Below are 57671 nucleotides of genomic sequence, written 5' to 3'. Positions count from 1 at the left end.
GCTTTTCAGGTTTGAAGTCAGCAGTGATCAACACCCTTCACAACGCCAAGCAAAAAGGGGAAGAGATTGTGCCGGAGGACCTTGCGGCAAGCTTCCAGGAGAGCGTGATTGAAGTGCTCGTTGGAAAGACAATTCGCGCGATGAAGGAATACGGCGTGAATCAAGTGTTGCTTGCAGGCGGCGTAGCGGCAAACAGAGGACTGCGCGCGGCATTGCAGGAAGCTGTGGATAAGGAAGGAAAGAACCTCGTAATCCCACCGTTATCCTTGTGTACGGATAATGCAGCAATGATTGCGACTGTGGGTAGTGTGATGTACCGATTAGGAAAACGATCTGGTATGGATCTGAATGCGAATCCAGGATTGGATATTGAGAAGCCTTTTAACTGACTTTGTGCAGTTAGGAGGCTTTTTCTTTTGGATGCGCTTGCTTTGTTGAGGGGAGTGGCTTTTGGCGGTGTGTTTACGGTTATCCACAAACCTGTGGATTAAATGTGGATAGTTACCCAAATATCCACTAAAATAAACCTCCGAAATGTGAATAAAAAATGTGGATAACTTTGTGTATTTTTGTGGATAGTGTGGATATTTATCTTGATAACTTATAAAACAAGGGTGGATATGTGTATAAGACTGTGGGTAAGTGGTGCTAGTCGACAAGCTTCAGCAGGATACCTTTTTTGTTCGACAAAATGTGAGTTTGGGGGTAGGGTGGTGTGTTGGTAACTTGGAAGTTAGGTTGGATGTGGAGAAGTCTATTGGACTGAAAGGTGGTTTTGTGAGGTGTTTCGGTCGTATAGAGGGGTTCTATTGGACGGAAGGGGAGCCTGGTGAGTGGCTTCGGTAGTATAGAGGGGTTCTATAAGACGGAAGGGAAGCTCGATAAGGATCTTCGGTCGTATAGACCGCTTCTATAAGACTCTTTTGCTGCTCAGCACGCTGCTTCGGGCAAATAGAATCTTCAAAGTTACCTGACTTTTAAATGGGGGGCTGGTTTTACGTTTATCAACGCCCAAAATGAATGCAACTGATCTAAAACGGTAGCAGAGAGGCCGTCTCAGAGCCCGAAGCTGCTCCGCAGAACCAAGAACGGTAGTAGAGAGGCCGTCTCAGAGCCCGAAGTTGCTTCACAAAAACAAAAAAGGTAACAGAGAGCCCGTCTCAGAGCCCGAAGTTGCTCCGCAAAATCACAAACGGTAACAGAGATGCCAGCCCACCACAGCCCCCTAAAACAAAATTTGTAAAAATTGCTAATAACCCCATTGACTTCTCCTTCTCCAACTTGTATAGTTAGTTACATAACTAATGAACCAAACAACATAACAATAAAAACACCAGTTAACCCAAAGTAGGTGAATCATAATCATGGAAATAAATCTTAAGAGTGACATCCCCATTTTCCAGCAGGTGGCCGAACTGATCGAGAGCGGCATCTTAGAAGGCAGCATGCAGGAGGGAGAGCGGGTGCCGTCTACGAACGAATTTGCAAAATATTATCAGATCAATCCAGCAACCGCAGCAAAGGGAATCAATCAGTTGGTCGATCAGGAAATCCTATTTAAGAAAAGGGGAGTAGGAATGTTTGTGGCAGAAGGGGCAAAGAAAATTATCCTAACAAAAAGAAAAGCGGCATTTTTTAAAGACTATATTGTTCCGTTAAAAAAGGAAGCAAGCAAGCTTGGCATAACAGAAGATGAATTAACGACATTGATCGGCAAGGGGGAAGAGCAATGAAAATAGAGCTAAAGAATGTATCTAAATCGTTCGGAAGTAAAAAAGCTGTGGATAACATGTCAATAACGCTTGAGGAAAACAAAATCTATGGCCTGCTTGGACGGAACGGTGCAGGTAAAACTACATTAATGCAAATGCTAGCGGGTCATGCCCTTCCTTCATCAGGAGAAATCCTCATCAACGGTCAGAACCCATTCAACAATAGAGACATCACCAAAGATATTTGCCTCGTCAATGAAAGCAACAACTTCATCAAACGCCTTAAAATAAAAGATATTTTAAAAGTAGCATCGCTATTTTACCCTAACTGGTCGTGGGAAACGGCAAATGCACTGCTCACCACCTTCAACCTGAATCCTACCCTTAAAACGAAAGGCTTATCCAAAGGGATGGAATCCTCCCTAGGCATCATCATCGGGCTTGCCAGCAGAGCGAAAATCACGATCCTTGATGAACCTTATATCGGGCTTGATGCAGCGGCAAGGTTTAAATTTTATGAAGTGCTCTTAGAAGAATATGAAGAGTTTCCGAGAACGATCATCTTATCCACACATTTGATAGATGAGGTGAGTAACCTGTTTGAAGAAGTCGTCCTGATGAGAAGTGGGGGACTGGTTTTCCACAAATCCACAGAAGAACTTCTTGATTCAAGCATCACGGTGTCAGGGAAAAAAGAAGCGGTGGATGAGTTTGCACAAGGCAAACGCGTGTTGCATGAGTCTATCCTCGCTGGAAGAAAAACGGTTACTTTATTCGGCGAAGGATTAACAGTGGAAGAAGCGGCCCGGCACAACTTGGACGCAGATCGGAGCTCCATCCAGCAGCTGATGGTATATATGACAGAAGAAGAGTTACAGGGAGGGAAGCAATATGCTTAAAGATATGAAGGCTGTACTTTATTACTTGGCTGTGGATATGCGGTTTTCGTTTATGGTGTTTTGGTCCATTCTGTTGCTCAGTTTGACGGCCATGTTCCTAATCGTCCTTTCCTTTGACACGACGATGGTTGTTTCCACAAGCATGGCCATCTATATTTTCTGCGGGATTACGGGATTTTTGACAACAAAAGAGACCTTCCCTTATTGCATTAAGTTTGGCGCGACGAGAAACCAATACTTGCTCAGTGTTCTGATTTATTGCGCGGTCGTGGCAGTGGTGTTTTCCACTGTTCATGTCATCATCAAGAGCATTTTTGACGGGCTTGTAAGCATTGCAGCAAGCGGAAGCTTTCTCACTTACCATACGGTGGAGATGACAACTTTGGCAAACACCTGGTATAACCAACTATTTATAGATTTGATCATCTGTTTCCTCCTATTATCAATTGGCTTCTTGCTTGGCACTATCTTTTATCGCCTTGGTTTGATTGGCGGGTTTGGAACATTGGCGCTGCTTGCAATTGCTTTGCTTCTTCCGACTACGAGAGATTTCTTGTTAGATGCTTTGGTAGATATGGAAGGGTGGAAGATTGGCCTTAACTTTTCTTTGCTGGTGGCTGTGGCACTACTCGCTTTCCTGCCGAATTGGGGCATGCTGAGGAAGGCTTCCACTTTGCCTAGTGCGACGAGATAGAGAATATAACAAAACCGCACAGTCCAATCTGTGCGGTTTTTTGCTAGTTTCGCTGTTTTTTCTTTTGGAAAAATAAATAGTAAATCCCAAGGCACAATCCTGCAAGGTTGATAGCCAACATGACAAAATAATACGCCTCAATCGGGCCGGTAAAGATATAGTAAAAGTATCTAATTGTGTTCATAATAATGACCATTAATAATACAATCGAGAAAAATCTATTCATCTAATCCCCCTAACCAACTTAAACAAGTTCTTCCCATTCCTCCATCAACGCAAGCAGCCTTTCTTGAAACGCTTCATTCGCTGTGTTCAGCTCCAGCACTTTTTCATGGTCCTGATAAACTTCAGGCAAGCAAAGCTCGCTTTCGTTATTCTCGATTTTCTGTTCGAGCTCTTCCATCTCTTTTTCGATCTCTTCCACACGGCGTTTACGCTGGCGTTCGAGACGCTTTGCTTCTTTTTCCTGTTCGTAACTCATTTTCTCAGGTGCCTCAGTAGTTGCGGTTGAAGTGACCTTTTTAGAAGTAGCCGTCTCTGCTTCCAATCGCTCAAGCTCCAACGCCTCTTCTTTTTTCTCTACATAATAGTCATAGTCACCAAGGTACTCTGTTGCGCCAACCGTACTCAGTTCATAGACCTTCGTCGCCAACCGGTTGATAAAATAACGGTCATGGGACACGAAGAGAATCGTGCCGGGATAATCAATCAAGGCATTCTCAAGGATCTCCTTGCTGTCCAAGTCCAAGTGGTTGGTAGGCTCATCGAGAATCAGCACGTTTGAGCGTTCCATCATCAGCTTGGAAAGGGCAAGCCGCGCCTTTTCGCCACCACTCAATGTAGAAACAGGCTTCAGCACGTCATCTCCGGAAAATAGGAAGTTTCCTAGAACGGTCCGGATCTCTTTCTCCATTTTTTGAGGATATTCATCCCAAAGCTCCGCTAGAACGGTTTTGTTGGAAGTAAGATCTGCCTGCTGCTGATCGTAGTAGCTGATAGACACATTGGCGCCAAAGGAGAAGGTACCCTCGAGCGGCTTTAGTTTTCGGACAAGCGTCTTTAATAAGGTAGACTTCCCGATCCCATTTGGCCCAACAAGTGCGACACTGTCGCCGCGACTCATGGAAAAGTCGACATGACGGAAGACAGGATTCGTATCATAGGAAACGGACAAATCTTTCGCTTTTAGAACATCGTTGCCACTCTGGCGATCGATATCGAACATGATGGAGGCAGATTTTTCATCGCCTTTCGGACGGTCCATCACTTCCATTTTCTCCAGCTGCCTGCGACGGCTTTGGGCACGTTTGGTCGTAGAGGCACGTGCCAAGTTCTTTGCGACAAAATCTTGCAGCTTGGCAATCTCGTCTTGCTGCTTCTCAAACATTTTCATTTCACGTTCATACTGTTCTGCCTTCTGTTCCAGATACTTGCTGTAGTTTCCGATAAACTTCGCGGACTGCTTGCGCGAGATTTCGTATACAATGTTGACGACCTTGTCCAAGAAATAACGGTCATGGGAAACAATCAGCAGGGCACCAGGGTAGCCTTGCAGATAGTTCTCCAGCCAGGAAAGGGTGTCGATGTCCAAGTGGTTGGTTGGCTCATCGAGAATAAGCAGGTCGGGTTTGGTCAAAAGCAATTTCGCTAGTGCCAGGCGGGTACGTTGTCCGCCACTTAATGTTTCGATTGGTGTTTGGTAATCGTACTCGGAAAAGCGCAGTCCGTGCAGGACGGAGCGGATATCTGCTTCATATTGAAAGCCGCCTTTTTGTTTGAAGGCTTCTTGCACCTCGTCATATTCTTTGAGAATGCGAGCATACGCTACTTCATCTTCAAAATAAGCGGGATCTCCCATTTTCGCTTCGAGTGTGCGCATCTGTGTTTCGAGTTCGCGCAGGCCCGTGAATACGGTCAGCATCTCGTCCCAGATCGAGCGCTCAGTCTGCAAGCCCGTGTCCTGCGCAAGATAGCCGATCGACACGCCTTTAGGTTTAATCAGGTCTCCTGAATCAAAGGATAGCTGATTGGATATGATTTTTAATAGAGTAGATTTGCCTGCCCCGTTGCGTCCCACAAGGGCAATTCTATCTTTGGATTGTACTTCTAGTTTTATATTCGATAAAATAAGGTCAGCGCCGAAATATTTGGTCAGCTGATTTACCTGTAAAATAATCATCATCTTCACCTCGTGTAATTCTAGGTTAAGTGTATCTTTCTTTGGGGTTTACATCAAGATTTTGGGTATCTGGTTTTGAGGGAGGGGCTGGTTTTAGACGAATCGCCCGTAATTCGAGATTATCGCCCGTATTTTTTTATTTTTGCCCGATTAGTGGCAATTATCGCCCGTAAATCTGAAAAATCGCCCGATTCCACTCGAAAATCGCCCGTAAATCCAAATTTTCGCCCGATTCGGTTTCGGCCCGAGCTCCGAAATTCGAGCAACGACCTTTAGGGCCCAAAGGCAGGAAAATAAGTATAGACATAGAAATGTAATCGTTTTCGTTCCGTGTTAGAATAGAAAGGCAAACAGGTTCGACAAATGGGGGAGTAAAATGAATAACGAACAAATGAAAATTCCACAGGCTACGGCAAAGCGCCTGCCGTTATATTATCGTTTCATCCAGAACTTGCATTCGTCTGGCAAGCAGCGGGTCTCTTCTGCGGAGCTAAGTGAAGCGGTAAAGGTGGACAGTGCCACGATCCGCCGGGACTTCAGTTACTTTGGCGCGTTGGGGAAAAAGGGATATGGATATAATGTTCAATATTTGTTAACTTTTTTCAGGAAAACGCTCGACCAAGACGAATTGACATATGTTACTCTAATAGGTGTAGGTAATTTAGGAACCGCCTTCCTACATTATAATTTTATGAAAAACAATAATACGAAAATAGTGATGGCCTTTGATGTGGACGAGTCTAAGATCGGCTCGGAAATCGGAGGAGTCCCTGTTTATCATTTAGACGATATTGAAGAACAAATGCCCGAGAATGTTACGGTAGCCATCTTGACGGTTCCGGCTCCGGTAGCACAGCCAATAGCGGATAGACTTGTAGAAAAGGGCGTAAAGGGCATACTGAACTTTACACCGGCCCGTATCAATGTTCCGGAAGAGATACGTATCCATCACATTGATCTAGCGGTGGAACTGCAGTCATTGGTATATTTTCTCAAGCACTATCCAAGCGAGTAAAAAAGTTGTAGAATAAGAATATTTCGAGGAGGTGTCAAATATGGGATCATTAGGAATGGGAAGCCTCTTACTTATTGTATTTGTAGCACTACTTATTTTCGGTCCAAGCAAGTTGCCTCAACTTGGGAAAGCAGCAGGGAACACATTGCGCGAATTTAAAAACGCAACTAAAGGATTGGCCGATGACGACGACGCTAAAGAGAAAAAAGAAGAAACGAAGTAATGTAAGGATGAACATATATGCTAGATAGAGAAATGTCGGTGTATGACCATATAGGCGAGCTCCGAAAAAGAATCATCATCACAGCATCCTTCTTTTTCGTTTCGGCAATCGGCGGCTTCTTCTTGGCCGAACCGATCATTGTCTATTTACAGCAAACAGATGAAGCGAAAGAGCTGACGATGAACGCCTTTCGTATGACAGACCCCATCAAGATCTTTATGCAATTCGCCTTTTTGATTGCATTTATCATAACGTTCCCCGTCACACTCTATCAGCTTTGGGCCTTCATCAGCCCGGGTTTGTTAGAAAAAGAACGGAGAGTAACGTTAAGCTATATACCAATTTCCATTTTCCTGTTTTTAAGCGGACTAGCTTTCTCTTACTTCATTTTATTCCCGTTTGTCGTGGATTTCATGGGTAGGCTTGCAGACCGGTTGGAAATTAACCAGGTAATCGGAATCAACGAATACTTTCAATTCTTGTTTCAACTGACCTTACCGTTCGGATTACTATTTCAAATGCCTGTTATTGTGATGTTCTTAACAAGGCTAGGCCTCATTACACCATCGTTCTTGGTGGAGATCCGTAAGTTCGCTTACTTCGGTCTGCTTGTGGTCGGAGGATTGATTACACCGCCAGAACTGATCTCGCATTTGATGGTAACCGTTCCGTTGTTTTTGCTATATGAGATTAGCATTGTGATCTCTCGCGTTTCTTATCGAAAAGCGCAGAAAGCGGCAGCGTTGATGGAGCAGGAAGAGAAGATGAATAATTAAGATGTGGCAGGCTCGTCCCTTTTTTTGAGAAGGGGCGGGCTTGTTTTATTTAATGTATATAGAAACTATTGGTCTCCGTTCCAGGCGCTTCGCTTGCCTGCGGGCGGTCCGTGAGCCTCCTCACTCCGTTGCGGGGTCTCACCTGTCCCTTCCTCCCGCGGGCGTCTGCGCGCCTTCCACTACAACCAACAAGATGACTTCATTTATTAGGGGGAAAAGCATTTAAAACCATTTCAAGAAATGCAAACCTCCTAATCACCCAAAAGCTATTCTAGAAAAATCAAAAAAACCCGCACCCCAAATCCAGGTACGAGTCTCCAATCACTTTTTCTTCTGTTGTATCTCTTTAATCTTCTGATGTAGCAAAAAAGACCGAATAGCTACACCAAAGTCAAAGGTGGCGATGAGCATCAGCAAAACCGTGTGCCAGTGCCAGATGGTATCCTTCACGGAAACAATCGCCAGGTACAAGAACAAGCTGCCCATGATCGCATAGAAGAAAACCATTCGTAATGGTGTTATTTTCATGTGCAAATCCTCCAGGTAAGTTCAGCTCTAGCGGAGAGCTGTTTAAAAGAACGAAATGAAATTCGGTAAGTTCTTCTGCATTTCTTCCATTTGACGCATCATTTCTTCTATATCATCTCGGAATACATATTGCACGGTGACCACGAACGAGTTCATGGCAACGTGGGCGATGATTGGAACGATGATACGGTTTGTTTTTACATATAGGAAAGCGAAAATGCCTCCCATGACAAAGTATATGAGTAGATGCTTGAAATCTTGATGGACCACGGCAAAAAGCAGGGAACTCACCGTCAGCGCGATGACAAAGTTAAACTTCTTATAGATGGCACCGAAAATGATCTTTCGGAAAATGATTTCCTCTAATATTGGTCCAGCGACAGCAACGGCAAAAATCATGACTGGGAATGCCGTCACAAATCCCATGATTTCTTGTGTATTTTCAGAGCCAGGTTGAATGCCGAAAATCTGCAACTCAATCTGTGCCGCCACAGCCTGCCCAATCAGTGCAAGCGGGAAGCCAACAGCCGCCCAAAGAACTGTTTTCGGGATGGAAGCCGTTTCGCCTCGGAAATCCCCTTTGGTCCATTCGTTACGGAGTATCCAGGCAACAATGGCCAAACCTATCGTAAAACTGATAAATGCCCAGACGCCGATGAGATAAGGCTCTCTGGTGGCGCGCTCCATGCCTTCCCCGACGCCAAGCCAGATCAACAGCGGGTACCCAAGCAATCCGGACAGCTGCATCAGGACATATGTAATAATGACCAACCAATAGTTTTTTGTCATACTAAGCTCCTCTTATGCATTATTCACTTTTCGTATTGTACCATATAATCTATATGTCCTTATAACGATAAGGTTTCCCTGAATGCGCCGATTTTACGAAAAGAATACGTTTAAACCTCCAAGCACATGAAGATAATGAAAAGGGTTGCAAGTCGAAAATTTTTTAGATAAAGATACTTGCAAAACAGAAGCAGATTCATTATTATAATAATTGTGTTAGCACTCAAGTGATAAGAGTGCTAATAAAAAATATTACATATGAAACCAAGGAGGTTGTTTTCATGTTAAAGCCATTAGGCGATCGCATTGTAATTGAACTTGTTCAATCAGAGGAAAAAACGGCAAGTGGTATCGTATTACCGGACTCTGCGAAAGAAAAACCTCAAGAAGGTAAAGTAGTAGCAGTAGGATCTGGCCGCGTACTAGAAAGCGGAGAGCGTGTAGCGCTTGAAGTAGCAGAAGGCGACAGCGTTATCTTCTCTAAATACGCAGGAACTGAAGTGAAATTCGAAGGAAGAGAACTTCTAATCCTTAAAGAAACAGACGTACTTGCAGTAGTAAGCAAATAATCAACTAGCGGCCAGAGAGTTGCCGCATTACTTATAAAATTTTAAATTTCCTAAGGAGGTCTATCTATCATGGCAAAAGAAATTAAGTTCAGTGAAGAAGCCCGTCGCTCGATGCTTCGCGGTGTAGACAAACTAGCTGATGCAGTGAAAGTAACATTAGGACCAAAAGGACGTAACGTAGTACTTGAAAAGAAATTCGGTTCTCCACTAATCACAAATGATGGTGTAACAATCGCAAAAGAAATCGAATTAGAAGATGCATTCGAAAACATGGGTGCGAAACTTGTAGCTGAAGTTGCAAGCAAAACAAACGACGTTGCTGGTGACGGTACAACAACTGCAACAGTTCTTGCGCAAGCAATGATCCGCGAAGGATTAAAGAACGTTACAGCTGGAGCGAACCCAATGGGCGTTCGTAAAGGAATCGAAAAAGCGGTTGCTGTAGCAATCGAAGAATTAAAAACAATCTCTAAACCAATCGAAGGCAAAGCTTCTATCGCACAAGTTGCAGCTATCTCTGCAGCGGACGAAGAAGTAGGTCAATTGATTGCAGAAGCAATGGAGCGCGTTGGTAACGACGGCGTTATCACGCTTGAAGAGTCCAAAGGCTTCACAACAGAGCTTGAAGTAGTAGAAGGTATGCAATTCGACCGTGGATATGCATCTCCATACATGGTAACAGACTCTGACAAAATGGAAGCTGTTCTTGAAAACCCTTATGTGTTAATCACAGATAAGAAAATCACGAACATCCAAGAAATCCTTCCAGTTCTTGAGCAAGTAGTACAACAAGGCAAGCCGTTGTTACTGATTGCAGAAGACGTAGAAGGCGAAGCGTTGGCTACATTAGTAGTGAACAAATTACGTGGAACATTCAATGCAGTAGCAGTTAAAGCTCCTGGATTCGGTGACCGTCGTAAAGCAATGCTTCAAGACATCGCAGTACTAACTGGCGGAGAAGTGATCACAGAAGAACTAGGTCTTGACCTAAAAACTGCGAACATCAGCCAATTAGGACGCGCTGACAAGATCGTTGTAACGAAAGAAAACACGACAGTTGTAAATGGACACGGCAACACAGAAGAGATCCAAGCTCGCGTTGGCCAAATCCGTGCACAATTAGAAGATACAACTTCTGAATTCGACCGTGAAAAATTACAAGAGCGCCTAGCTAAAATCGCTGGTGGCGTAGCTGTAATCAAAGTTGGAGCGGCGACAGAAACAGAACTTAAAGAGCGCAAACTTCGCATTGAAGATGCTCTAAACTCCACACGTGCTGCTGTTGAAGAAGGAATCGTAGCCGGTGGTGGTACAGCATTCGTAAACATCTACAACAAAGTAGCAGAAATCCAAGCAGAAGGCGACGAAGCAACTGGTGTGAACATCGTCCTTCGCGCAATGGAAGAGCCTGTACGCCAAATCGCGCACAACGCTGGCCTAGAAGGATCTGTTATCGTAGATCGTCTAAAGAAAGAAGAAATCGGAGTTGGATTCAACGCAGCAACAGGCGAATGGGTAAACATGCTTGACGCTGGTATCGTAGACCCAACCAAAGTATCTCGTTCCGCGCTACAAAACGCAGCTTCCGTATCTGCGATGTTCCTAACTACAGAAGCAGTAGTAGCAGACATCCCAGAAGAAAACGCTGGCGGCGGCATGCCTGACATGGGCGGCATGGGTGGAATGGGCGGAATGATGTAATAACGCCCCCAAACCCTTGATATAAGTTGGTTTTTAAGTAAGGTGAGAGTGAAATGCTCACATTTTGTTAACATTGAGGTAAATTAACGGAGGCTTCTCATGAGTTCAATGAACTTGTGGGAGGCTTCTTTTTTAATTTCTTGAGTTACGTTGAGTATAGGGAAATTGTAGAATTTCACATTGAAGTCAATGGATTTGTCCTGTTTAGAAACAATAGCGGGAATTTGAAGAGAATTTGATGGATTTGATATATAATGAATTTAGAGAAAAAAAGTAAAATTAGGTTTTATTAGGAATTTTGTAGAAAATCTATTTACATAATTAATAGTAACGTTAAATTTTAGGATAATAACAGAGGAGAGTGAATACACTATATTTAATTATCAGAAGAAAGTGCTATTACAGTAAGTAATAGTAGTGATCTTTTCAGTTTAGGAGAGTAGAAATGACAAACATAGAGAAGAAGAAAGTACTTGAAATACTTGATTATTGGAAGACGATAGAACTTTTAAATCAAGTAGATATCCCACAGGAGAGTGAAGACAATAAAAAAGTAGTAAAAGAGATTACAAGAGGTGAACTGATTGATAGTAGTTTGGACAAGATTTCAATATTTACCAGTCTAAACGTGCCTTCGATTGATCTTTCTGATAAATTAAAAACCGACAAGGAGAAATTTTCTCGATTTCCTGGCGAGGGGGCAGATTTGTCATTCCTTTTTGGTAGAATTAAAAGAAATGACATGGTTGATTACCTTGCTAAATTTGTGAAGAATCATGATGAACAGCCAGACATAGCCTATCCGAAAAGAAGCGAGATTGCATGGTTCTCATTTAAAACTGATTCGGAAGGCATCTATCAGAAGAATTCATTCCAGCTATCTCCACTTTTGTGGGCTATTTCTGTATGGAATAAAAAAGTCAATGGATTTTCTTTGAACTCGATTGATTATGATGATGAGACCAAAAAATATGACAGTTGGCTTCAGGAAGCAGAGGAGTTATTTGCTGTATTGCCTTCTGTGTTTACAGATATTCATAATTCATATGTGAAGACAATAACGCCGGAACTTCCTGCTGATTATATAGGACTCTTTATCTATGACAGATACAAGAATGATGAGGCAAAGGATAAAGACGAAAATCCAGAAGATTATGCAAGTTTAGGTAAGAGCTTTTTTTTGGATGATATCGTTTTTCTCATATATGAAATCAAATCAGGAAAATTTGGAGAGGGTTCTGATTATGAGCGTAAAGTGATAAATTATATTTTGTCTGCACATAATAAAACTGCAGGAATTATTCCAGCTGATTGTATATCTATTTCTCCAAAGGAAGAGCGTCAGAAGATGATGAATTTCTTTCAAAATACCCTTAATATCAAAAATGCCCCATTAGGAAAGTGGCCTGCTAAATTCATGCCTGCTCTTATGCAACAGGTGGCAGTAAATCTTGCGATAGATGAAAAAGCACACACGGAAATATTTTCTGTTAATGGTCCTCCTGGCACTGGAAAGACAACACTTCTCAAAGAAATCGTATCTAGCAATATAGTAAAAAGAGCTGAGCTGTTAGCGGAAGCGGCACATTCAGATCCGGACGATGCTTATGAGAGGTGTTCATTTACACAGGGACCGTTGGTTAGTAAGGGATATTTTCAGTATGCACCATCTTATTTTAGGCTGAAGAATGATAAAATCAATCAATATGGAATGTTAGTGGCATCATGTAATAATTCGGCTGTTGAAAATATCACTGCAGACCTTCCTAAAAGTGATGACATTCTCAAGAGTCTTGAACCTTCAAAAGATGATGATGAATCGGTGGCGTCAGGATTGAATGAAGTTCATGATTTGTTTGACGTTGAAAAATCAGAAGATATTGAGCAAATAAAGGTATCTGGTGAAATAAAAGAAGTGCGTGATATTTATTTCACGCGCTATGCTAATAAACTCTTAAATAGAAATGACTGCTGGGGTCTTGTTTCAGCTCCGTTTGGAAAACGTGCTAATATAAACAAGTACTGTGTATCTGTACTTAAAAAGTTTATTAACGATTATAAGCTTAACAATGTGCGTGAGAAACATCGAAAGAAATATGTAGAGCAGAGAGAATGCTTTCTTAGACAGCTTAAGATTGTGAAAGAACTTGAGAAAGAGTTGGAAATCCTGTGCGACTATGCAAAGTCTTTGCCATTGACTAATGAGAATATTTCTGAGGATGATCTTGATAGAAAAATAAAAGAAAATTATGCATATGTAATGGAACTTGAGGAATCAAGACCTAGGGGATTATTCGGAAGATTGAAGAAAGATTCTACACGAGAAAATTTGATATTAGAGAAAAAGATTGAGATCGAAGTTTTGAAAAAGCAAAAAGACGGTCTTTCAAAAATTGCTAGCTATCATAATCTTTTAAGCAGACATAGCGAAGGTGCTGAGAAGCTTACTCCTATTGATTCATCTTTTATGGATGGATATGTATCGCTTGATGAGAGAGCATCAACGTGGGCACAGGTTAAAAATCCTTGGTTTACAGAGCATTACAACAGGGAGCGTGAAAAGTTGTTCTTGTATGCTTGTAAACTTCATAAGGAATTTGTAATTTCCTCTAAATCGTTTAGGCAAAATGTAATCAATCTTTTGATCGCATGGGATATGTATGATGAATGTGATGAACGTATGAGTGAGAAAGACAGAATAGATGCCTTCCCAGCATTGATTCAGAATGTATTTCTCATTACCCCAGTTATATCAACTACATTTGCGTCTGCACAGACCTTCTTACGTGATATAAAGCGTCCGGGTACACTTGGAACGCTTATTGTGGATGAAGCAGGGCAGGCACAACCTCAGATGGCGGTTGGAGCTTTGATGCGATGCAGTAGAGCTATAATTGTTGGAGATCCTAAGCAAATTGAGCCGGTTGTGACGGAAGAAACAGACATGATTAAAAGTCTTCTTACATCTGATTTACTTACACCATATAAGGACAAGAAAATATCTGTACAAGGCTTTGCTGATTATATTAATAGCTATGGCACTTTTCTCGGAGAAGATGAAGAAAAAGAGTGGGTTGGATGTCCGCTTACTGTACATAGACGTTGTATAGATCCGATGTATAGCATATCAAATCACCTTTCTTATGATGACACTATGAAACAGCAGACAGCGCCACCAAAGGAAAAAGCTGTGAAGACCTTTATCTTGGATAAGTCATATTGGATAAATGTTAAAGGTGAGGAACAGTCCGGCAAAAAGAACCATTATGTACCGTCACAAGGTCAGATTGTTCTAAAGCTTCTCGAAGAAAAATTCAAGAAAGACAGTAGTGATATACCGAAATTGTTTATTATTACACCATTCACATCCGTGAAGAAGGGAATGATTGATGCACTACGCAAATCTGATTTCTATAGACGTGAACCACGTGTAAGCAAATGGTTAAAAGATAAAAATATCGGAACTGTTCATACATTCCAAGGACAAGGAACAGATGAGGTTATATTCTTGCTTGGTTGCGATAAATCATCTGTAAAGGCGGCAAACTGGGTAAATAAAAATATTGTGAATGTGGCAGCTACAAGAGCTAAATACCGTCTATATATTATTGGAGACAAGGAAGTATGGAGTTGTAAGCCTGTGAAAGTAGCACGCGATACAATTAATAATGAGATACCATCGGATAATTTGATGACAATGCTATCATGTCTTGAAAATACAGAGTCAGTTATGGCACATGCAATTCAAACTGCTGAAGTCAAAAAAATAGAGTTTACAACACAGAAAATGAAGCTAGAGGTAGCGAATTTATCGGAAAACATATCAAAGGACTGCCCGAAATGCGGAAAACCGCTTGTAGAACGAAAAAGTAAGTATGGAGTTTTTTATGGGTGCAAAGGCTTTCCTAAGTGTAGATATAAAGAGAGTAATAAGAAAGCTATTCATTAAGACTTCTCAATATGCTTGGTCAAACATAGACAAATCAAATTATGACTCGCGCAATAGGGTATTCGGAAACATAATCTCTTAATATAATTAATGTTTAAAAAATTTACAATTTCTGTACAGTACAAGGATACTGCTCAATAGAAAGGGTATTTTAACAGTCTTATATAAGTGAAAGTAAAATATTGAATTTTGCTTTCACCATAATTTATCACAAAGCACTTTCCATAAAATTATCAAATTTATCAGATGCTTCTCTCTTTACAGGGTCTGTAATATGAAGATAATTCTTCCTGATTATTGTATTTAGAATGACTTCAATTGTTATAAAGCAAAGGGACGGTTCTGCGCTGCCTTTAAACTCTAAGGAAGAAGCAGAACCGTCCCTTTGCTTTAGAAGTTGCCTTTTTAGATAAGGTAAGTAACTTGTGTGTAACCGTATCCATGTTAATATGCAGATCTTGAGATTAGAGTTGAAATGAATAATATATTCTAATATTTTTGATGGTAGAGTTTAGGAAAAAAAGTAACTGGGGGAAGGTTATTATGTCTGATTTTTTGTGTCACTTTTCATCAGAAGAAAAAGACAGCTATCTAATATTAAAATTAGATGATGAAATGAAACTCCTTGGAAAATTACCAGATTATTATAGAAAATGTTATATTCATGACCACAATTTAGAAGAGAGAATTAAAAAATTCGAGTTACCTGCTGAGAAAATATTAGAAAATTTTATACCTGACCCAGGAAAAACAATGTCTGGAGAATTTAGTGAAATATTAACCTACCAATTAATTATTGATATGTATAAAGAAATTGATTTATTTGGTCCAAAGAAATGGCTTTGGAAAGTTGATCGAAATGAACCAATGAAAAAAACTGATGTAATACTATTTGGATTTGAAAATGAAGGAACAGTATCTCATGAAGATTTAGTAGTTTCTGCTGAAATAAAATCTAAAGCAACTGAGGGGGAATTCCATCCATTACAGGATGCTATAAATGGTTCTAAAGACGATTATGTTAAAAGAATGGCAATAACGCTTTCATGGTTAGAAGAACAATATATAAGAATAAATGACTTAGATGCAAAAAAATCTATTCAAAGATTTATTAACTCAATTGATCCTGAATATGGGCCATTTAAAAAGCATTTTAAAGCGATGGCAGTGATTGATAGCGGAATAGTACAGAACGAATTGAATCGCGAAATAGACTTATCAGTTAAAATGTATAAAAAAGATTGGAAGAAAATTCAGAAAGAATGTGAAGGGTTCGGAGCATCATACGATGATACCAGTAGGAAACTCTCTTTTAATAATGTTAAAAGAGAGGAAATTGTTCAAAGTGATTGTAAACAAAAAAATGAAATTCTATACCTGTATGATTTATATCATTTTAACCTTATGGATTATTCGGATGTTACAATAATTTCTATTGAGAATTTAAAGGGTATTTATGAAGGGACATATAAGAAAATATTGACATCCTATATGGAGGCATAGATGAATAATATATTAATGGATTGGATTATAGACAGTAATTCTTGGAAGAATGCTAAAAACTTAAACTTATTAGATAGACAAGAAAAAGAATATCCTTTTTTGCTTAGGACAGATGATTTTTATATCACATTATTTAATAAAATGTTCAGAGCATTAACGAGTCAATCTTACCAATCAAGAGATAAACACGATGAATTACTCTTAATTGCAAAAGGTATTGAAATGTATTCAATAGATAAAACTAGAGGGGTTTTTCATGGCGTAAATTATGCAGAAAATATACTTTATGCATCTTCCCTATATTATTTAACAGATTATTATACAACATCAACATTATTATCAAAGCTATTTCAAACTGAAGATTATGACTCAGATATTGATAGGTTTATACATGGTTTTCTAACTGTTAATAGACACATAGAAAATCCATATATGAACTTGTTAAAGTTATTTTTGGAAACTGGGCAACAATTATATTTAGAAGAATTAATAAGGGAATTAAGGAGAGAACTTGAAAATGCTGATCCTTATCGCTACGCTCCTTTACTATTGGCAAAATCCTTGGTTGAAAAATTCACTTCAAATAATATTTGGAGTAGTTTAACTAGAGCTAACCCCCATTTTAATTGGCGAGATTTTATAGCACATAGGCTTGAAAGGAACTGGGTATTATTCCCTTCTCAAAGAAAAGCTTTGGAAAAAGGAATTTTACTTCAAGATAATACATTTTCTCTTCAAATGCCTACTAGTTCTGGTAAGACTTCTTTATGCGAAATAATAGTTTATAATGAAGTAATAAACAACAAGAGAAAAATATTATTACTGGCTCCATTTAGAGCATTAGCATCAGAATTAAATCATTCGTTTAGAGAAAACTTTAGTGCCTTGGGGATAACTGTAAAAACTCTATATGGTGGTCATAGGCCAACAAGGGATGAAAAGGCTGAAATAGATAAAGTAGACTTATTAATATGTACACCAGAGAAATTTATGGCTATCGAGAATCATATCCCTAATCTCCATACACAATTTTCTACGGTAATCTGTGATGAAGGTCACTTACTTGATGATGAGCATAGAGGACTGAGTTACGAATTATTGTTAGCAAAATTAAAAAAAAATAATGATGAACAATTAGCAAAAAAATATATTTATATTTCTGCAATAATACCTAATTTAGACAATATCAATAATTGGTTAGGTGGAAATAAAAATACCATTATCAAATCAAGTTACAGACCTACGCAGTTAACATATGGTTTTTTAATTGAAAAAGGAACTGATCAAAACAAAACATTTGCGTTAGAAATATTTTCGGAGAAAAACAATTTGATAAACTCATCCATAGAAAATATTTTAAGTGTCAATCAAGATTATAAATTTAGAAATCCTACTACTAATAGAATGAATACTTATAACTATAAAACATATAAATCAAAAGCTGTATCTATAGCGCTTCGATCCTTAAACAACGGGTCTGTTGCTATCTATTCTCCACAAAAGGGTGATGATGGAGTTAAGGGTTTAGCTGAGGAAGTTATAAAACAAATTGATTTACTTGCTTTCCTTAGTCCAAAAACTATTTCAAACCAAGACGAGTATGATATATCGACATATTTTGAAAAGATTTTTGGACAAGAATATATCCTTACTAAGGCAATAAATTATGGTTTTGCTATACATCATGGAAACCTACCCCAATTCGTTCGTGAAATAATCGAAATGTGCATTAGGGAAAAAATAATTCCTTTAGTAATTTGTACTAGCACACTTGCTGAAGGTGTAAACTTACCCATTAAGACTATTGTTTTACATACTATTAAAAGGTTTGACTACAACTTAGAGAAAAAGGTTACAATTAGGAAGAGAGACATCAAGAATATTGTCGGGAGAGCTGGAAGAGCTGGGCAAGAAACAGAAGGTATTGTTATTTCTGTGAACCCGAGCGAATATCAATATATAAAAGAGGTTATAAATGAGGAACAGATCGAACCAGTCAATGGCTACTTGTACAAAATAATAAACGGTATTACTATAACTTTAAGAGATAAAAGGCTGTTGTTATCTAATGAACTCATTGAAGCACAAGATGAAGAATTTAAAAGGTTAATAGACTCTATTGATAAGTCAATAATAGATTCATTATATGAGGAAGTAACAGATGAGAATTTAGCAGAAATATTAAAAGACATTATTAGTAGAACCTTCTCTTACTATCAATCAGATAAAGAAGATAAAGAAACACTTGAAAATATCTACGCATTAAGAGCTAAAGTAATAACTCCCTATCTTAATAAAAAGCAATTAAGAACATTGAAGGAAAGTGGTGCTTCAATCCGTATTTTTGAGGACATACTAGAAGTTATAGACTTAAAAGATGAGCTATGGAAAGAAGTCACTCTTCCTTTTACGCAAGATGTGATTGAGTATTTTCTAGAACTAGTATTTAAACTACAACACATTCAGTATGATATAGATGAATTTAGTGAAAAAACAAATATAACCCTTACTAAAGATGTTATAAAAAACATTTTAGACAATTGGATTAATGGTAGATGGTATTATGAGATTACAGAAATAATAAAAGTTGAATTGGAAGATTTACTAAAAATAATGATATTTATCGATTCTGTTATTTATCCGACTATATCCAATATAATTACAATTGTTAAAAATAAATTAGCCGAAGAAGGTATATTAATTAGTGAGGATCTTGATGATTTAGGTAAGGTTATACAATACGGGGTAAACAGTAGAATTCATTGTAACTTAATTGATTTAGGTTTTACAGATAGAATGTGCCTATTTAGTATAAGTAGATGGCTGAGAAGTAACTTCCGCAGCTTAAATTTAGCAGATAAAAGTAATATTGAGATTCTACTAAAAAGAAATAAATTAGAAATTGAAGAGTACCTAAATCGAAGTATTCCTAAGATTTCTTCAAGTAGATTCAAAGCAAACATGGTGAAACTGTAGGCTAGTGGATAATAAATATGGAAGATAAGGGTTTACTAGAACTTGTTTTTTGAAAGTCATTTAAAATCTGGTTTCGACAATTCAAATATTTATTGATACTGCAATTTTATGCTTCCTAGATGAAAATAACAAGCTGTAAACTTGGGTCTTTGTCTATTTACCTCTATTTTAAATGCGAAAATTATCTAAGCGATGGTGCATTTGAACAACAGCATATTACTACCTGATTTAATATGCTAACATTTTGATACACAATCCAATGAAAAAGAATAAACTCGCGTTAAAGATGTTACAGACAGAACTTAACAAACCCTTGATATACTACTTAACGCACTCCAAGTTAAAGATATTACACACCATTACCTTAGGGACGGAATGTTGTAATCTCCCCTTTAACCCTTAATATGAGTGGGTTTGTTGGTAAAGTGAGAGTGGTTTGCTAACAACTTACTAGCATTGAGGTATTTTTAACGTAAGCTTCTCATAAGTTCACTGACTTATGAGAGGCTTTTTTTCATTTCTTGGGTTATGTGGAGATGCTTATTTGGGCTTCCCTTAATAAGGAGTTAATCCCCGCTACTTTTTAAATGCAAGGTTTAATATAATTACTTAGAAAAGTACATTGAAGTAAGGTGATAAAATGATACATACATATTCAGGAGAAACCATCCATTTTGAGATAAAATACAAAAATCGCAAATCCATTGCCATTCGTATGGACGTTTATGAAATTGTTGAAGTCCAGGCTCCTAAGGGTACAGAGGATGAAAAAGTGATTCAATTGCTGGAGGAAAAGTGGGAACTGATTCAAGAAAAATCAAAGGAGATGAAGGACAGACTGCTTGGGCAGCAGGAGAAGGAATACAGTCAGGAGGAGAGGGTTCTTTATTTAGGGAATTCCTATCCTGTAAAGGTTTATCAAGATAGTTCTATTGAACAAGATTATGTCGTGTTTGATGAAAAACATGTGAATGTATATGTGAAACAGGTGGAGGACGGAAGGATAAAACAAGCTTTAAAGAGATTTTATTACCAGCAATGCAAAGCTATAGTGGAGAAGAGTGTAAGATCCTATCAAAGTAACTTTAAAGTAAAACCCCGGTCTATCCGTATATCTGATAGTAAGACTACATGGGGAACCTGTGATTCCCAATTACAGTTAACGTTCAATTGGAAGTTGGCGATGGCTCCAATGAAAGTAATTGATTATGTAGTAGTACACGAAATGTGCCACATGATTCATCTCAATCACGACCGCTCTTTCTGGCGACTTGTCGGAAAAATATCGCCTGATTATAAAGAGCAGGAAAAATGGCTGGCCCTGTCAAGTTGGAAGATGACTATTTAGACAGGAGAGGCTTAGTAAAGGGGGATAGAACTAATGCATCCAACAGAAATAATAGAATTAATGATTGTCGGCGGCATAATTGTCTCAATCCTAATTGTGGCACTCTTTCTAAAAGGCAGATGGCTATGGTAGCTTATTGTATATTTTTTGTTGCTCGTCCTTTTTGGATTGATGCGCAAATTGATAAGAAGGTGCAATTACTAAGACCATACTTAGAAGAGCATTATCCAGATGAGGAATGGACTATTTCCACTGTTCCTCACCGTAAGGAAGGCTTTAAACACCGAAACCCATATTATATTAGTGTTGTGTTTGAAAATGAACCAGAGGTTACTTATGATTATTGGGTAGAAAGTAAGGATAACATCTATCAGATTAGTTTTCTAACAAACAAAAGGTTAGAGGAATTAGAGCATTTAGAATGATTCCACCCTTATTTAAACCTTTAAAATCGGGTGGGACGGTTCTGCGCTTTCTTTAAAGTCTAAGGAAGCAGGGTAACCGTCCCCTTAATTCAAATAGTAAGACTCCATAATAAAAACACCCTCATCCCCAAAACCGCTGACCCGAACACCCCGGATACCCATGAATATCCTGAATCGTATTCATATCATATTGCTTTATGGCGAATTGTGTATGGTATAGGTATTCCATTACTAAGAGCTTTCCGTTAGAGGTTCCGCATAAGACACCTGAAGTTCCTGTACCATCTAAAAAGGAGACTCCGATGGGCTGATTCATTAAGTGAGGAATTTTCTGTTGCCAAGGCATAGCTGACACTCCTTTCCCTCTAGTGTATAACCCATAACTCCATGTAGTGCCTGTTTGATTTTTACTGATAATATCCCAATTATCATAATTCCAAATACCCAGACCTAAATGACTACTCGTGTTAATTAGAGTATCTAAACAACAAGTAATGCCTGATATTATTGAATTTCAAAATGTAAATCAGTACCAAACTCTATCGAAATACAACAAATAATCCCCCCAATGACAGTCCCAAAGTGAAGGACTTATAATTAAGTCAAACAGGATGAAATGGGGATGAGAACATGAACAGGGGTAAGTATTTAAAGGCAGCCTTGAGTGTCGGTTTGATTGTAGGAGCAATGGCACCTTTTAGCTCTCAGTCTATCGGACATGCACAATCTCAATCTAGTGCAGTAAACATCTTAGCAAATCTTTCACAAGAACAAAGAGAAGCTTTGGAGAACTTGGAAGTGAACCGTTCTTTAAGAGGGTTGCAGCTTTCTAGGGATCTAGATTTAGACAGTGATGAAGAGGTTACGGTAATTGTAGAGTTTGATCAGCTCCCTGCAAAGGCTGAACAATTCCAGAAATCCCTTAAAGGGGAAAAAATCTCATTAGAAGCAGCATCCGCAAAAGTAGAAGAATCTCACAAGAAATTCAAAAAAGATTTGGAAACGAAAATAAAGAAGAAGGAAAAATCTTCAAAAGCTCCGTATGAAATCAAATATGAATATAAAACGGCACTAAATGGAGTAACCATTACACTTCCTGCTAATGAAGTGGAAACCCTTCTTGAATCTGAAGTGGTCAAGGCGGTTTACAGTGAGCTTGAAGTACAACTAGCGCCTCCGCCAAAAACTGATGGAGAAGAAGGTTCAACAACAAAAGTAGAGAGTATTCCTTTTTTGAACATTGATAAGTTACATAAAGAAGGATTTACGGGTGAAGGAGTCAAGGTAGGTGTCATTGACACAGGGATTGATTACAATCATCCGGACTTAAAAGCAGCTTATAAAGGTGGATATGATTTTGTAGATAATGATAATGATCCAATGGAAACAACATATGAAGATTGGAAGGCAGCAAAAGGGTATCCAGAAATCAATCAAGGAAACACCTATTACACTAATCATGGTACACATGTGTCTGGAACGATTGTAGGACAGGCAACCAATGATTCTGACTACAAAGTGATAGGGGTGGCACCGGACGCTGAGCTTAATGTCTATCGTGTATTGGGCCCGTATGGCAGCGGTATGAACAGTGCGATAATAGCAGGTGTTGATCGCGCGGTAGCAGATGGGATGGATGTTATTAATCTATCTTTAGGAGCTCAGACGAACAACCCGCTTGATGCATCCAGCCTTGCAGTCAATAATGCCGTGCTAAGTGGAGTTACCGCGGTGGTGGCTGCAGGGAATTCAGGCGATTTAGGAAACAGTACCCTTGGTTCCCCTGGAGCGGCGGCACTCGCTTTGACGGTGGGGGCAAGTTCTGCACCTTCCTTTGTCACAACGTATGACGGAGGATTTACAGTAGCAGATCAGCAGCTAAATGGAGTATTACAGTTAATGACCAACAAATGGACAGATGAGTTCAGCAATCTAAAAGGAAAAAGCTATGAAATGGTCGATGTGGGTGAGGGTGGACCAGCTGACTACAATGGGAAAGATGTAGCTGGGAAAGTTGCTTTTGTTGTCCGTGGATCCTATGCTCTGATTGAAAAGATGAATTATGCAAAACAAAATGGTGCAGTCGGGGTAGTGATTTATAATACAAACCCTGAAGAAGGCCATATTCCTCACTATCTGGGAGAAAACAATAATAACATTCCGACCTTTTCTTTAACGAATGAGAGTGGTCTAGCTGTTAAAGAATTGTTTGAAGAGGGTTCTCCAACGGTTACACTTGGAGAAATGGGCACGGCTGAAATCAGCGGTGACCAACTCGCTTCTTTCAGTTCAAAAGGACCTTCCGGAACGCTGTATGATATCAAGCCGGAAGTAACGGCACCAGGTGTCAATATTCTCTCAACCGTCCCATCGTTTATTCAAAATAAGGAAGATACTTCGGATTATTCTTATGCATACCAGAGGTTATCTGGGACATCAATGGCTTCGCCTCTTGTGGCAGGGGTGGCAGCATTATTGCTGGAATCCAATCCTGATTATACACCAGGCGATATCAAATCATTATTGATGAATACAGCAGATCCTCTAAAAAATCAATATAGTGTCTATGAAGTAGGAGCTGGAAGAGTGGATCCATACCAAGCCATTCACTCAGATACGCTCATTTCTGTACTTGATGAAACACCATTTATTGAAAATGGAAAAGAAATAATTATCCCTGAACAGACTGGCGGACTTAGCTTCGGCTTCGTACCAATGGGGGATGAAACGATTGAACAAACGACTGGCCTATCGATAACCAATAACAGTAACAAAAACAATAAATATGAAATCTCAGTAGAATATAATGTTGGAGCTGCAGCGTCAGGCTCTCTAGATGCAGTGGAAAACGGCGTGAAGTTGAATGTCCCTAGCTCCATAAAAGTGAAGAAAAATGAAGAAGAACGCTTTAATGCTACTCTTATCATTCCAAAAACAGCTCAAAAAGGTACTTACGAAGGGTATATAGTGATTAGGAACGAAAAGGACTCAAAAGAAATTAACCGCATTCCATTTGGAGCGAAAGTTGTGGAAGAAGGCATTGGTTTCTTTAAAGTTTATACACCAAGCATATCAACGGATCGAGTGAAAAATCCATACAGCAGAAAAGCGACTGACCTGGACTTTATCTTGAATTCCCCAATGGAAAGATTGGATTGGGTACTCGTAGATCCTGATACCAAGGAAGAGTTAGGCTGGATTACATCCGCTAATGCAACAGGGGTAGCAATTGATTACTATTACTACATTCAACAAGGATTTGCCGGTTATTACTTCCCATTTACCGGGCATGAGAAGAAGCCAATCAGTTATACGAAGGTTAGAGCGGAAGATGGTATCTATGAAGTGAAAATGATTGGAACGGCAAAGAATGGGAAGCAGTTTGAAAAGTCATCACTGATCAGTCTTGAAAATGGCGCTCCGATAGTGAAGTATGACGATACAAACGCTATGCCGACAGGAGATCTTCCAATTGTCGAACTGCCAGAAGGTCAAAGTACGGTTACTATCTCAGGAACAATAATGGATAACGAGATGAAAGCGGCTCAATCTGCAGGCGTTCCGCTAACGCAAGCAAGTAGTAATTTGTGGTATGGATCAAACGGACCAAGTTTTCGAGTGGGAGTCGATGAGAATGGAAAGTTTTCTAGAGAGGTAAATGTTAATACATCGTCCATTACGGGAATTCAATACTTAGGAGCGGATTATGCAGGAAACACGGCTGTTCCTAAAGTCGTTTATTATGCCAGAGAAGGAGCTCAATATGTGTTTGCCCAACCGGATAAAGAATCGTACCAGATGGGAGATGAAATCACCTATACCTTCTATGCAAACAACCTAGAAAAAGCGCATGACTTTTCCATGACCTTCTATTATAACGACAAATATATGGATGCACCGGTGAATTTCAAACTTGCCGACGGGCTCCCAGAAGGATCTGAATTGGTTGAAACTACCACAAAGCCTGGAACAACAAAGTCAGTGATTGATATTTCCGTTACGGGTGAAGGTGTTTCTGGAGATGTAGCTCTTTTTGAGGTTACAATCGATACGAATGCAAATGAATTCTTCCCTGTATATGGATCAATATTCACCAACAGTACCATGCAGGTAAATGGAGGCCCTCGATTGACAACGAGAATTGGTGCACATCCAATCTATCCAACTTTCTCAAATGTGGATGCAGGATTTATTGGTGCTGAAGGGTTCCTGACTGATGCAGGAAGGTTTGATTACAGCAGAAATTATACAACGGTAGGAGCGGCAATAAGTGTGGAAGATTCAAAAGGGAATTCTTATCCTGCAAGACTGGAGTCGAATGGAAGAGTGTATTTTGATAAATTACCAGTAACAGAGACAAAGTATACGGTAATCATTGATATACCTGGACATTACACGACCTATACACCGCTTGAAGCTGGACGGAAAATTAACGGTATCGTAATAGGAGAATTTATTGACTACAGAACAGCAGTATCGAAACCAGGAGATGTCAACAAAGATAATGCAATAGATATCCATGATGCGATTTTGCTAGAAAAGCATTGGGGTACGGACTATAGAGACACAGATATCAATTTCGATGGCACAACAGACGCAAAAGACTTTAAGCTTCTTGAGAAGTATTATTTAAGTGAAAATGATTTTGTATTGGATACACCGACCCCAGAAGAAGAAGCGGAAGGAAAAACAATCGAATCAATTAAGAAAGCATTAGGACTAACTCAATAAGTATTAGAAAGGGCGGTCCTTGTATCGGGACGGCTCTTTCTTTGTAAGTTTAAGTGACAGAAAAATAAAACAATTAAAAAAACAACTCTTTTTCTGATGAAAAAATAACGGTATGATAAAGATAATTTTACTTACAACTAAATCCGGGAGTGTTGACAGTGAGTTTAGGGATGCTAATTAAATTTCATCGGGAAAAGAAGGAACTGACACAAGAAGAGCTCGGTAGGGGAATCTGTTCTGTTACACATATAAGTAAAATTGAGAGAGGGATTACCCAGTATTCTTCGGAAATTACAAGCATGATCAGTGACAAATTAGGTATCCATTTGGAAAATGAACTGGAGTCCCTGCATGAATATGAACGGATGCTGGACCAATGGCATGACAGCATGATAATGCAGCAAAATAGTGAGATGGACCGACTTAAAACAGAAATTGAGAAGCACCCTCTATTCCTAATACATTCGATTAAAAACAAATACACGTTATTACATGCAAGATATCTTCTGCACCAAGGAGATTTAGCGAGGGCCAACAAGCTGCTAGCAAAAATGAATTTTGAACGTAAAGAGCTGAATACCTATGAATGTAATCTGCTACATCATCTGTTGGGTATGGCAAAAATCCTGAGCGGGAATTTCAAAGAAGCTCTGGAATATCTACTAAAAATCAACGAAAGAGACTACCACAATCAGGAGTTTTATCACCAAATAGCTATTTCATATCTTAACCTCCAATTGAAAGTCAAAGCCTACTATTACAGTGAGTTGGCATTAGAACACTTCAGGAGGACAAGTAACTACAAAAAAGTCATCGACGCAGAAACCATTAAGCTGATCAGTGAGGGCAGAAATGAGCTCTGGGATTTCGAGGAATTGGTGGCAAGATACCAGCGTCTAATTGCCCAATGCGAGATGATTAATGAAAAAACAAAGAAAGCATCACTGCTCAGTAATCTGGCATACGAGTATGCTTTTAGAGAAGAAAATAACAAGGCTGCAGATTTTTATAAAAAGACGCTGGAATTATTGCAGGCCAATCCCCGGAGCCCGGTGTACCTTAATAATTTAATAGGTTATATCTATTGCAGCCTGCAAAATGACATCGCTGATACGGATTTGGATTTGGCAGAGTTAATAGAAAAAGGTAAACATTTGTCAAAGTTGATTGAAGATCACAGCAGTTTCATGTTTTTTCAAATGCTGAACCTTTTAGAAAAGAAAGAAATGGGAGCCTATTACGAGTTTATTGAAAAGAATATCATTCCTATGCTTGAGAAGAGCGGGAAGATTCATCAGCTGCGAACATACGAAAAAACAATGTACCAGCACTACATGGAGATTGGAAACCATCTGAAAGCATTGGAATATGCAAACAGACTGATAAAAGACTAGATAATAGAAATGGGAGTTTAGTCGATTCATCAGCTGCCGAACGTAAAAACATAAAGGGGGATCACTATGCAAACAAAAGACCAATTAATCAGTTCTTTTAACGAAATCGATATGAAAGAGTATACCATGCCCATAATCTGTATTTACAATAGCCCTTCCGATTACAAAGGAATGTATGTGGCGAGATTCTTCGATGTGAATAAACCCACACCGATTATTCTGATGAGAACTACATTAGATGCCATTAGAAAGGAGATCCCAGAAAGTTTTTCCCTTGTCCCTAAACAAGCTGGAGAAGATGCTAATATTGTAGAAACCTATATTTAGATTACAATCCCCTCACTTTTAAAACCCCACAATTCTGGGTATAAAAACCCTATACGAATGTGAGGGGAAGCCAAATGATAAGAATAGCCGGAATGACAAGGGATCATCAGATCACCAAAAACATCAACATCGAAAACCTCGATAAAAACGCCTATAAATGGATCTGGGTTGACTTCAATCAACCGTCGGAAGAGGAAATAAAACATTTAGATAGTACGTTTCACTTCCATCCATTGGCGATAGAGGATTGCATACATAGATTGCAGCGGCCGAAGCTGGATCATTATGAGGATCATACTTTTTTCGTGACGCACAGCATTCAGCAAAAGGAAGACGAGCTTCATAAGGAGGAAGTGAATTTCTTTTTAGGGGAAAATTATGTGGTGAGTTTTCATCAGGCACCTTCTAAAGAGGTGGATGCGGTGTGGAAGAGCTTGGACAAGCCGCCTAAGAACGTTGAAAACTGGGATGAGTATTATGTGTTCTATGAAATACTTGACGATATTGTGGATAATTATTTTCCGTTGCTATATAAGCTCGAGGACCAGTTGGACAAAATTGAGGAAAACACGCAGGACAAATCGATGAATCAGCTGATGGAAGAGCTGTTTGATACAAGGTATTCCTTATTGGACTTGCGCCATACGATCAACCCGATGCGGGATCTGCTATACCGCATGCTCAATACCCATCGTCTGGATGGGGTGATGAAGAGGAAAGAGTATTTCGCGGATATTTATGATCATCTGTTGAAGCTCTCTGACATGGTTACCTCCAACCGGGAATTGACGGCGGACATTCGGGATAATTACCTTTCCTTGAACTCCCATCAAGCCAACAATGTGATGAAGGTGCTTACCATCATCACGTCCATCTTCGCGCCGTTGACTTTTATCGCAGGGATCTACGGGATGAACTTTCAATATATGCCGGAGCTGAACTATAGATACGGGTACTTTATCGCCCTTGGAGTCATGGTAGTCATGGGGATAGGCTTGTATATTTGGTTTAGGTGGAAGGGCTGGTTTAAGTAAAAAAGCAGATGGACGGGTATGTCGCTTTCTTCAATTTTTGGAGGAAGCGGACATCTGTCCATCTGCTTCTTTATATTCCCAAACAACGATTTTAGAACAAATTAATTTGGCTAATTATTATAAATATTTTACGCAAACGTGTTGACTTTTTATGGTTCAGGCTATATATTTTGCATTAGGTAAACTTTTTCTGATGGTAGATTTATTGACCGATTTATTAATGGGATAAATTTTTTTAATTTAAAAGTTGAGCTAGTGCAACTTTTATGGCTTGTGCAAATATATATGCGTGTAACAAAACCCCATAAAGTGGCATATGTTTTTAAGAGTCAAACTGAATTTTTAAATGATACATTTTCATAAATGTTTAGACAGGCATAACATAAGGAGGATTTATTCATGAGTAATGCTATTTCTATTCAAGATTTGCATGTCTCTTATTATGGAAACGAAGCTATAAAAGGGGTCAGCTTGTCAATAGATGCTGGTAATCTAGTAGGAATAATCGGACCGAACGGAGCAGGTAAGTCAACATTAATCAAATCATTGTTAAACCTGATCCCCATGGATAAGGGGAATGTAAGTATATTAGGCCAAAAAGTGAAGGACGTTCGTAAAAAGATTGCCTATGTTCCACAACGCAATGACATTGATTGGGATTTTCCCATTACCGTCTTGGATGCTGTTCTGATTGGCACTTATCCTAATTTAAAATTATTTAAACGTCCAGGAAAAAAGGAAAAGGAATGGGCTTATGAGTGCTTGCAACGAGTAGGAATGGAAGAATTCAGTAAACGCCAGATCGGGGAGTTATCCGGCGGTCAACAGCAGCGTGTATTCTTAGCAAGAGCCCTTGCGCAAAAGGCAGAAGTCTTCTTTCTTGATGAGCCGTTTGTCGGCGTGGATGTTGCGAGTGAAGAAACCATCGTGAAGATCTTAAAAGAACTGTGCGGGCAAGGGAAGACAGTGATGGTGGTTCACCATGACCTAAGCAAAGCAACACATTACTTTAATCAGTTGGTTTTATTAAATAAAGAATTAATCAGTTATGGATCTACAACGGAAGTTTTCCAATCCAATGTAATTGAGAAAGCATACCAAGGACAATTTGCTTTCTTGACGGAAATGGGGGTATAAGGAAAATGGCATTTATCGAAGCGGTAATGCAATATGGATTCCTGCAGAAAGCACTTCTCACATCCATTATGGTAGGTATTATTTGTGGAGTGATTGGCTGTTTCATCATCCTAAGAGGGATGGCTTTAATGGGGGATGCCATTTCGCACGCCGTGTTACCCGGTGTTGCAATCTCCTATGTTCTAGGCATCAACTTTTTCTTTGGCGCTGTGTTCACAGGGATACTCACAGCCATTGCCATTGGGTTTGTGAGCCAAAACAGTCGCATCAAGCACGATACTTCCATTGGAATTATGTTTACTGCGATGTTTGCTGCTGGAATTATCATCATTACGATGCTAAAAAGCAGTACGGATCTATATCATATTTTGTTTGGGAATGTCTTGGCAGTCCGTCCTTCGGATATGTGGATCACACTTGGTACTGGATTGTTTGTACTTACGGCAGTCTATCTTTTTTACAAAGAATTATTGGTTACATCCTTTGATAGTACGATGGCAGCGGCCTACGGATTGCCAGTTCGTTTCATTCACTATTTTTTGATGACACTTCTTACGATGGTGACTGTGGCGTCTCTTCAGACGGTAGGAATTGTTCTTGTCGTTGCGATGTTAATTACACCTGCAGCTGCTGCATATCTGCTGACAGACAGGTTATGGGTGATGATTTTCCTTGCCGCTGGAATAGGAGTCATCTCCTCGATTGTTGGTCTATATTTTAGCTTCACCTACAATCTGGCTTCTGGAGCAACCATTGTTATTGCGGCAACTGCAATTTTCACGTTGGTATTTTTATTCTCTCCAAAGCATGGTTTGCTATGGAAAATGGTGAAAGCAAGAAAGAAACGTGCGGCATTGATGTGATTTTTATAAAAAAAGAAGAGTAGGGGGAAACGAATGATGTTGAAAAAATTATCGGTATTTCTCGTTTCATTATTTGCCATTATGGCATTAACGGCATGTAACGGGGAAAAGGCAAATGGCAACGGTGACAGTGAAGGTAAAGTGCAAGTGGTAACTACGTATTCCATCGTTTATGATATTGTGAAAAATGTAGGCGGGGACTTAGTGGATATCCATAGCTTAGCACCGATTGGTTCTAATCCACATGAGTACGATCCACTTCCAGTAGATGTGCAGAAGACTACTGATGCCGATGCAGTATTTTATAACGGATTAAACCTTGAGGAAGGAAACTCATGGTTTACCAAGTTGATGGAAACGGCAGAGAAAGACGGTAAGGATGCACCTGTATTTCTCATGAGTGAAGGTGTGGAAGCAAAGTTTCTTACAACAAAAGGTAAGGAAGGGGAAGAAGACCCTCATGCATGGTTGGATATTAGAAACGGAATTAAATATGCAGAAAATGCACGTGATGGGTTAATTAAAGTGGATCCGGAAAATAAAGAAGTGTATGAAAAAAATGCAGAAGAATACATTGCAAAGTTAGAAGAACTTCACAACAAAGCGAAAGAGAAGTACGCGGAAATTCCAGAAGAACAACGAGTGCTTGTAACAAGTGAAGGTGCTTTTAAGTACTTTAGTGAGGCATATGGATTCCAAGCAGAATATATTTGGGAAATCAACCAAGAAAATCAAGGAACTCCAGATCAGATTACAAGAATTGTAGATATCATCAATGAAAGAAATATTACAGGGTTATTCTTAGAAACCAGTATTGATGCCCGCAGTATGGAAGCTGTATCAGAGGAAACAGGAGTACCTATTATGGGGAAAGTATTCACCGATTCCATAGCAGCGCCTGGTGAAGACGGAGATTCATACATTGCTATGATGGAATGGAATATCAATACTATTTTCGAAGGCTTAACGAAGTAACCTGCCACCAAAGCTCCCTCATCCATGGATGAAGGGGGCTTTTTATTATATAGGCTCTGTTAAAGCATACTGTTAATTTTTGCAGCAACCTAGCTGTGGATTGGAGCAGTTGGCGAAGACTCCTGCGGGGGAGTAGCGACAATGTTGAGACCCCGCAGGGCGCAGCCCGAGGAGGCTCAAGGTCGCCCTCTGGATAAGCGAAGCCATTTGCGGAAATCAACAGCGGTGTTTAAAAGAACCAAAAAAACAGCATAGTTGATCATACTCGATCAACTATGCTGCCATGCTTCTCTTAATAAACCTTATCGCCATTAAAGATAGAGTTCTTCACAATCACATAATCGACGTGACGGATAGCGTCTAGAGTCGTTCCTCCAGCGTAAGAGATGGAAGATTGAAGGTCTTGTTCCATTTCCGTTAATGTATCTTGTAAGGCACCTTTATGCTCGACGAACATTTTTTTGCCTTCTACGTTTTTCTTTTCGCCTTTTTGGAATTCGGAAGCGGAGCCGAAGTATTCTTTCACTAGCTTTCCGTTTACTTCGCTCGTTTCTCCTGGTGATTCTTCATGGCCGGCAAAAAGGGAGCCGATCATGACCATCGTCGCACCGAAACGCACGGATTTCGCGATATCGCCGTGTGTACGGATTCCGCCGTCAGCGATGATTGGTTTGCTTGCTGCTTTTGCACATAAACGAAGTGCTGCCAACTGCCAGCCACCAGTACCGAAACCAGTTTTGATTTTTGTGATACATACTTTACCAGGGCCGATACCTACTTTCGTTGCATCTGCGCCGGCATGTTCCAGTTCACGTACAGCTTCAGGTGTACCAACGTTACCGGCAATGACGAAGCTCTCTGGCAAGTGTTTCTTAATATGCTGAATCATGTTGATGACAGCATTGGAATGCCCATGGGCAATGTCGATCGTGATGTATTCAGGAGTAAGGTTTGCTGCTGCAAGCTCTTCAACGAATGAATATTCTTCTTCTTTCACCCCAACACTGATGGAAGCGTAAAGACCTTTTGCATGCATGTTCTCAATGAATGCCTGACGCTTTTGTGGCTCAAAGCGGTGCATAATGTAAAAGTAGTTATTTTCAGCAAGGTAAAGCGCTATTTTTTCATCAATGATCGTTTGCATATTGGCTGGCACTACAGGAAGCTTAAATTGACGGCCACCAAGTGTTACCGTAGTATCACACTCAGAACGGCTGTTAACGACACATTTATTTGGTACTAACTGAATATCTTCATAATCAAATACATTTTCCATGAGACACACTCCTAAAAGAATAATTTTCATAGTAATGTTCGGTTTTTACACAACAAAAAATCCAGACTAGAAATGGGCAGAGTGAATCCACCCATTCGTAGTTAGGATTTTACGGCTCCTAGTAGAAACTCTTAGACCATATCTCTAAGAATATACGAATGAAATAGTTATTAGTAATTTCAACACAAGTTTGATTATAAACGAACTTTTTCTTTGTGTAAACAACAATCGTTCGTATTTTATTTAAAAATAGGTATATTTTTATGTGTTATCACTTATAAAAATGATTTTTTACGATAGATCAGTTGTGTGTTTATTAGAAAGTATTCGTATATAGCAATTTTTAAACAAACGTTTGTACAATTGATTTTTTACTATTGTTTTATAGAGGCTCAATCTAAATCGATAAATATCGACTATTTTTACATGCTATAGCAAAATAGGGATAGCTTAAAACGGTTCTGCCTCACGACTCACCCCAATGGCAAATAAATAATAAATCTAGCCCCTTCCCCCGGAGCACTATCAACATCCACACTACCGTGGTGTGCCTCTACAATTGCCTTTGTAATAGAGAGCCCGAGCCCGGCTCCTCCATAATCACGATTTCTGGAATAATCAATTCGATAAAACCGCTCAAAAACATGCGGCAGCTTGTCCTTATCAATTCCGGAACCGTTGTCCTCGACGCTTAACTGAATAGCATCTTCTAAACTCTCTAACCGAATATCAATTCTGCCTTGCGCAGCATCTGTATGTTGAATCGCGTTTTGAAAAAGGTTTAAGATTACTTGCTTTATTTTGTCAGGGTTCAGATTCGCGTACACATCATTAATCAAATGAAAGGTTACCATTCTTTTTCCTGCCAGGATGCTTAGCTGTGGCTTCATGTCGCGGATGAGTTCGGTTAGATTGGTTGATTGCAGCTCTAATTCTGGTGCTTGATCCAATTTTGCCAACAATAACAATTCCTCGACTAGCTTAATTACCCTTTTCGTTTCGCCGTACATATTATCTAGTGCCATTGTCAGTTGGTTTGGATTTTGGGCAGCGCCTCTTAGCAGTACCTCAAGGTAACCGTGCACAGAAGTTAGAGGGGTTCTGAGTTCATGAGACGCGTCCGCGATGAAACGTCTCATTTGTTCCTTTGCTTCTCTTTCTTGTCCAAAAGATATCTCCAGGCGTTGCAGCATGTCATTGAAGGATTCGGATAACAGATCTATTTCTTCTTGTCCTTGTTTCTGTGGAATTCGGTACGCCATGTTGGAGGCGTTGATGGTCTGTACAGATGATACGATGTTGGATAATGGACCCAATGTCTTTTTGATAGCCGAGAAGTAAATCCAAATCCCTGCTGCTATCGCAAAAGTGGATAGAATCATAAAGGTTAGCCATTGTTTCCATAATAGCTGCTGCAAGGGAGCGGTGCTGATTCCCATCTGTAAGATCGCGCCGTCCCCATTTTGGAATCGGTTTGGATTTCGCATGGCCGGCCGGAATAGGACTAGCTGTTCGGTCCCGTTTTCATCCTTGTTCAAATGATAATCTGCTCTGTTTCTGCCTCCTATATTTTCTTTTATGGACTCCAGTTTGGCTTCCGAGAATCGTGGAGATTCCAACCCATTGTTATCCAACAAGTCAATATACGTTCCGTCCTCCTGAATAAGGGAGAGTGATATATTCTCCACTAAGAAAAAATGAGGGCGCTCTCTGCCACCGGGAGGGTCGGAAAATTCTCCTAACGCTCCTATCGGAACAGACATGATTTTCCCACTAAGTTGTTCCGCTTCATTTTTATAAAGAAAGTCCTTTAAGACCATATATTGGAAAAAACCAATCACCACTAATATAAGTGAGAGGATGATAAGCATTTTAAAGAGAAGCTGATACCGAAGTGAGGAAGGGGATAGGGTTTGTAGGATTTTTTGAATAGGCTTCATAATAAATCCAACCTATATCCAGCCCCTCTAATCGTACGAATGAGCTGATGCTGTTTATCTCCAAGCTTTTCCCGCAAGGATCGGATATAGACTTCCACGATGTTATCCTCTCCTTGAAAGGTATATCCCCACACCTTATCTAAGATCAATAACTTACTCATCACCATCCCGTGATTTAAGACGAGATACTTTAACAGTTCATACTCTGTTGGGGAAAGGGCCAGTCCTTTGCCCTTGTACTCGATCTCCCTCCGTCTATCATCTATTCGAAATGGACCGTAGATAACTTCACCGAACTGATCAGGGAATTGGTTTCTGACACGAGCTTGAATACGGGCTAATAATTCCTCAAAACTAAAAGGCTTCACGATGTAATCGTCTGCTCCAATTTTTAACCCTTTAACTCGATTGTCAACCTCATCTCGTGCCGTCAACATGATGATGGAGGTTTGGATACCGCTTTTTCTTATCATATTACACACCTCGAATCCATCTAACCCAGGCATCATCACATCTAAAATAACGACATGGGGCTTGAAGTCTGGTAAGAGGTTCATCGCAATAATTCCATCTGAGGCTGTCTTTACCTTGTATCCTTCGTTTGATAAGCCAAGCTCAAGGAATTGTACTATATTTTTTTCATCATCGACTAGCAGTATTTTTATTTCTTGGTTATTCATCAAAATGTACCTCTCTCCGTTTACCTTCTTACCGTTTATTGTAACCCCAATATAGCGGGATAATGGACTTTTGAATAAAATTTTCAGCTAACTTTCAGTTTCTTTTAAGGACCAAATCAGTTTCGTTTTGAATAATACCTACTATGGCTTGTTTTAAAAAAAGAGGAGGTAATAAAAAGTGAATTTTATCAAAAGGGCGTATTGGAGTGTAACAGCTAGAAAAGGGAAAAGCCTGATTCTTCTCGTCGTACTTGCTGTTATATCTGTATTTGTATTAACGGGTTTAACCATTCAGACAGCTGCGGAGGAGTCTAGTAACTTAGCGAGGAAAGAACTTGGTGGAGATGTTACGTTAACGGTCGACAGACAAAGTCTTGTGGAAAATGGTGGGGAAGAGCGAAGAAGGCAAGCGATGTTCCAACCCATTCCCATCGATATAGAAGATGCAGAATCACTCATTGAATCTCATTATGTGGAAGGGTATAACTTCTACTCTACGGCAAGTGCCATGGCAACTGATTTCACGGCGATTGGCGCAGCGGAGGAAGAAGAAAGTGCAACAGAAGAAGATCAAGCTCAAGGAAGTATGCCTGGCAGAATGGGTGGAGGTATGAATTCGGATTTGGATGTTCAAGGCGTGTTATTTAGTGATGCGGCTGCTTCTTTTATGGATGGCCAATCTGAAATGGTAGAAGGAGAACACCTTACAGCGGATGATGCAGGGAAAATGGTCACGTTGGTGGAGGAAAATCTAGCCTCTGAAAATGGCTGGTCCATAGGCGATGACATCTCCATTACATCAGTGGAAACAGAGGAGACGGTAACACTTGAAATCAAAGGTATCTATTCTACTAGTGCGGAAATACCTCCACAAGCAGAAAGAATCTTATCAATGAATCCTTATAACTCTATCTATGTACCACTAGAAGCAGCTAATCAACTAAAGGGTGAAGAAGGAATCATTAATCAGGCAATTTATTATATGAATGACCCGTTAAACATTGAGGCATTTATTGCGGAAGCAAAAGAATTGGGCACCATCGATTTTGATACGTTTATTTTAAATGCGAATGACCAGCTCTATCAACAGATGATGGGACCGATTGAGAATGTATCTTCCTTCTCTAACAAGATAGTATTACTAGTTACGATTGCTGGTTCAATTATTCTTGGCTTGATTGTCATGATGACCATACGAGAAAGAAAATATGAGATGGGCGTTTTATTGGCCATTGGAGAGAAACGAAAAAAATTAGTTGGTCAATTCCTAGTAGAAATATTGATGGTAGCGGTATTGGCGATGGGGTTATCTCTGGTGACAGGTAGCTATGTGGCAGAAGCAGTAGGTAACCAATTACTAGAACAAGAGCTTACCGCCTCTGAAGAAAGTAATGAACCCCAATCCTTTACCAACAGGCGAGGAATGATGGGAGCAATGGGACCTGGAGGCATGACCCAGAACCAGGACGTACAAACGATGGAAGAACTAGCGATTGGCGTTACAGCTGAAAACATTATCATGATGGTCGGAATCGGACTACTTGTCATTTTAGTTTCAACACTTGTTCCTGCCTTAAGTGTTCTTCGAATGAATCCAAAAGCAATTTTGACGAATCAAGACTAGGAGGTACATGATGAGTACATTATTATCGCTACAGCAAGTTAGTTACTGGTATAAACAAGATTCCATAGAACAGTATATTTTAAAAGATGTGGACATGACATTTGAGAGAGGTACCTTTTATACCATTGTAGGACCATCAGGATCCGGGAAAACCACCTTCCTAGCCTTGGTTTCTGCGCTCGATACACCTAAATCCGGAATAGTCCTTTATGAAGGAACCGATTTGAACAAAATTGGGTTAACCAAATTTCGAAACCAATATGTATCTATTGTATTTCAGTCCTATAATCTTCTTCCTTATATGACAGCGATTCAAAACGTTATCACCGCAATGGAAATAACGGGCGTGAAGCAGCCAAATAAAAAACAATACGCCCTAGATTTGTTGGAGAGAGTTGGCATTTCCAAAGACCAGGCCAATCAAAAAGTCCTGACGCTTAGCGGAGGCCAACAACAAAGGGTATCCATTGCACGCGCTATCTCTTCGTCTGCTGATTTGATCGTTGCGGACGAGCCTACAGGGAACTTGGATGAAGAAACAGCCAAAAGTATCATCACCTTGCTTCAAAAGCTTGCCCATGAAGAAGGAAAATGCGTAATTGTCGTCACACATGACCAAAGCATCGCAAGTAATTCAGATGTAAAGGTTACCTTAACAAAAGGCAAAATGGTAGAGGAAAGAATGAGAGAAGCGGTAGTTAAGTGAGATATTAGAACCCGGATGATGGACACTGTCATTCGGTTTTTTTGTTTTTTGAGAAATTATTAAATAATGGAATGCTGGATTCTTTGGGATGAAGACCTCCGTGACGAGAAATTTGGAGAAGGGAGGTCCTCATCGCCTTTATGAAGATCGCAGTGACAAGGAAAAAGGAGGAGAGAGGTCCTCATCACTCGTATGAAGACCGCAGTGACGAGGAAAAAGGAGAAGAGAGGTTCTCATCACTCGTATGAAGACCGCAGTGACGAGGAAAAAGGAGGAGAGAGGTCCTCATCGCCGTAATGAAGACCGCAGTGACGAGAAATTCGGAGAAGAAAGGTCCTCATCACCAATATGAAGCCTTTTGTAACAATGAAATTTCATTTAAATGGTTGAAGATAAATGCAAAGGGTAAGAACCGGCCGAGAGTGAAACGTCCCAAAGATTAAAATCTTACTTGGAACGTGGTTTTAGGTCGCATTAGCGATTATGTTCGTAGACTCTCAAAACCACCCAACTTTCCATAAATTTTACAACACCTTCATACCTGCTTAACAATCCATCGGTAAAATTTTAAATGTTCAAAAAAGTTCGGTGGAGGTTAGTGATGAGGAAAGAGAACCGTAAGTTTGGTAGGAAGCTGCTGTCGTCATTGATGATTTTTACTATTGTGGGAACGAGTTTTCAGCCTGTTGTGCCGCGCGGAGTGGTGCATGCGGAGGAAGAGATACCTAAAACGGAAACTACTCCAGTTGAGGAAACTGAAGTACCAAACCCGGAGGGAAGTAGTGAACCGGTTGAGAATACAGAGCCGCCAGCTGAGGATTCGGTAGATCCGCAGCCGCCTGAAGTGCAAACGGTGGAAGAAGAAGAGAGAACGGAAGAACCTGTTACAGAAGCACCTGTAGTGGAAGAGCCAGTAGAAGATGAACCACAAACAGAAGTTACTCCACCTGCCAAAGAGGAAGAAGTGGTGGAATCAACAGAACAACCAGAAGAACCAACTGAAGTGCAACAACCAGAAGAAGAGACCATCACAGAAGAGCTGGATTACAACCTGCTCCCGCATCTACTCATCACAGAAATTTCTCCAAACTCAGCTGGTACTGATCATTATGAGTACTTTGAGCTTTACAATAATACAGACCAGGCAATATCTACAGAGAATCTGAATTTTATCTATACATACACAGATACAGGAAGTGAAAAACCGTTTACAGTCCCTGTAACAACCATTGAATCACAGGAAACTCTAGTGTTTTGGTATAACACTGGAGATAAAAGCCTTGCTGATTTTAATCAGAACTATGGGTTGGCGCTAACGGAAGCTCAGGTAGTGCCTTTTAAAGATGCTTTCCCTGGTTTTGCGAATGGTGGAAACCGCGCATTGGTGATTAAGGATAAGCAAGGGAAGGAATTGGTTTCTGCCAGTTATCTAGGAAATGAGAATGATAACAACGGAGCGGGAATAGAGTATAAGTTTCCGGTGAGCGGGACGGTGATGGACAAGCATGCGGTTCTTGCATTGCCAACGCCTGGAACCATTGATGCGGTTCAAGTTCCTGAGCAGCCGGTGACAGTGGAAGAAGAGGAAACTCCTGTCGCTGATGAGACACCGCCAGTGATTGAACACACTACTGTAACAGAAGCGGAAAGATTCACTGCCATCCCTTTTCAAGCTACTGTAACGGATGACGTAGGCGTAACTGCGGCAACAATATTTTATAAAAAAGAATCAGAGGAAAGCTATACGAGTCTAAGTATGCAACAACAAGAGGCAACGTCAATGTACACTGCTGAAATCCCTGCTGCTAAGGTGGATGGACCAATCACTTATTACATCGAAGCGTCAGATGGTACCAATACATCAGCGACGGAGACGTCCACGATTGAGGTGGAGATTCCAGCAGAATCTTACAGTGAACTGCCACTGCTTATTACCGAGCTGTCTCCGAACTCTAAAGGGGGAGGGACGGATTACTATGAGTTTTTTGAAGTGTATAACAATACGAATCAACCGATGAATCTGGCAAACTATTCGTTTGTCTATAAATATACGGACACGGGAAGTGAGCTTCCATTCCAGGTGCCGGCTGTCATTTTGGAGCCGCAGGAGGAACTTGTATTTTGGTATAACACCGGAAACAGGACGCTTGCTGAGTTTAATGAAAACTTTGGCCTGACGCTAGTGGAAGATCAGGTTGTCGAGTTCAAGGATGTCTTCCCAGGTTTTGCGAATGGTGGAAATCGTGCGCTTGTGATCAAAGATGCAGAAGGTGCGGAGGTCGTGTCGGCAAGTTATCTTGGCAGTGACAATGACAATAACGGAGCGGGAATCGATTATTTATTCCCGTCTAGCGGAACAGAGATGCTGAAACTGGAAGGATTGGCTGCGCCGACACCTGGTACGGCAAAAGAAAGTCAGGTGCCTACTAACCCTGTGGAGCTGGAGGAAATACCGGAAGATACGGTAGCGCCTATGATAGAGCATACGCCTGTCACTAATGGCACTGCCTACTCGCCAATTCAGATGGAAGCGACCATTACAGACGATATGGCGAAACCTTTTGCGACTTTATTTTATAAAAAGCAAGGGGCCGAGACATTTACTTCCTTGTCCATGAACCCAACGTCTGAAGGGTCTTCTGTCTATACGGCGGAAATACCTGGAGCGGATGTTTCAGAGGATATCGTTTATTATGTGGAGGCTTCAGATGGTTGGAATGTTTCCAAGACAGAAGAGTTTACGGTTGAGGTAAAACAAGTTGAAGTGGACTATCAGTCTCTGCCGCCATTTTTGGTAACGGAAGTGGTTCCGGATTCGACGAATGTTGGGTCAGCGGACGGCTATGAGTTCATTGAAATCTATAATAATACGAATCAGGATCTTAGTTTTAAAGATTATAAGCTTTATTATCGTTACGGAGCGGAGAGTGCAACAGATGTGGTCTGGCCTTCGATTCCGGATGATGTGGTGATTCCATCCAAGGAAACGCTTGTATTCTGGATTATCAATTCACAAAACCGCGAGCAGACCGTGGCGGATTTTAATGCTAATTATGGTTCGAATTTGGTGGAAGATCAAAATATCGTCCGTATCTACAGCGACGGCATGGCCAATGGCTCAATGCGAGGACTTGTGGTGGCGACGAACTCGAAAAAAGAGCTTGCGGTCGCCTATTACAACGATGTTCCGAACGTGAAGGACACAGCGGCCAATATGGGTATCTTTTATCAATACCCGCTAGATGGCTCCACGCAAATGATCAAAACAAGTGCGGCGGAAAAAGCGGCAACGCCTGGTATGGTGGAGGCTTCACAGGTGCCTGCGGAAACGGTTCAGATCGAAGCAGATACGGTAGCTCCAACTTATGAAAATTTATCAAAGGTAACTGAAGTCGACCAGACGGAGAATATTGAAATCGTTCTTGATGCAAAGGATGACAAGGAAGTAAAGACGGTCCGTTTATTTTACAAGACGAACGACCAGACCGACTTCAAACAGGCCATCCTGACAAAGGATTACAATGACCTGCTTTACCACTATACGGTGTACTCGCCTGAAATTATTGCGAAAGAGTATGTGGAATATTATTTCGAGATTTCGGACGGCATGAATGAAGTGACAACAGAGACCTATAAGGTGAATGTCACAACGGAATTGGATTTCTCCAGTCTCCGCTTGAATGTAAAAGAAGGCGAGATTCTTGCTGGGGAGAAGATTTTGAAAGGGACTTCAAGCTCCGATGCTCCGGAAGATGTGAAGCTTTTGATAGATGGGGAGGAAGTGGAAGGCGAAACTTTCCAAGCTGTCGAGCACACCTCATATTTTGCTTTTGAGGTGAGTGGCATCAATACCTTCTTCCAGAACGGGGTAACCATGGGAGATGAAGTACTGCATATTTTTGATGATTGGATTAATGAATGGCAGACAATCACGGTTCCGATCAACCCTGACAAACTCGAGCTTGGAGATAATACAATTACGATTCGTGCGGGTAACAAGGCATCCCCGTTTGATCTGGAGTCCGAGGACAATCGTGATGACTATAACCTGAGAAACGTTCGCCTTGTCTTGGCGGATGGAACTATCCTGCGCGATGCGGGAAAAAATGACCCTGCGCAAGTGTTTGATATGGGCGATGATGGGACAGACCGTATTTTTGAAGATTTTACTTTTACTGTGACAGGGGAACAGGCCCCGTCTAAGTCTTATAAATGGGACACAGCTTCCGTCTCGGATGGGAAGCATGTGGTTTCTGCAATGGATGCGGATGAGGAAATCTCAACAACAGTGATGGTGGATAACACAGCTCCAAGCATCACGACGTCCCTAGAAGAAGGGAAAGAATACAAAGGTGCTTTTACAATCGAAGTGACAGCAACTGATGCGATTGCCGGGGTAAAAGAAACGAGGGTACTGCTTGATGACATGGAAATTGTGACACCTTATGAAACGGCATCTTCTAAACTTTCGGCTGGAGAACATACGTTGAAAGTCGTGGCGATCGATGAGATAGGAAACGAAGCGGTAAAAGTGGTGCACTTCTCTGTTGTGAATGAAAACCCGTTGAAACCGGAACTGGTATCCCCGGCAGATGATGCGGAAACACCAGTGGATGGTGACCCTGCTTTAAAAGTGAAGGTGTCGGATCCTACTAAAGATGATTTAGATGTTACTTTTTACGGTGGCTATAAGTACGATGTGACTCAAGGTGATCGCATGAAGGGTTTTAAAAATGCCAACGAAGTCGAGCCGCCGCAAACGATGGTGCCAGAGGGCGAGGAAGCATTTACAGAAGAGGATATTTCCCTTGTTTCTAACGAAGACGGGGAATATCTCATCACGGATTCTTCTACAGAATTCCCTTATCACCGCTTTGATGTGACGGTGGACGATTCTGTTCAGGAAGGGGATACGGTCGAACTTGTTTGGAAGGGGAACTCCCTTGAAGGCAGGAAAGTGACCATGTATGCCTGGAACCACACGTCCAACAAGTGGGAGATTGTAGATTATAAGATTGCTGGAACGGAAGACTTTGGCCTGCAAGGAGAAGTCGCAGTCGCTGATTTTGTAAAAGCAAGCAACATCAACGTCCTGGTTCAGGATGAAATTCCAGCTTCCTCTGAAGAGTATGATTATACGTTTGTCTGGATGTCAGACACGCAGTATTACTCGGAAAGCTTCCCGCACATCTATGAAAGACAAACCGAATGGATAGCGGAAATGGAAGAGGAAATGAAAATTGAATATGTGTTCCACACGGGAGATCTCGTGAATATGGCAGATCAAGAGTCCCAATGGAATTACGCGGACCAGTATATGGGCGTTTTGGATGAGCGTGAAATCCCGTATGGCGTGCTTGCCGGGAACCATGATGTGGATCACAAAACCAATGATTACACGCAGTATTATAAATACTTTGGAGAAGACCGCTTTAAGGACAAACCTTATTACGGCGGAAGTTATAAAAATAACCGCGGGCATTATGACCTTATTTCCTCCAACGGAAATGACTATATCATGGTGTATCTTGGCTGGGGTGTGGAAGACGAAGGGATTGCATGGATGAATGAGGTGCTTGCTGCCCATCCAGACCGCATGGCAATCTTGAATTTCCACGAGTACTTGCAGGCAACAGGTGTGCGTCATCCGCTTGGCGACAAGTTGTATGAGGAAGTCGTGCTTCCAAATGAGAATGTCATTGCTGTGTTGAGCGGCCATTATCATGAAGCACAGACACTGATTGATGAAGTGGACGATGATGGAGATGGAGTTCCGGACCGTAACGTCTATCAAATGCTTGCCGACTATCAGGCAGGCCCAGAAGGCGGACAAGGCTTCATGCGTTTGCTACACTTTGATACAGATAATAACCGGATTGTCGTGAACACGTACTCTCCGTACCTGGATCAGTACAACTATTATGATACGGAAACTTATCCAGGGAAGGATGAGTTTGTACTTGAGTTAGACCTTCAGCCAAAAGAAAAACGAGTGGCAACAGACTATTTTGCAGTAAACGTTTATACGGAAGTGGAAATTGGCAAACAAGAGGCTGTTTCAAGCGGAAGTGTGGCCGAGATGGTCTGGGAAGGACTTGCGGAAAACGAGCGTTACTGGTGGTATGTCGTGGTGGAGGATGAGCACACTGGGATGACTACATCGGATATTTGGACTTTTACTAAAGGTGAAGTGGGGGATGGGCCGGTTGAGCCGGATCCTTCAGAGCCGGGGAAACCTGGGAAACCGGGTAAGCCAGGTAGTCCGGGTGGTAATCCTGGAGTGCCAAGTAATCCGGGTGCGCCGGGGCCTGTGAATCCAAAGCCGGGACAACCTGCAAAACCTGCCGTTCCGGGTGAAGTCAATAATCCTGGAATGCCAGGTAATAGTGATGGTAAGAATACAAAACAAGGAAAGAAATCGAATGGAGAGAAGCTTCCGAACACCGCTACTAATCTATATGACTTTTATGTTATCGGGTTTATTTTGCTGGTGGTGGGAGTAGGGTGTATGGTGATTGTGAGGAAGAGAAGAGTAATATAGTTTGATAGAGATGGCACATGGAATCTTTTGGATTTCATGTGTCTTTTTTAAAAAAGTCAGTATAAACTTAGAAGTAGAGATATCTTATTTTGTTTTAGACCGAATAGTAATTCTTAATCAAACGTTTGATCAAATGGAATTTTTTTATTGTAATAAAGGGCTTGAAATTGATTCGGGAAATATCGACTATTTTCGAAAGGTATATGGAAATAACAAATAACGGGAGGGTTATATATGAATTTAGTAGAGAAAGCCATTGTCTTCGCTGCTTCGGCACATAAACACCAAACAAGAAAAGGGACGGAGATACCTTATATCACACATCCTTTTGCGGTGGGAATGATGTTGCAAGGGGCGGGTTGCTCTGAAGAAGTGGTTGCTGCTGGGATTTTGCACGACACACTGGAAGATACGGAAGCCGCTTATGATAGCTTGGTGAAAGAGTTCGGTGGCCGTGTAGCAGATTTAGTGGTGGCTGCTTCTGAAAATGACAAAAGTCTTTCATGGGAAGAAAGAAAACAACACACCATTGATGGGTTGAAAGATGCATCGATGGAAGAGTTGCAAGTCATTGTTGCGGATAAGTTGCACAATTTACGCTCCATTCGAGCGGATCTTGAAGAACATGGGGATTTGATTTGGGGGCGGTTTAATCGTGGGAAAGAGAAGCAGCATTGGTACTATGCAAGCATTGTGAAGGCGTTGGCCCCTAGGCAAGATAAGTTTAAGTTGATCGGTGAATTAGAGAAGGAAGTTAGAGAGGTTTTTGGGTTTGTGGAGTTGTAGAAGGAGCGGGTTGCTTTTCGGGGAATGAAGCCCCCTCTGTCATGAAAAAGGAGGCAGTGAGGTCTTCATCGGGGTTATGAAGACGTCTCTGAGGTGAAAAAGGAGGTAGTAAGGTCTTCATCAGGGTTATGAAGACGTCTCTAAGGTGAAAACGGAGGCAGTGAGGTCTTCATCGAGCTTATGAAGACGTCTCTACCCCAAAAAAGTAACCAGAAAGGTCTTCATCCGGCCACCACTGCAATTCCAATTCAAAATAGTGCAAAAAAGTCTATATCTTCCCCTAATTCCCTGCTAAAATATTGAAGGAAGGAGATGGAAAATATGAAAATATTAAGAAGAGTGTTACTGGTAGTAAGTTTATTAGCAATGGGCAGTGTGTTGACTGCTTGTAGTGAAATTGTAGATACGATAACAGAGCAGGTTGATGCACAGGATGAACTGATCGCCTATATTGAGGATAGCAATCCAGTTATTGAAGCTGCTGTAGATGCGGAGATTGCGGCAGATGAATTTGTGTTTATGGAAGAGGATATAGAGCCAGCATACACATACTTAGTAGAGACCACAATTCCTGCGCTTGAAAAAGTGGTAGAAGATACGGAGGCCATTGTTATTACAATGGAGGAGTTGCAACCATCGCACGATAAACTGATTGAGGCGCATAAAAAATTGTTAGAAACCTATTCTACATATGCAGAAGGGTATTATAACGGGGATGAAAGCTTTATGGAAAAAGGAGATCTTCTCTACGAAGAGTATGGTGTAATATACGATGAACACGAAACTTTGTTCACGGAATTAGCGGAAGAGTATAACTTGGAAGTGGAAATAGAGGAAATAGAATAGCGTTTAAGTGAATAGTAATTTTTAAACAAACGTTTGTATAAGCTGATTTTTTTTGTTGAGATGAGAGCCTTGAAACTGCATCGAGTAATATCGACTATTTTTGAATAGTATAGTAGGAAAATGTTTAATGGGGTTGCTTGGGATAAGTGGATCGAAAAGCCGCCCTGCTTCCGCAAAACCTCACTTTCTTCACTTCCACCGCATATATTGGTTCAGAGGTGATGCAAATGGGAGACATTATCCCCTTTCGGGAGCGTGGATGCAAATTAACTAAGCAAGAGTTAGAAGAATACTATTACATCAGACAACAAATAAAACAGACTAAAACATTGAGAGAGTTGTTTTATTGTAGAAGGCTGGTAAAGGAATTCAAAACAAAAATGGCGGCTCGTTATGGACTGGATGGAAAGTAGTTAACAAGGTGGTGCAAATATGCATCACTTTTTTATTTTTATTGGGTTTAAGTTAAAGGTTTTTTGAGTGATAAGTAAAGTTTATAGGTATTCATAAAATAACAGTCATTTCCATTATCACCCTCCTTGAGTAAGATTAAAGTAGGTCTTACAAAAGGAGGTTTTTTCATGTCTTTTACTATCAACAAAATCGATCATGTCCAGCTTGCTATGCCAAAGGGACTGGAGGATGAGGCACGCAGATTTTATGGTGAGATTTTAGGCTTGGAAGAAATGAAAAAGCCAGAGACGCTTAGAAAAAGAGGCGGGGTGTGGTTTAGTAAAGGGGCTGTACATCTTCATTTAGGGGTGGAAGAGCCTTTTGTTCCTGCCAAAAAAGCGCATCCGGCATTTGAAGTACACCAAATAGAAGAATTTAAAAGTTATTTGAGGTCACAGGTGGTGGAGTTCACGGTTGACGAGAATCTTCCTGGAGCGAATAGAATTTATGTAAGTGATCCTTTTGGAAACAGGCTGGAGTTTTTAGAGTGGGTATGAGTTTTGAATGAATTTTAAGGAAACCAGCTGCCATGAAATGTGTAAAAAAACTAGAAGTATTGAATAAATGCTCAGAAGTATTCAATAAATCACTTCAAATTGATCACAATCCATATACTTCAAAAAAAAGCGTGGAAATTGTGGGATAGGAGAAGAGTATGGGTCGAGGAACCTGTCCCCATAACCCACTACCCCCGTAGCCATTTCACCACTTCAATCCTTGTTCCCTGTTCCGTCACGGAATCTATTAAAAACTCATCCATCATTCTTTTTACTCCGGGGAGGCCTGCCCCGAGGCTGTCGGAAGTGGAGTAGCCGTCTTCCATTGCTTTGCCGATGCTGGTAATTCCGGGTCCTTCATCAATAACTATCACGCTTAACCCAGGTGCGTATTTATGAATCACTTCAATACATACAGTACCGGTTCCGGCATATTTAATTACGTTTCGTGCGAGTTCCGAGATAGCGGTGGTAATACGGACTTGATCGATATAGTTAAAGCCCATACTGGTGGCTATTTCTCTTCCGAGTCTTCTGACTTTAATGATATCTTTATCGTCTTTGATGGTGAGTTGGTGTTTGATTTCCATCCTTTCATCCCTCCAAGGGTAAAGCGATTGTCCATAAGCGGAGAGGTAAGCTGTTAATAAAAAAAGCCAAAGAGAGGGCAGGTGGGTACCGCCTTCTCTTTGGCTTATGTCTAGTTCCATGCCTAGATCATTACTGCCGGTTATGTTTTTGTGGTGCTAAAATAAATACAATAATGCTTTTGTCTAACGTGAAGTCCCAGTTGACAAATATTTCGGTGATATCCTTATGTAAAAGTCGTTGAAAGGATAGTTTTGCTTGGAATAGGAGTTTTTTCTCCAGCTTCCGTTTGGCGAGGGTCAATGCTTCTTCAAATCCCAGTTCAATGAGTTGCTCTTCTATTTGAACGAGGATGCCTTCTCTAATTACAATCAACGTACGGTCGTTCAACATATGGGAGTATGTAATATCGGGATGTTTCTCTGCCTCGGCGCTGATTTTGGCAATGATGGATTCAATTTCTCGTCGGTTGGGATAATTGTATTCAATGAATCTCTCTGCTTTTTCCTCTACTCCTACCAACAGGCCAGAACCGTTCTCGAAAGTCCAGTCATAGTAAAACTCTTTTATTGGTAATCCCGTGACGGAATGGATGATTTCTTTTATTTTTTCGTTCAATTTACGCATCATTTTATCCCGTATTTCTTCGACAGTCAGCGTGTGATTGTCTTCTAGTAACATATTTTCTATGGGAGAAAGGAAATGACGTAGATAGATGATGACATAAGGTGATGCGATGGTTACAAAAACAGCCTCGGGTCCTTTTCCGAAGTGCTTTCTCAGTAACCTTCCAATTTCGCTTGATAATTCGGATTGCTGCACTTTCACTTCCATTGTCTCACCCCTTTAAGAACAAGGAGTTTTACCCTGTGCTCTGTGAAGATTTTAAGGGATGCAGTATTAAAAAAGTTTAACCCTTTTGATATAGGGGTAAATGTTTAAGTTGGTTACACCCTCTTATATGTAGAAAATTCTACACGGAAACCGAAATTCCTTCTTTATAATTTGATATTGTTTGCTATTTTTTCCCTGAGAGCGATTAGTACCATTCATTCTCTTTTTTTTGATATTCTATATATAGGGAAAATTGAAATTATTTGCATGGGTATTAAAGGGTTTTTCTGACAGAAAAGCGAATATACTGTAGGTTAAGGTTCAAATTGATGTCGATTTATAGATAAATATAGATTATAGGGGGTACGGATTTTGGAAACTTCACCATTACAAGTAAAACGAATATTGGACAATATTGGAAATGTTATGATTGGCAAAGAACATGTGGCGGAATTGAGTATTGTTGCCTTGCTTGCTGGGGGGCATGTGTTGCTTGAGGATGTACCAGGAGTTGGAAAAACATTGATGGTGCGATCTCTTGCCAAGTCTGTCGGGGCAAATTTTAAACGCATTCAGTTTACGCCTGACCTTTTACCTTCCGATGTAACAGGAAGCTCCATTTACAACCCGAAAGAATTAAAATTTGAATTCAGGCCGGGCCCGATTATGGGGAATATTGTTCTTGCGGATGAAATTAACCGTACATCACCGAAAACACAGGCCGCTTTGTTAGAGGGTATGGAAGAAGGAAGCGTGACAGTGGATGGAAACACCCTGTCATTAGGAAGCCCGTTTTTCGTTATGGCCACTCAAAACCCGATTGAATATGAGGGGACATATCCATTGCCAGAGGCGCAGCTTGACCGTTTTTTATTCAAAATGAACATGGGCTACCCGACGCCTCAAGAAGAAGTGAATATTTTACATACGACCGAAAAGAAACAACCGATCAATGAGCTGCAGTCGGTTATTACATTGGAAGAACTCCAGGCGATGCAGAAACAGGTAAAAGAAGTGCATGTGGATGTGACGGTAAAAGAATATATCGTTGATTTGGTTAACCGTACCCGTACGCATCAATCTGTTTACTTGGGTGCAAGCCCGCGTGGGTCGGTGGCATTGATGAAAGCCTCCCAAGCCTATGCCTTTATTCATGGAAGGGATTATGTGCTGCCGGATGATATTCAATATTTGGCTCCTTATGTGTTGCCGCATCGCATCATCTTGAAATCAGAGGCGAAGTTTGAGGGGATGACGGCAGAGCAAGTGGTGAAGAAGGTTATTGACCGCACGCCGATTCCGGTTCAAAGGTCGATGACAAGATAATGAAGGTATTTTTTCAGAAAGCTAAAAAAGTTTGGAAACTGGTTTCTTTTCTGTTGTTGGTAGCCACCACATTTGTTTATGCTATGTTCCAAGGCGGGTTTGTTAGCTGGTTTTTATTCATCAGCTTCCTGCCTTTTGCCTTGTATGCTTTTTTGATATTAGTATATCCTCTTAAGGATTTTGAAGTCTCGAGAACGATCAATCAGGAAAAATACAGAGCGGGGGATAGGTTGATAGGAACTATTACTCTCAGAAGAACAGTGCCGGTTCCGCTTGCCTTTCTTTTAGTAGAAGAAGTTCTTCCAAATGACCTGTTGTTTTGTCAGCAGACCAAACAGGCCAAACGGATACTTTTTCCGTGGTTTAAGAACACGATTACCATTCAATATGCGCTGGACCGTGTTCCTCGCGGAGAGCATACATTGAAAGGAATACGCTTGGTGACGGGTGATTTCCTAGGATTGATTGAAAAAGAGAGATTTATAGAATTGGATCAACCCTTTTTGGTTTACCCAAGTTTTACCGAAATGACGTATAGACAACATGAAAATAAATTTGATCAAGGGTCCACTTCCTCCAAAATGAAGATGGTTCGTGATACGTCCATGACCGTTGGGGTCAGGGAATATCAACCAGGGGACCGTTTCTCTTGGATAGATTGGAAAGCGACCGCGCGTCGAAACGACATTATGACCAAGGAATTTGAGCAGCAGCAATCACACGATGTAATGTTGTTTATTGACCGTTCGCAAAGTGCCTCGTTTGAAAGTGCAGTCAGTTACAGTGCTGCCATGACCAAAGCGATTCTTAAATATGGATCACAGGTTGGCCTTGTGTCCGTTGGGGAAGATCGATCGGTTTACTCATTACGTAGCGGGGAAGAGCAGTTTGCAGGAATCTACTATCACCTTGCGAAAATACAACCGAACAGTAAAAGAAACTTTTCCAAAGTGATTGAAATGGAAATCGGCAAATTCCAGCCAACCGTGACGTTCCTTTTTATCACAGGGAAGCTTGAGAGAGCTATGGTGGAAAGTCTTGAGAAACTCTCTACTAGACACCTCCATCTAGAAGTTCATCTGACAAAAGATGACGGAGTTCGTTTAACAAAAGAAGAACTTACTTATATGGATCTCTTAAAGCGGAGGAATATTTTGATTAAGACCGTCTATCCCACTAAGCCCAAAAGTAACATCATAAGTGAGGTGAGTTAACGATGTCGAAAACTAACCCATATCAGCGGAACGTTTATGCTTTTCTCATGCATGTGTTTGGATTTATTCTCCTTTTAGAATGGATCCTGCCATTGGGGGATGTGACGGATACCGCGAATTTGTATGTGTTTATCGTGTTTCTTCTAATTTCTTTCTCACTTTCCTTTTTGCAAATACTTCCGATTTTAAGCTTTTTCGTTCATTTGGGGTTTATGTTTTATTTTATTCACATCCTCTATATGGATGGCAGGTTTCTTAGTAGAGATTGGTTCTCTTACCTATGGAATGACCTGAACTACAATGTGAATGTCATTTGGGCACAAGATTGGGTTGCTATGACAGGGATGTTCAGAAGTATCTTGCTGTTTGTCCTTCTATGGCTTGTTAGCTATCTAGTGATCTACTGGATCTTGTACCGCAAACAAATGTTGCTATTCGTTATTTTTACGATTACTTATGTTGCAATCCTTGATACTTTTACACTTTATCAAGGGAATGAAGCGATTATGCGGTTGATTGTGGTGGGACTTTCCATTGTTGGATTTGTCCATCTAGAAAGGTTAAAAGAGCGGGAAGGTGTGTATAGAAGCGGTAAGCTCCTGATCGGCTGGGGGATTCCGTTGATTATCTTCATTCTTCTTTCCGCCACAGCTGGCTATTTCTCGCCTAAAGCTGCTCCTATTTGGCCCGATCCTGTACCTTTTTTGAAGGCTATTGGTAATGGAGATGGTCCAGGAACAGGTGGCGGAGTGCGTAAAATAGGGTATGGAGAAAATGACTCCCGTCTTGGTGGTCCCTTTGTTCCGGATGATAGCGTTGTTTTCCAGGCAGAGCTGACGCGCACTCACTATTGGCGTGTGGAGACGAAAGATATTTATACCGGAAAAGGATGGGACTCAACGGAAGGAGAGCGTGCGGAGCTTAATGGAGGACAGAATGATCAGGTTTCTTGGATGAGTGATGAGGTAGCGACAGACGCCTATTCTGCCACATTGACGATGGAGAAGACCTATCCGCATATCAATTATCCGCTTGGACTAAACGAAATCCAAGTAGAAGAAGAGGGTGTCAATTTTAGCCTGAACGACAGTACGGAAAAAATTCGTACCTTGGATGAAAGTGGAGATCCAATTGAATTAGAAGAATACCGTGTGAACTATGATTTTCCTAGGTATTATATAGAAGCATTAAAAGGAGCGGAGCCTGGAACTGGTGAGGAAAGCAACGAAGAGTTTATGGAGCGTTATACGCAGTTGCCTGACTCTTTGCCAGACAGGGTGGTCGGGCTTGCGGAAGAAATAACCGGGTCGTTCACCTCGCGCTTTGATAAGGTTAATGCAGTAGAAAGGTATTTCCGCAACAATGACTTTGTCTATGAAACAACTGATGTTGCCGTTCCAACAGGGGATCAAGACTATGTAGATCAATTCCTGTTTGAAACGATGCAAGGATATTGCGACAACTTCTCGACTTCGATGGTTGCACTTTTACGGGCTGTCGACATACCAGCAAGGTGGGTGAAGGGATACACGCAAGGTGAATTTGTCGATGTGACTGAAAATAACACCCGGCTTTTTGAAGTAACAAACAATAACGCCCACTCTTGGGTGGAAGTATACTATCCGGAAGTCGGCTGGGTAACATATGAACCAACTAGTGGATTTTCTAACCCTTATAGCTTTGTGTATCAGTCTGTAGAAGAAAACACAGGGGGAGCGACGGAGGAAGACGACACCATCGAACAACCGGAACAGCCAGAAACAGACCGAAATAATATTCCTGAGCTTGATCCAGGGCAAGATGAAGAAGCTGCTGGAGCGTCTGGTTCTAATGATGGAACGTGGAATTTTGCAGATATCTCTTGGAAACCACTAGCGCTTTTCGTGGCATCGTTAGTTGCTGCAGGTGCCTTGTTGTTTTTAGGGCGCAATAGGTGGATTCCGTATTTCTATATCCTGCGTTATAAAGGAAAAAAGGATGAAAGTACATTCAATAAAGCATATCCTGCACTCTTGAGGCAATTGCACGCCGTCGGTCTTATTCGGAAAGATGGCCAGACTCTTCGCGAATATGCCAAGTATATCGACGACTATTACAGCACAAGCGATATGCAGTCCCTTACCGCTCGTTACGAACGCGTGCTATACCGTGGCGATTCGTCTGAGCAAGAATGGGAGAAATCGGTGGAATTATGGGAAAATTTAATTAAAAAGACATCATCTTGACCTAGTAGAAACACACTGATAGAATAAGGTCAAATTAATGCAACTATAAAATATTGGCTTCATATATCCTCGATAATACGGTTCGAGAGTCTCTACCGGGTTGCCGTCAACTACCCGACTATGAAGGCAGTTCTAATACTGGTAGGGATACTTATATCTATATACATCCCCACTAGCAAACTAGAATTCTGCCTTCTTATGTATATATGAGGGGAAGATTCTAGTTTTTTTGTGTTTTAAAGGGTATTTTAACTTTAATTGTGATAGTTAATCCACAGGAGTTAAACAATTTAACCTTTTTAAAACAAAGGCATATCTTTCCTTTTATAGGTCAAAATAAACGAAAAGATATGCTCCGAAAAATAATAAACTTATGAGGTGAATTCGGGTGGAAGGTATCCAAGAAATGGTCGTCGTCCTTGACTTCGGCAGTCAATATAACCAACTAATTACACGTCGTATCCGTGAGTTCGGTGTCTACAGCGAACTACATCCACATACGATTACAGCAGAAGAAATCAAAAAAATGAACCCAAAAGGAATCATCCTTTCTGGAGGACCAAACAGTGTATACGGAGAAAACTCCTTCCGTTGTGACGAAGAAATCTTTGAACTAGGCATCCCTGTTCTAGGTATTTGCTACGGCATGCAGCTGATGACAATGCACTTCGGTGGCGTAGTGGAAAAAGCAAGTCACCGTGAATACGGAAAAGCACTTGCTACCGTATCCAATCAATCGGCTGTCTACCAAGATATCCCAGAACAACAAGTTGTATGGATGAGCCATGGCGATTTAGTTGTTAAAGAGCCAGAAGATTTCGCGGTTGATTTGACAAGCCCTGCATGTCCAATCGCTGGAATCAGTAACGAAGACAAGAAAATGTACGGAGTTCAATTCCACCCAGAGGTACGTCACTCTGTATATGGTAACGATCTTTTAAGAAACTTCGTCTATAACGTTTGTGGTTGCACAGACAGCTGGACCATCGAGAACTTCCTTGAAATTGAAATGCAAAAGATCCGTGACGTTGTTGGCGACAAGAAAGTTCTTTGCGCACTAAGTGGCGGAGTAGACTCTTCTGTTGTTGCTGTGTTAATTCACAAAGCGATCGGTGACCAACTGACATGTATTTTCGTAGACCACGGTCTATTACGTAAAAATGAAGCGGATGCTGTAATGAAAACTTTCAGTGAAGGCTTCAACATGAATGTTATCAAAGTGGATGCTAAAGACCGTTTCCTTAACAAGCTTAAAGGTGTTTCTGACCCTGAGCAAAAACGTAAAATCATTGGTAACGAATTTATCTATGTGTTTGATGATGAAGCTTCTAAATTAGAGGGCATCGACTATCTTGCGCAAGGTACACTTTATACAGATATCATCGAGAGTGGTACAGCAACTGCACAAACAATCAAATCCCACCACAATGTGGGAGGACTTCCTGAGGATATGCAGTTCCAATTGATTGAGCCGTTGAACACATTATTCAAAGATGAGGTTCGTGCATTAGGGACAGAACTAGGTATTCCGGACGAAATCGTTTGGCGCCAGCCGTTCCCAGGCCCGGGTCTTGGTATCCGCGTTCTTGGTGAAATTTCTGATGAGAAGCTAGAGATCGTTCGCGAATCCGATCATATCCTTCGTGAAGAAATCAAAAAAGCGGGTCTTGACCGTGATATCTGGCAATACTTCACGGTTCTACCAGATATCCGCAGTGTTGGAGTAATGGGAGATCAACGTACGTACGATTACACAATCGGTATCCGTGCGGTAACATCCATTGATGGAATGACTTCTGACTGGGCCCGTATTCCTTGGGACGTGCTAGAAGTAATCTCCACCCGTATCGTAAACGAAGTGGATCACATCAACCGCGTCGTGTATGACATTACATCTAAGCCACCTGCAACGATTGAGTGGGAGTAATAAATAAAAAGCCGACCGGGATTGCCTGGTCGGCTTCTGTTTTGGGTTAAAAACGAACATTGGTAAAAATTATTTGTCGAATGTTCGTTTTTTATGTTGACGAATCTTTGTGAGCTTGGTAATATAAAAACAGAAATTATCATACATTTATAGTTCAAATCTCGTATAAATTTGGGAATATGGCCCAAAAGTTTCTACCAGGCTACCGTAAACAGCTTGACTACGAGGTAATAGGAACTAGGTGGTACATGTATCTGAATTTTTTAGATGAATGTTATCGCTTCTTCCTATCCTCGTCAGTTAATTGTGTACGCTCCTGGTTTATGCCAGGGGCGTTTTCTTGTTTGTACGAATTATCTTGAGGAGGATTTTTGCATGAAGAATTATTTTGAGTTTCAAAAACACGGTACAAACTACAAGACAGAAACCATTGCAGGACTAACGACATTCCTGGCAATGGCCTATATATTGGTAGTAAATCCGCTTATGCTTTCACTGGCAAGTGTGGGGGATTATCCAGATGCGCTTCGCATGGACCAAGGCGCAATCTTTACAGCAACTGCACTATCCGCAGCAATTGGTTGCTTGATCATGGGCCTCTATGCAAAATACCCAATCGCACTTGCACCGGGAATGGGTCTTAACGCATTCTTCGCTTACTCTGTAGTGCTTGGCATGGGCATCCCTTGGCAAACAGCATTAGCAGGGGTATTAGTTTCTGGTATTATCTTTATCTTTTTAACACTATTCGGTATTCGCGAAAAAATCATCAATGCTATTCCAGCAGAATTAAAATATGCGGTCGGAGCAGGTATTGGACTTTTCATCACATTCATCGGTTTTCAAAATGCCGGTGTCATCGTTGGAGACGAAGTAGTACTTGTAGCACTAGGAGATTTAACAAACGGTAATACACTACTAGCAATCTTTGGTCTAGTAATTACTGTTATTCTTATGGTAAGAGGCATTAAAGGCGGTATCTTTTTCGGGATTGTCGTTACAGCAGTAGTTGGTATGTTGTTTGGCCTGATTGATACACCTTCTGCGGTTGTCGGAGCAGTTCCGAGTATTGATTCTACGTTTGGTGCAGCATTCGCTAGTTTAGGAGATATCTTCACCATTCAAATGCTAGTTGTTATCCTTACATTCTTATTCGTAGATTTCTTTGATACAGCAGGAACGCTTGTAGCCGTAGCAAACCAAGCAGGCTTCATGAAAGACAACAAGCTTCCACGAGCAGGAAAAGCACTTTTCGCTGACTCTGCAGCAACAGTTGCGGGAGCGGTACTTGGAACTTCCACTACCACTTCCTACATTGAATCATCTTCTGGTGTAGCAGCTGGAGGCAGAACAGGATTCGCATCTGTAGTTACAGCAGGTTTATTCTTATTATCATTAGTATTCTTCCCACTGCTTTCTGTCATCACAGAACCAGTAACAGCACCAGCGCTAATCATTGTAGGTGTGTTGATGGTATCAGCACTTGGAAAAATTGATTGGAATAAATTTGAGATTGCAGTACCTGCATTCTTAACGGTTATCGCAATGCCACTAACATACAGCATCGCAACAGGTATCGCTGTAGGATTTATCTTCTATCCAATCACGATGATCATGAAAGGTAGAGCAAAAGAAATTCACCCGATCATGTATGCGTTGTTTGTGATCTTCATCATGTACTTTGTTTTCTTGGTTGAATAGATTAATAGAAAGTCTGGTTTGCAAAAACCCTGCTATAATATGGCAGGGTTTTTTTCTGTTAAGAATGTTTGAGGAAATGTAGAGGTGGTACCATACCTATAAAAGGTTGCATATATATCTTCTATATATAGAAGAAAGTCCTCTTAAAATAGTAATTTAAAATTATATTAAAAAAGTAGTTGACCGTGTTACGGTTACCATGGTATATTATTATTCGTTGCTGCAAAACACGATTTGTTAACTCGCTGTAATGCTCGCAACAAAAACTTAAAAAAACATGTTGACGAGAAACACACAACATGGTATAGTAATTAAGTCGCCACGGAGCGACGGAAAATGATCTTTGAAAACTAAACAAAACAACAGCGTCATAACGTCGGTTCTACGGAACACGACAAAATGATTTTAAGTAACACAAGCTAGCAAATTTTGAGCAAAAGCTCAGACTCTTTATTGGAGAGTTTGATCCTGGCTCAGGACGAACGCTGGCGGCGTGCCTAATACATGCAAGTCGAGCGGACCTTTTAAAAGCTTGCTTTTGAAAGGTCAGCGGCGGACGGGTGAGTAACACGTGGGCAACCTGCCTGTAAGACTGGGATAACTTCGGGAAACCGGAGCTAATACCGGATAATATAAGGAATCTCCTGGTTCTTTATTGAAAGATGGTTTCGGCTATCACTTACAGATGGGCCCGCGGCGCATTAGCTAGTTGGTGAGGTAACGGCTCACCAAGGCGACGATGCGTAGCCGACCTGAGAGG

The 57671-nt window shown here is 40.8% G+C and carries 43 protein-coding genes, 1 rRNA gene and 3 riboswitches (1 of these 47 running past the window's edge); of the genes, 34 read left to right on the top strand and 10 right to left on the bottom strand.

Translation table 11 applies throughout. The features are described 5' to 3' along the window. The 4 genes from tsaD to LC091_RS18990 form a co-directional block, all read left to right on the top strand. Nucleotides 1-389, top strand: the 3' portion of a protein-coding gene (gene tsaD / locus LC091_RS19005) for a tRNA (adenosine(37)-N6)-threonylcarbamoyltransferase complex transferase subunit TsaD (RefSeq protein WP_226683634.1). It extends 646 nt beyond the left edge of the window; 389 of the gene's 1035 nt are visible here — the last part of the coding sequence; its start codon lies beyond the left edge, outside the window; the stop codon is at nucleotides 387-389. A 975-nt stretch (nucleotides 390-1364) separates the two neighbouring features. Then, nucleotides 1365-1733, top strand: coding sequence for a GntR family transcriptional regulator (locus tag LC091_RS19000; RefSeq protein ID WP_226683633.1), 369 nt, complete (start codon nucleotides 1365-1367; stop codon nucleotides 1731-1733). Further along, nucleotides 1730-2611, top strand: a complete 882-nt coding sequence (locus tag LC091_RS18995; protein WP_226683632.1) for an ABC transporter ATP-binding protein — start codon at nucleotides 1730-1732, stop codon at nucleotides 2609-2611. The genes LC091_RS19000 and LC091_RS18995 overlap by 4 nt, the downstream gene beginning before the upstream one ends. After that, nucleotides 2604-3305 (top strand): hypothetical protein, encoded by a 702-nt coding sequence (locus LC091_RS18990; RefSeq protein WP_226683631.1) that lies wholly within the window; start codon nucleotides 2604-2606, stop codon nucleotides 3303-3305. The genes LC091_RS18995 and LC091_RS18990 overlap by 8 nt, the downstream gene beginning before the upstream one ends. 43 nt (nucleotides 3306-3348) lie before the next feature. Here the strand turns inward: LC091_RS18990 and LC091_RS18985 are convergent, their stop codons facing one another. Together LC091_RS18985 and LC091_RS18980 are read right to left on the bottom strand one after the other, a co-directional pair. After that, nucleotides 3349-3531 carry a hypothetical protein gene (locus LC091_RS18985; RefSeq protein ID WP_226683630.1) on the bottom strand — a complete coding sequence of 61 codons (183 nt, stop codon included), beginning with the start codon at nucleotides 3529-3531 and terminating at the stop codon, nucleotides 3349-3351. Nucleotides 3532-3549: 18 nt separating this feature from the next. After that, nucleotides 3550-5484 (bottom strand): ABC-F family ATP-binding cassette domain-containing protein, encoded by a 1935-nt coding sequence (locus LC091_RS18980; RefSeq protein WP_226683641.1) that lies wholly within the window; start codon nucleotides 5482-5484, stop codon nucleotides 3550-3552. Nucleotides 5485-5860: 376 nt separating this feature from the next. Between LC091_RS18980 and LC091_RS18975 the strand changes: the two genes are divergently transcribed. From LC091_RS18975 to tatC, 3 genes are read left to right on the top strand one after another with little or no spacing between them, the layout of a single operon-like run. Continuing rightward, entirely contained in the window at nucleotides 5861-6499 is a 639-nt protein-coding gene (locus LC091_RS18975) for a redox-sensing transcriptional repressor Rex (protein ID WP_148990068.1), read from the top strand. Nucleotides 6500-6539: 40 nt separating this feature from the next. Next, entirely contained in the window at nucleotides 6540-6722 is a 183-nt protein-coding gene (locus tag LC091_RS18970) for a twin-arginine translocase TatA/TatE family subunit (protein ID WP_088016791.1), read from the top strand. Nucleotides 6723-6739: 17 nt separating this feature from the next. Further along, nucleotides 6740-7498 (top strand): twin-arginine translocase subunit TatC, encoded by a 759-nt coding sequence (gene tatC, locus LC091_RS18965; protein ID WP_226683629.1) that lies wholly within the window; start codon nucleotides 6740-6742, stop codon nucleotides 7496-7498. Between the two features lie 321 nt (nucleotides 7499-7819). Here tatC and LC091_RS18960 read toward each other — a convergent pair whose 3' ends face one another. Both LC091_RS18960 and LC091_RS18955 read right to left on the bottom strand, forming a co-directional pair. Further along, the gene (locus LC091_RS18960; RefSeq protein WP_226683628.1) at nucleotides 7820-8026 is read right to left on the bottom strand and encodes a YdiK family protein; all 207 of its coding nucleotides are present in this window, start codon (nucleotides 8024-8026) and stop codon (nucleotides 7820-7822) included. A gap of 42 nt (nucleotides 8027-8068) precedes the next feature. Continuing rightward, entirely contained in the window at nucleotides 8069-8815 is a 747-nt protein-coding gene (locus LC091_RS18955; RefSeq protein WP_226683627.1) for a CPBP family intramembrane glutamic endopeptidase, read from the bottom strand. Between the two features lie 281 nt (nucleotides 8816-9096). On the opposite strand from LC091_RS18955, the gene groES reads away from it, so the two are divergent. From groES to LC091_RS18920, 7 genes are all read left to right on the top strand, one after another. Beyond that, nucleotides 9097-9384, top strand: a complete 288-nt coding sequence (groES, locus tag LC091_RS18950; protein WP_223491898.1) for a co-chaperone GroES — start codon at nucleotides 9097-9099, stop codon at nucleotides 9382-9384. 69 nt (nucleotides 9385-9453) lie between these two features. Next, the gene (groL, locus tag LC091_RS18945) at nucleotides 9454-11085 is read left to right on the top strand and encodes a chaperonin GroEL (RefSeq protein WP_226683626.1); all 1632 of its coding nucleotides are present in this window, start codon (nucleotides 9454-9456) and stop codon (nucleotides 11083-11085) included. A gap of 445 nt (nucleotides 11086-11530) precedes the next feature. Beyond that, nucleotides 11531-15034: an AAA domain-containing protein gene (locus LC091_RS18940; protein WP_226683625.1), complete on the top strand. Its 3504-nt coding sequence runs from the start codon at nucleotides 11531-11533 to the stop codon at nucleotides 15032-15034. A gap of 543 nt (nucleotides 15035-15577) precedes the next feature. Then, nucleotides 15578-16537: a Hachiman antiphage defense system protein HamA gene (locus tag LC091_RS18935; RefSeq protein WP_226683624.1), complete on the top strand. Its 960-nt coding sequence runs from the start codon at nucleotides 15578-15580 to the stop codon at nucleotides 16535-16537. Next, a complete protein-coding gene (locus tag LC091_RS18930) occupies nucleotides 16538-19513 on the top strand; it encodes a DEAD/DEAH box helicase (RefSeq protein ID WP_226683623.1) in 2976 nt (991 codons plus the stop codon). It begins immediately after the preceding gene. 640 nt (nucleotides 19514-20153) lie between these two features. Then, nucleotides 20154-20861 (top strand): M48 family metallopeptidase, encoded by a 708-nt coding sequence (locus LC091_RS18925; protein WP_226683622.1) that lies wholly within the window; start codon nucleotides 20154-20156, stop codon nucleotides 20859-20861. A gap of 125 nt (nucleotides 20862-20986) precedes the next feature. Next, complete coding sequence (locus LC091_RS18920; RefSeq protein ID WP_226683621.1) at nucleotides 20987-21286, top strand: hypothetical protein; 300 nt, start codon at nucleotides 20987-20989, stop codon at nucleotides 21284-21286. 121 nt (nucleotides 21287-21407) lie between these two features. Here the strand turns inward: LC091_RS18920 and LC091_RS18915 are convergent, their stop codons facing one another. Continuing rightward, nucleotides 21408-21632 (bottom strand): hypothetical protein, encoded by a 225-nt coding sequence (locus tag LC091_RS18915; RefSeq protein WP_226683620.1) that lies wholly within the window; start codon nucleotides 21630-21632, stop codon nucleotides 21408-21410. 284 nt (nucleotides 21633-21916) lie between these two features. On the opposite strand from LC091_RS18915, the gene LC091_RS18910 reads away from it, so the two are divergent. The 7 genes from LC091_RS18910 (at nucleotide 21917) to LC091_RS18880 (ending at nucleotide 31747) form a co-directional block, all read left to right on the top strand. After that, nucleotides 21917-26017: a S8 family serine peptidase gene (locus tag LC091_RS18910; protein ID WP_226683619.1), complete on the top strand. Its 4101-nt coding sequence runs from the start codon at nucleotides 21917-21919 to the stop codon at nucleotides 26015-26017. A 158-nt stretch (nucleotides 26018-26175) separates the two neighbouring features. Beyond that, nucleotides 26176-27411 carry a helix-turn-helix domain-containing protein gene (locus tag LC091_RS18905; RefSeq protein WP_226683618.1) on the top strand — a complete coding sequence of 412 codons (1236 nt, stop codon included), beginning with the start codon at nucleotides 26176-26178 and terminating at the stop codon, nucleotides 27409-27411. A 66-nt stretch (nucleotides 27412-27477) separates the two neighbouring features. Further along, on the top strand, nucleotides 27478-27738 hold the full coding sequence (locus tag LC091_RS18900) for a hypothetical protein (RefSeq protein WP_226683617.1): 261 nt from the start codon (nucleotides 27478-27480) through the stop codon (nucleotides 27736-27738). A gap of 74 nt (nucleotides 27739-27812) precedes the next feature. Further along, complete coding sequence (gene corA, locus LC091_RS18895) at nucleotides 27813-28772, top strand: magnesium/cobalt transporter CorA (RefSeq protein ID WP_226683616.1); 960 nt, start codon at nucleotides 27813-27815, stop codon at nucleotides 28770-28772. Between the two features lie 399 nt (nucleotides 28773-29171). Then, nucleotides 29172-29909, top strand: coding sequence for a metal ABC transporter ATP-binding protein (locus tag LC091_RS18890; RefSeq protein WP_226683615.1), 738 nt, complete (start codon nucleotides 29172-29174; stop codon nucleotides 29907-29909). Nucleotides 29910-29914: 5 nt separating this feature from the next. Beyond that, nucleotides 29915-30772 carry a metal ABC transporter permease gene (locus LC091_RS18885; RefSeq protein WP_226683614.1) on the top strand — a complete coding sequence of 286 codons (858 nt, stop codon included), beginning with the start codon at nucleotides 29915-29917 and terminating at the stop codon, nucleotides 30770-30772. 39 nt (nucleotides 30773-30811) lie between these two features. Next, nucleotides 30812-31747, top strand: a complete 936-nt coding sequence (locus tag LC091_RS18880) for a metal ABC transporter solute-binding protein, Zn/Mn family (protein ID WP_404819706.1) — start codon at nucleotides 30812-30814, stop codon at nucleotides 31745-31747. Between the two features lie 292 nt (nucleotides 31748-32039). On the opposite strand, the gene guaC is transcribed toward LC091_RS18880, so the two are convergent. The 3 genes from guaC to LC091_RS18865 all read right to left on the bottom strand — a co-directional run bounded on the left by guaC (nucleotide 32040) and on the right by LC091_RS18865 (nucleotide 35643). Next, nucleotides 32040-33023 carry a GMP reductase gene (guaC, locus tag LC091_RS18875; RefSeq protein ID WP_226683612.1) on the bottom strand — a complete coding sequence of 328 codons (984 nt, stop codon included), beginning with the start codon at nucleotides 33021-33023 and terminating at the stop codon, nucleotides 32040-32042. A gap of 78 nt (nucleotides 33024-33101) precedes the next feature. Beyond that, nucleotides 33102-33201, bottom strand: a riboswitch (purine riboswitch). A 295-nt stretch (nucleotides 33202-33496) separates the two neighbouring features. After that, complete coding sequence (locus tag LC091_RS18870; RefSeq protein ID WP_226683611.1) at nucleotides 33497-34963, bottom strand: sensor histidine kinase; 1467 nt, start codon at nucleotides 34961-34963, stop codon at nucleotides 33497-33499. Next, nucleotides 34960-35643, bottom strand: a complete 684-nt coding sequence (locus LC091_RS18865) for a response regulator transcription factor (protein ID WP_404819705.1) — start codon at nucleotides 35641-35643, stop codon at nucleotides 34960-34962. The genes LC091_RS18870 and LC091_RS18865 overlap by 4 nt, the downstream gene beginning before the upstream one ends. A 178-nt stretch (nucleotides 35644-35821) precedes the next feature. On the opposite strand from LC091_RS18865, the gene LC091_RS18860 reads away from it, so the two are divergent. The 7 genes from LC091_RS18860 to LC091_RS18830 all read left to right on the top strand — a co-directional run bounded on the left by LC091_RS18860 (nucleotide 35822) and on the right by LC091_RS18830 (nucleotide 47096). Continuing rightward, nucleotides 35822-37267, top strand: coding sequence for an ABC transporter permease (locus LC091_RS18860; protein ID WP_226683609.1), 1446 nt, complete (start codon nucleotides 35822-35824; stop codon nucleotides 37265-37267). Between the two features lie 10 nt (nucleotides 37268-37277). Then, nucleotides 37278-37973 carry an ABC transporter ATP-binding protein gene (locus LC091_RS18855; RefSeq protein WP_226683608.1) on the top strand — a complete coding sequence of 232 codons (696 nt, stop codon included), beginning with the start codon at nucleotides 37278-37280 and terminating at the stop codon, nucleotides 37971-37973. A 601-nt stretch (nucleotides 37974-38574) separates the two neighbouring features. After that, on the top strand, nucleotides 38575-44514 hold the full coding sequence (locus LC091_RS18850) for a lamin tail domain-containing protein (protein ID WP_226683607.1): 5940 nt from the start codon (nucleotides 38575-38577) through the stop codon (nucleotides 44512-44514). A gap of 234 nt (nucleotides 44515-44748) precedes the next feature. Then, complete coding sequence (locus tag LC091_RS18845) at nucleotides 44749-45300, top strand: HD domain-containing protein (RefSeq protein ID WP_226683606.1); 552 nt, start codon at nucleotides 44749-44751, stop codon at nucleotides 45298-45300. A 321-nt stretch (nucleotides 45301-45621) separates the two neighbouring features. Beyond that, the gene (locus LC091_RS18840; protein WP_226683605.1) at nucleotides 45622-46146 is read left to right on the top strand and encodes a hypothetical protein; all 525 of its coding nucleotides are present in this window, start codon (nucleotides 45622-45624) and stop codon (nucleotides 46144-46146) included. Between the two features lie 146 nt (nucleotides 46147-46292). Beyond that, the gene (locus LC091_RS18835) at nucleotides 46293-46559 is read left to right on the top strand and encodes a hypothetical protein (protein ID WP_226683604.1); all 267 of its coding nucleotides are present in this window, start codon (nucleotides 46293-46295) and stop codon (nucleotides 46557-46559) included. Between the two features lie 168 nt (nucleotides 46560-46727). Beyond that, on the top strand, nucleotides 46728-47096 hold the full coding sequence (locus LC091_RS18830) for a VOC family protein (RefSeq protein ID WP_226683603.1): 369 nt from the start codon (nucleotides 46728-46730) through the stop codon (nucleotides 47094-47096). A 188-nt stretch (nucleotides 47097-47284) separates the two neighbouring features. Here the strand turns inward: LC091_RS18830 and LC091_RS18825 are convergent, their stop codons facing one another. Next, complete coding sequence (locus LC091_RS18825) at nucleotides 47285-47686, bottom strand: anti-sigma regulatory factor (protein ID WP_226683602.1); 402 nt, start codon at nucleotides 47684-47686, stop codon at nucleotides 47285-47287. A 130-nt stretch (nucleotides 47687-47816) separates the two neighbouring features. Beyond that, nucleotides 47817-48518, bottom strand: a complete 702-nt coding sequence (locus LC091_RS18820) for a DUF2294 domain-containing protein (protein WP_226683601.1) — start codon at nucleotides 48516-48518, stop codon at nucleotides 47817-47819. Nucleotides 48519-48890: 372 nt separating this feature from the next. On the opposite strand from LC091_RS18820, the gene LC091_RS18815 reads away from it, so the two are divergent. From LC091_RS18815 to LC091_RS18790, 6 genes are all read left to right on the top strand, one after another. Next, the gene (locus tag LC091_RS18815; RefSeq protein ID WP_226683600.1) at nucleotides 48891-49844 is read left to right on the top strand and encodes an AAA family ATPase; all 954 of its coding nucleotides are present in this window, start codon (nucleotides 48891-48893) and stop codon (nucleotides 49842-49844) included. Between the two features lie 53 nt (nucleotides 49845-49897). Next, nucleotides 49898-51058 carry a DUF58 domain-containing protein gene (locus LC091_RS18810; RefSeq protein ID WP_226683599.1) on the top strand — a complete coding sequence of 387 codons (1161 nt, stop codon included), beginning with the start codon at nucleotides 49898-49900 and terminating at the stop codon, nucleotides 51056-51058. 2 nt (nucleotides 51059-51060) lie between these two features. Next, entirely contained in the window at nucleotides 51061-53283 is a 2223-nt protein-coding gene (locus LC091_RS18805; protein WP_226683598.1) for a transglutaminase TgpA family protein, read from the top strand. A 39-nt stretch (nucleotides 53284-53322) separates the two neighbouring features. After that, nucleotides 53323-53424: riboswitch (purine riboswitch) on the top strand. A 265-nt stretch (nucleotides 53425-53689) separates the two neighbouring features. After that, a complete protein-coding gene (gene guaA, locus LC091_RS18800) occupies nucleotides 53690-55210 on the top strand; it encodes a glutamine-hydrolyzing GMP synthase (protein WP_226683640.1) in 1521 nt (506 codons plus the stop codon). Nucleotides 55211-55351: 141 nt separating this feature from the next. Further along, nucleotides 55352-55453, top strand: a riboswitch (purine riboswitch). 132 nt (nucleotides 55454-55585) lie between these two features. Continuing rightward, on the top strand, nucleotides 55586-56911 hold the full coding sequence (locus tag LC091_RS18795) for an NCS2 family permease (RefSeq protein ID WP_226683597.1): 1326 nt from the start codon (nucleotides 55586-55588) through the stop codon (nucleotides 56909-56911). 450 nt (nucleotides 56912-57361) lie between these two features. Further along, nucleotides 57362-57671 (top strand): 16S ribosomal RNA (locus LC091_RS18790); the annotation flags it as partial.

It is taken from the genome of Sutcliffiella horikoshii (genome assembly GCF_020524325.1).
GTDB lineage: Bacteria > Bacillota > Bacilli > Bacillales > Bacillaceae_I > Sutcliffiella_A > Sutcliffiella_A horikoshii_D.
The sequence above is the reverse complement of the archived record's forward strand: the minus strand, read 5'-3'. Positions and strand labels throughout refer to the sequence as shown.

What these genes read in the sequence shown, in the direction of transcription:
- LC091_RS19000 (WP_226683633.1), top strand. Translation starts at nt 1,365, where the DNA reads ATGGAAATAAATCTTAAGAGTGACATCCCCATTTTCCAGCAGGTGGCC.
- LC091_RS18995 (WP_226683632.1), top strand. Translation starts at nt 1,730, where the DNA reads ATGAAAATAGAGCTAAAGAATGTATCTAAATCGTTCGGAAGTAAAAAA.
- LC091_RS18990 (WP_226683631.1), top strand. Translation starts at nt 2,604, where the DNA reads ATGCTTAAAGATATGAAGGCTGTACTTTATTACTTGGCTGTGGATATG.
- LC091_RS18985 (WP_226683630.1), bottom strand. Translation starts at nt 3,531, where the DNA reads ATGAATAGATTTTTCTCGATTGTATTATTAATGGTCATTATTATGAAC.
- LC091_RS18980 (WP_226683641.1), bottom strand. Translation starts at nt 5,484, where the DNA reads ATGATTATTTTACAGGTAAATCAGCTGACCAAATATTTCGGCGCTGAC.
- LC091_RS18975 (WP_148990068.1), top strand. Translation starts at nt 5,861, where the DNA reads ATGAATAACGAACAAATGAAAATTCCACAGGCTACGGCAAAGCGCCTG.
- LC091_RS18970 (WP_088016791.1), top strand. Translation starts at nt 6,540, where the DNA reads ATGGGATCATTAGGAATGGGAAGCCTCTTACTTATTGTATTTGTAGCA.
- tatC (WP_226683629.1), top strand. Translation starts at nt 6,740, where the DNA reads ATGCTAGATAGAGAAATGTCGGTGTATGACCATATAGGCGAGCTCCGA.
- LC091_RS18960 (WP_226683628.1), bottom strand. Translation starts at nt 8,026, where the DNA reads ATGAAAATAACACCATTACGAATGGTTTTCTTCTATGCGATCATGGGC.
- LC091_RS18955 (WP_226683627.1), bottom strand. Translation starts at nt 8,815, where the DNA reads ATGACAAAAAACTATTGGTTGGTCATTATTACATATGTCCTGATGCAG.
- groES (WP_223491898.1), top strand. Translation starts at nt 9,097, where the DNA reads ATGTTAAAGCCATTAGGCGATCGCATTGTAATTGAACTTGTTCAATCA.
- groL (WP_226683626.1), top strand. Translation starts at nt 9,454, where the DNA reads ATGGCAAAAGAAATTAAGTTCAGTGAAGAAGCCCGTCGCTCGATGCTT.
- LC091_RS18940 (WP_226683625.1), top strand. Translation starts at nt 11,531, where the DNA reads ATGACAAACATAGAGAAGAAGAAAGTACTTGAAATACTTGATTATTGG.
- LC091_RS18935 (WP_226683624.1), top strand. Translation starts at nt 15,578, where the DNA reads ATGTCTGATTTTTTGTGTCACTTTTCATCAGAAGAAAAAGACAGCTAT.
- LC091_RS18930 (WP_226683623.1), top strand. Translation starts at nt 16,538, where the DNA reads ATGAATAATATATTAATGGATTGGATTATAGACAGTAATTCTTGGAAG.
- LC091_RS18925 (WP_226683622.1), top strand. Translation starts at nt 20,154, where the DNA reads ATGATACATACATATTCAGGAGAAACCATCCATTTTGAGATAAAATAC.
- LC091_RS18920 (WP_226683621.1), top strand. Translation starts at nt 20,987, where the DNA reads ATGGTAGCTTATTGTATATTTTTTGTTGCTCGTCCTTTTTGGATTGAT.
- LC091_RS18915 (WP_226683620.1), bottom strand. Translation starts at nt 21,632, where the DNA reads ATGCCTTGGCAACAGAAAATTCCTCACTTAATGAATCAGCCCATCGGA.
- LC091_RS18910 (WP_226683619.1), top strand. Translation starts at nt 21,917, where the DNA reads ATGAACAGGGGTAAGTATTTAAAGGCAGCCTTGAGTGTCGGTTTGATT.
- LC091_RS18900 (WP_226683617.1), top strand. Translation starts at nt 27,478, where the DNA reads ATGCAAACAAAAGACCAATTAATCAGTTCTTTTAACGAAATCGATATG.
- corA (WP_226683616.1), top strand. Translation starts at nt 27,813, where the DNA reads ATGATAAGAATAGCCGGAATGACAAGGGATCATCAGATCACCAAAAAC.
- LC091_RS18890 (WP_226683615.1), top strand. Translation starts at nt 29,172, where the DNA reads ATGAGTAATGCTATTTCTATTCAAGATTTGCATGTCTCTTATTATGGA.
- LC091_RS18885 (WP_226683614.1), top strand. Translation starts at nt 29,915, where the DNA reads ATGGCATTTATCGAAGCGGTAATGCAATATGGATTCCTGCAGAAAGCA.
- guaC (WP_226683612.1), bottom strand. Translation starts at nt 33,023, where the DNA reads ATGGAAAATGTATTTGATTATGAAGATATTCAGTTAGTACCAAATAAA.
- LC091_RS18870 (WP_226683611.1), bottom strand. Translation starts at nt 34,963, where the DNA reads ATGAAGCCTATTCAAAAAATCCTACAAACCCTATCCCCTTCCTCACTT.
- LC091_RS18865 (WP_404819705.1), bottom strand. Translation starts at nt 35,643, where the DNA reads ATGAATAACCAAGAAATAAAAATACTGCTAGTCGATGATGAAAAAAAT.
- LC091_RS18855 (WP_226683608.1), top strand. Translation starts at nt 37,278, where the DNA reads ATGAGTACATTATTATCGCTACAGCAAGTTAGTTACTGGTATAAACAA.
- LC091_RS18850 (WP_226683607.1), top strand. Translation starts at nt 38,575, where the DNA reads ATGAGGAAAGAGAACCGTAAGTTTGGTAGGAAGCTGCTGTCGTCATTG.
- LC091_RS18845 (WP_226683606.1), top strand. Translation starts at nt 44,749, where the DNA reads ATGAATTTAGTAGAGAAAGCCATTGTCTTCGCTGCTTCGGCACATAAA.
- LC091_RS18840 (WP_226683605.1), top strand. Translation starts at nt 45,622, where the DNA reads ATGAAAATATTAAGAAGAGTGTTACTGGTAGTAAGTTTATTAGCAATG.
- LC091_RS18830 (WP_226683603.1), top strand. Translation starts at nt 46,728, where the DNA reads ATGTCTTTTACTATCAACAAAATCGATCATGTCCAGCTTGCTATGCCA.
- LC091_RS18825 (WP_226683602.1), bottom strand. Translation starts at nt 47,686, where the DNA reads ATGGAAATCAAACACCAACTCACCATCAAAGACGATAAAGATATCATT.
- LC091_RS18820 (WP_226683601.1), bottom strand. Translation starts at nt 48,518, where the DNA reads ATGGAAGTGAAAGTGCAGCAATCCGAATTATCAAGCGAAATTGGAAGG.
- LC091_RS18805 (WP_226683598.1), top strand. Translation starts at nt 51,061, where the DNA reads ATGTCGAAAACTAACCCATATCAGCGGAACGTTTATGCTTTTCTCATG.
- guaA (WP_226683640.1), top strand. Translation starts at nt 53,690, where the DNA reads ATGGTCGTCGTCCTTGACTTCGGCAGTCAATATAACCAACTAATTACA.
- LC091_RS18795 (WP_226683597.1), top strand. Translation starts at nt 55,586, where the DNA reads ATGAAGAATTATTTTGAGTTTCAAAAACACGGTACAAACTACAAGACA.